Annotated in this window: 53 protein-coding genes, 1 other RNA gene and 1 pseudogene (1 of these 55 only partly in view); 30 read left to right on the forward strand and 25 right to left on the reverse strand. The window is 68.7% G+C overall.

The window, feature by feature from the left end; genetic code table 11:
- Nucleotides 1–21: 21 nt before the first annotated feature.
- The 6 genes from SLW55_RS09255 to SLW55_RS09280 form a co-directional block, all read right to left on the reverse strand.
- A complete protein-coding gene (locus SLW55_RS09255) occupies nt 22–801 on the reverse strand; it encodes a ferredoxin--NADP reductase (protein WP_026143480.1) in 780 nt (259 codons plus the stop codon).
- 103 nt (nt 802–904) lie between these two features.
- Nucleotides 905–1,303 (reverse strand): hypothetical protein, encoded by a 399-nt coding sequence (locus SLW55_RS09260; RefSeq protein ID WP_209244665.1) that lies wholly within the window; start codon nt 1,301–1,303, stop codon nt 905–907.
- Nucleotides 1,304–1,328: 25 nt separating this feature from the next.
- Nucleotides 1,329–3,212 (reverse strand): ABC transporter ATP-binding protein, encoded by a 1,884-nt coding sequence (locus SLW55_RS09265; protein ID WP_267100468.1) that lies wholly within the window; start codon nt 3,210–3,212, stop codon nt 1,329–1,331.
- Between the two features lie 535 nt (nt 3,213–3,747).
- Nucleotides 3,748–4,650 (reverse strand): arginine deiminase-related protein, encoded by a 903-nt coding sequence (locus tag SLW55_RS09270; RefSeq protein WP_152237124.1) that lies wholly within the window; start codon nt 4,648–4,650, stop codon nt 3,748–3,750.
- Between the two features lie 251 nt (nt 4,651–4,901).
- Nucleotides 4,902–5,342 carry a carboxymuconolactone decarboxylase family protein gene (locus SLW55_RS09275; RefSeq protein ID WP_267085525.1) on the reverse strand — a complete coding sequence of 147 codons (441 nt, stop codon included), beginning with the start codon at nt 5,340–5,342 and terminating at the stop codon, nt 4,902–4,904.
- 84 nt (nt 5,343–5,426) lie between these two features.
- A complete protein-coding gene (locus SLW55_RS09280; protein WP_320694412.1) occupies nt 5,427–6,308 on the reverse strand; it encodes an RNA polymerase sigma-70 factor in 882 nt (293 codons plus the stop codon).
- Nucleotides 6,309–6,409: 101 nt separating this feature from the next.
- Between SLW55_RS09280 and SLW55_RS09285 the strand changes: the two genes are divergently transcribed.
- From SLW55_RS09285 to SLW55_RS09300, 4 genes are all read left to right on the forward strand, one after another.
- A complete protein-coding gene (locus SLW55_RS09285; RefSeq protein WP_017912810.1) occupies nt 6,410–7,930 on the forward strand; it encodes a fumarate hydratase in 1,521 nt (506 codons plus the stop codon).
- Between the two features lie 109 nt (nt 7,931–8,039).
- The gene (locus tag SLW55_RS09290) at nt 8,040–8,675 is read left to right on the forward strand and encodes a glutathione S-transferase family protein (RefSeq protein WP_152239855.1); all 636 of its coding nucleotides are present in this window, start codon (nt 8,040–8,042) and stop codon (nt 8,673–8,675) included.
- Nucleotides 8,676–9,033: 358 nt separating this feature from the next.
- Nucleotides 9,034–9,447, forward strand: a complete 414-nt coding sequence (locus SLW55_RS09295; protein WP_152239870.1) for a DUF2946 family protein — start codon at nt 9,034–9,036, stop codon at nt 9,445–9,447.
- Between the two features lie 35 nt (nt 9,448–9,482).
- A complete protein-coding gene (locus SLW55_RS09300) occupies nt 9,483–11,537 on the forward strand; it encodes a TonB-dependent copper receptor (RefSeq protein WP_152239856.1) in 2,055 nt (684 codons plus the stop codon).
- Nucleotides 11,538–11,595: 58 nt separating this feature from the next.
- Here the strand turns inward: SLW55_RS09300 and SLW55_RS09305 are convergent, their stop codons facing one another.
- Complete coding sequence (locus tag SLW55_RS09305; protein ID WP_267092414.1) at nt 11,596–12,747, reverse strand: phospholipase A; 1,152 nt, start codon at nt 12,745–12,747, stop codon at nt 11,596–11,598.
- A 142-nt stretch (nt 12,748–12,889) separates the two neighbouring features.
- A complete protein-coding gene (locus tag SLW55_RS09310) occupies nt 12,890–13,375 on the reverse strand; it encodes a DUF456 domain-containing protein (RefSeq protein WP_267106883.1) in 486 nt (161 codons plus the stop codon).
- A gap of 239 nt (nt 13,376–13,614) precedes the next feature.
- Here SLW55_RS09310 and SLW55_RS09315 point away from each other — a divergent pair, with 239 nt between their 5' ends.
- Nucleotides 13,615–13,833, forward strand: coding sequence for a cold-shock protein (locus tag SLW55_RS09315; RefSeq protein WP_017909030.1), 219 nt, complete (start codon nt 13,615–13,617; stop codon nt 13,831–13,833).
- Nucleotides 13,834–13,918: 85 nt separating this feature from the next.
- On the opposite strand, the gene SLW55_RS09320 is transcribed toward SLW55_RS09315, so the two are convergent.
- Together SLW55_RS09320 and SLW55_RS09325 are read right to left on the reverse strand one after the other, a co-directional pair.
- Nucleotides 13,919–14,401: a glycine zipper 2TM domain-containing protein gene (locus SLW55_RS09320; RefSeq protein WP_017912805.1), complete on the reverse strand. Its 483-nt coding sequence runs from the start codon at nt 14,399–14,401 to the stop codon at nt 13,919–13,921.
- Nucleotides 14,402–14,652: 251 nt separating this feature from the next.
- A complete protein-coding gene (locus SLW55_RS09325; protein WP_320740470.1) occupies nt 14,653–15,087 on the reverse strand; it encodes a hypothetical protein in 435 nt (144 codons plus the stop codon).
- A gap of 139 nt (nt 15,088–15,226) precedes the next feature.
- On the opposite strand from SLW55_RS09325, the gene SLW55_RS09330 reads away from it, so the two are divergent.
- Nucleotides 15,227–16,039 carry a tRNA threonylcarbamoyladenosine dehydratase gene (locus tag SLW55_RS09330; protein WP_017912803.1) on the forward strand — a complete coding sequence of 271 codons (813 nt, stop codon included), beginning with the start codon at nt 15,227–15,229 and terminating at the stop codon, nt 16,037–16,039.
- Here SLW55_RS09330 and SLW55_RS09335 read toward each other — a convergent pair.
- The 3 genes from SLW55_RS09335 to SLW55_RS09345 form a co-directional block, all read right to left on the reverse strand.
- On the reverse strand, nt 16,036–17,472 hold the full coding sequence (locus tag SLW55_RS09335) for an EAL domain-containing protein (RefSeq protein ID WP_267085532.1): 1,437 nt from the start codon (nt 17,470–17,472) through the stop codon (nt 16,036–16,038). The genes SLW55_RS09330 and SLW55_RS09335 overlap by 4 nt on opposite strands.
- A gap of 473 nt (nt 17,473–17,945) precedes the next feature.
- The gene (locus tag SLW55_RS09340) at nt 17,946–18,740 is read right to left on the reverse strand and encodes a TatD family hydrolase (RefSeq protein WP_267092411.1); all 795 of its coding nucleotides are present in this window, start codon (nt 18,738–18,740) and stop codon (nt 17,946–17,948) included.
- A gap of 6 nt (nt 18,741–18,746) precedes the next feature.
- The gene (locus tag SLW55_RS09345; RefSeq protein WP_017912800.1) at nt 18,747–18,983 is read right to left on the reverse strand and encodes a DUF6116 family protein; all 237 of its coding nucleotides are present in this window, start codon (nt 18,981–18,983) and stop codon (nt 18,747–18,749) included.
- A 173-nt stretch (nt 18,984–19,156) separates the two neighbouring features.
- On the opposite strand from SLW55_RS09345, the gene SLW55_RS09350 reads away from it, so the two are divergent.
- The 6 genes from SLW55_RS09350 (at nt 19,157) to SLW55_RS09375 (ending at nt 24,840) form a co-directional block, all read left to right on the forward strand.
- Nucleotides 19,157–19,972 (forward strand): glycine zipper 2TM domain-containing protein, encoded by an 816-nt coding sequence (locus SLW55_RS09350; protein WP_152235813.1) that lies wholly within the window; start codon nt 19,157–19,159, stop codon nt 19,970–19,972.
- 100 nt (nt 19,973–20,072) lie between these two features.
- Nucleotides 20,073–21,248, forward strand: a complete 1,176-nt coding sequence (locus SLW55_RS09355; protein WP_193314218.1) for an acyl-CoA dehydrogenase family protein — start codon at nt 20,073–20,075, stop codon at nt 21,246–21,248.
- Between the two features lie 48 nt (nt 21,249–21,296).
- On the forward strand, nt 21,297–21,836 hold the full coding sequence (locus tag SLW55_RS09360) for a GNAT family N-acetyltransferase (RefSeq protein ID WP_267100476.1): 540 nt from the start codon (nt 21,297–21,299) through the stop codon (nt 21,834–21,836).
- Nucleotides 21,837–21,873: 37 nt separating this feature from the next.
- Complete coding sequence (locus SLW55_RS09365; RefSeq protein ID WP_017912796.1) at nt 21,874–22,551, forward strand: glutathione S-transferase family protein; 678 nt, start codon at nt 21,874–21,876, stop codon at nt 22,549–22,551.
- A 52-nt stretch (nt 22,552–22,603) separates the two neighbouring features.
- On the forward strand, nt 22,604–23,158 hold the full coding sequence (locus tag SLW55_RS09370) for an NADPH-dependent FMN reductase (RefSeq protein ID WP_017909019.1): 555 nt from the start codon (nt 22,604–22,606) through the stop codon (nt 23,156–23,158).
- Nucleotides 23,159–23,421: 263 nt separating this feature from the next.
- A complete protein-coding gene (locus SLW55_RS09375; RefSeq protein WP_017909018.1) occupies nt 23,422–24,840 on the forward strand; it encodes a replicative DNA helicase in 1,419 nt (472 codons plus the stop codon).
- Between the two features lie 82 nt (nt 24,841–24,922).
- Here the strand turns inward: SLW55_RS09375 and SLW55_RS09380 are convergent, their stop codons facing one another.
- Nucleotides 24,923–25,435 carry a hypothetical protein gene (locus SLW55_RS09380; RefSeq protein WP_152243329.1) on the reverse strand — a complete coding sequence of 171 codons (513 nt, stop codon included), beginning with the start codon at nt 25,433–25,435 and terminating at the stop codon, nt 24,923–24,925.
- A gap of 495 nt (nt 25,436–25,930) precedes the next feature.
- Between SLW55_RS09380 and SLW55_RS09385 the strand changes: the two genes are divergently transcribed.
- The 3 genes from SLW55_RS09385 (at nt 25,931) to SLW55_RS09395 (ending at nt 29,701) form a co-directional block, all read left to right on the forward strand.
- Nucleotides 25,931–27,352, forward strand: coding sequence for a deoxyribodipyrimidine photo-lyase (locus SLW55_RS09385; protein ID WP_320744998.1), 1,422 nt, complete (start codon nt 25,931–25,933; stop codon nt 27,350–27,352).
- Between the two features lie 95 nt (nt 27,353–27,447).
- Nucleotides 27,448–28,902 (forward strand): wax ester/triacylglycerol synthase family O-acyltransferase, encoded by a 1,455-nt coding sequence (locus SLW55_RS09390; protein WP_017909015.1) that lies wholly within the window; start codon nt 27,448–27,450, stop codon nt 28,900–28,902.
- 91 nt (nt 28,903–28,993) lie between these two features.
- Entirely contained in the window at nt 28,994–29,701 is a 708-nt protein-coding gene (locus SLW55_RS09395) for an OmpA family protein (RefSeq protein WP_320694407.1), read from the forward strand.
- A gap of 90 nt (nt 29,702–29,791) precedes the next feature.
- Here the strand turns inward: SLW55_RS09395 and SLW55_RS09400 are convergent, their stop codons facing one another.
- On the reverse strand, nt 29,792–30,889 hold the full coding sequence (locus tag SLW55_RS09400; RefSeq protein WP_320744999.1) for a LysR substrate-binding domain-containing protein: 1,098 nt from the start codon (nt 30,887–30,889) through the stop codon (nt 29,792–29,794).
- Nucleotides 30,890–31,015: 126 nt separating this feature from the next.
- Here SLW55_RS09400 and SLW55_RS09405 point away from each other — a divergent pair, with 126 nt between their 5' ends.
- From SLW55_RS09405 to SLW55_RS09430, 6 genes are all read left to right on the forward strand, one after another.
- Nucleotides 31,016–31,240, forward strand: coding sequence for a hypothetical protein (locus tag SLW55_RS09405; protein ID WP_267085538.1), 225 nt, complete (start codon nt 31,016–31,018; stop codon nt 31,238–31,240).
- Nucleotides 31,237–32,010: an SDR family oxidoreductase gene (locus tag SLW55_RS09410; RefSeq protein ID WP_267085539.1), complete on the forward strand. Its 774-nt coding sequence runs from the start codon at nt 31,237–31,239 to the stop codon at nt 32,008–32,010. The genes SLW55_RS09405 and SLW55_RS09410 overlap by 4 nt, the downstream gene beginning before the upstream one ends.
- Nucleotides 32,007–33,200 carry an efflux RND transporter periplasmic adaptor subunit gene (locus SLW55_RS09415; RefSeq protein WP_320745000.1) on the forward strand — a complete coding sequence of 398 codons (1,194 nt, stop codon included), beginning with the start codon at nt 32,007–32,009 and terminating at the stop codon, nt 33,198–33,200. The genes SLW55_RS09410 and SLW55_RS09415 overlap by 4 nt, the downstream gene beginning before the upstream one ends.
- Before the next feature lie 140 nt (nt 33,201–33,340).
- On the forward strand, nt 33,341–36,511 hold the full coding sequence (locus SLW55_RS09420; RefSeq protein WP_017909474.1) for a multidrug efflux RND transporter permease subunit: 3,171 nt from the start codon (nt 33,341–33,343) through the stop codon (nt 36,509–36,511).
- A gap of 31 nt (nt 36,512–36,542) precedes the next feature.
- On the forward strand, nt 36,543–37,277 hold the full coding sequence (locus tag SLW55_RS09425) for an SDR family oxidoreductase (protein WP_017909475.1): 735 nt from the start codon (nt 36,543–36,545) through the stop codon (nt 37,275–37,277).
- Entirely contained in the window at nt 37,271–38,731 is a 1,461-nt protein-coding gene (locus SLW55_RS09430) for an efflux transporter outer membrane subunit (protein WP_267092402.1), read from the forward strand. The genes SLW55_RS09425 and SLW55_RS09430 overlap by 7 nt, the downstream gene beginning before the upstream one ends.
- 385 nt (nt 38,732–39,116) lie before the next feature.
- On the opposite strand, the gene SLW55_RS09435 is transcribed toward SLW55_RS09430, so the two are convergent.
- Complete coding sequence (locus tag SLW55_RS09435; protein WP_267100481.1) at nt 39,117–40,109, reverse strand: GGDEF domain-containing protein; 993 nt, start codon at nt 40,107–40,109, stop codon at nt 39,117–39,119.
- A gap of 507 nt (nt 40,110–40,616) precedes the next feature.
- Nucleotides 40,617–40,790 (reverse strand): hypothetical protein, encoded by a 174-nt coding sequence (locus SLW55_RS09440; RefSeq protein WP_167336246.1) that lies wholly within the window; start codon nt 40,788–40,790, stop codon nt 40,617–40,619.
- A 424-nt stretch (nt 40,791–41,214) separates the two neighbouring features.
- Here SLW55_RS09440 and SLW55_RS09445 point away from each other — a divergent pair.
- A pseudogene (locus tag SLW55_RS09445) lies at nt 41,215–41,344 on the forward strand (IS30 family transposase); the annotation flags it as partial.
- 93 nt (nt 41,345–41,437) lie between these two features.
- Here the strand turns inward: SLW55_RS09445 and SLW55_RS09450 are convergent.
- From SLW55_RS09450 to SLW55_RS09470, 5 genes are all read right to left on the reverse strand, one after another.
- Entirely contained in the window at nt 41,438–41,761 is a 324-nt protein-coding gene (locus SLW55_RS09450) for a hypothetical protein (protein WP_152182078.1), read from the reverse strand.
- Nucleotides 41,762–41,994: 233 nt separating this feature from the next.
- Nucleotides 41,995–42,816: an enterotoxin A family protein gene (locus SLW55_RS09455; RefSeq protein WP_167336245.1), complete on the reverse strand. Its 822-nt coding sequence runs from the start codon at nt 42,814–42,816 to the stop codon at nt 41,995–41,997.
- On the reverse strand, nt 42,813–42,989 hold the full coding sequence (locus SLW55_RS09460; protein WP_193312537.1) for a hypothetical protein: 177 nt from the start codon (nt 42,987–42,989) through the stop codon (nt 42,813–42,815). The genes SLW55_RS09455 and SLW55_RS09460 overlap by 4 nt, the downstream gene beginning before the upstream one ends.
- Nucleotides 42,990–43,393: 404 nt before the next feature.
- Nucleotides 43,394–43,745: a transfer-messenger RNA gene (gene ssrA, locus SLW55_RS09465) on the reverse strand.
- Between the two features lie 107 nt (nt 43,746–43,852).
- Nucleotides 43,853–44,278, reverse strand: coding sequence for a hypothetical protein (locus SLW55_RS09470; protein ID WP_267100482.1), 426 nt, complete (start codon nt 44,276–44,278; stop codon nt 43,853–43,855).
- Nucleotides 44,279–44,324: 46 nt separating this feature from the next.
- Between SLW55_RS09470 and SLW55_RS09475 the strand changes: the two genes are divergently transcribed.
- The gene (locus SLW55_RS09475; protein ID WP_320740524.1) at nt 44,325–46,574 is read left to right on the forward strand and encodes a S8 family serine peptidase; all 2,250 of its coding nucleotides are present in this window, start codon (nt 44,325–44,327) and stop codon (nt 46,572–46,574) included.
- Between the two features lie 584 nt (nt 46,575–47,158).
- Here SLW55_RS09475 and smpB read toward each other — a convergent pair.
- Nucleotides 47,159–47,662, reverse strand: coding sequence for an SsrA-binding protein SmpB (smpB, locus tag SLW55_RS09480; protein ID WP_010344270.1), 504 nt, complete (start codon nt 47,660–47,662; stop codon nt 47,159–47,161).
- A gap of 58 nt (nt 47,663–47,720) precedes the next feature.
- Between smpB and SLW55_RS09485 the strand changes: the two genes are divergently transcribed.
- Together SLW55_RS09485 and SLW55_RS09490 are read left to right on the forward strand one after the other, a co-directional pair.
- Complete coding sequence (locus tag SLW55_RS09485) at nt 47,721–48,152, forward strand: ubiquinone-binding protein (RefSeq protein WP_026144297.1); 432 nt, start codon at nt 47,721–47,723, stop codon at nt 48,150–48,152.
- A 5-nt stretch (nt 48,153–48,157) separates the two neighbouring features.
- The gene (locus tag SLW55_RS09490; RefSeq protein ID WP_152235801.1) at nt 48,158–48,412 is read left to right on the forward strand and encodes an RnfH family protein; all 255 of its coding nucleotides are present in this window, start codon (nt 48,158–48,160) and stop codon (nt 48,410–48,412) included.
- 27 nt (nt 48,413–48,439) lie between these two features.
- On the opposite strand, the gene bamE is transcribed toward SLW55_RS09490, so the two are convergent.
- The gene (gene bamE / locus SLW55_RS09495; protein ID WP_017908545.1) at nt 48,440–48,838 is read right to left on the reverse strand and encodes an outer membrane protein assembly factor BamE; all 399 of its coding nucleotides are present in this window, start codon (nt 48,836–48,838) and stop codon (nt 48,440–48,442) included.
- A 103-nt stretch (nt 48,839–48,941) separates the two neighbouring features.
- Here bamE and fur point away from each other — a divergent pair, with 103 nt between their 5' ends.
- The gene (gene fur / locus SLW55_RS09500; protein ID WP_026143876.1) at nt 48,942–49,364 is read left to right on the forward strand and encodes a ferric iron uptake transcriptional regulator; all 423 of its coding nucleotides are present in this window, start codon (nt 48,942–48,944) and stop codon (nt 49,362–49,364) included.
- A 463-nt stretch (nt 49,365–49,827) separates the two neighbouring features.
- Here the strand turns inward: fur and recN are convergent, their stop codons facing one another.
- Complete coding sequence (gene recN, locus SLW55_RS09505; RefSeq protein ID WP_320745001.1) at nt 49,828–51,489, reverse strand: DNA repair protein RecN; 1,662 nt, start codon at nt 51,487–51,489, stop codon at nt 49,828–49,830.
- A 111-nt stretch (nt 51,490–51,600) separates the two neighbouring features.
- Between recN and hrcA the strand changes: the two genes are divergently transcribed.
- The 4 genes from hrcA to dnaJ form a co-directional block, all read left to right on the forward strand.
- Nucleotides 51,601–52,659 carry a heat-inducible transcriptional repressor HrcA gene (gene hrcA, locus SLW55_RS09510; protein WP_017908542.1) on the forward strand — a complete coding sequence of 353 codons (1,059 nt, stop codon included), beginning with the start codon at nt 51,601–51,603 and terminating at the stop codon, nt 52,657–52,659.
- 192 nt (nt 52,660–52,851) lie between these two features.
- Nucleotides 52,852–53,373, forward strand: coding sequence for a nucleotide exchange factor GrpE (gene grpE, locus SLW55_RS09515; protein WP_010344263.1), 522 nt, complete (start codon nt 52,852–52,854; stop codon nt 53,371–53,373).
- A gap of 145 nt (nt 53,374–53,518) precedes the next feature.
- On the forward strand, nt 53,519–55,447 hold the full coding sequence (dnaK, locus tag SLW55_RS09520; RefSeq protein ID WP_267122411.1) for a molecular chaperone DnaK: 1,929 nt from the start codon (nt 53,519–53,521) through the stop codon (nt 55,445–55,447).
- Nucleotides 55,448–55,598: 151 nt separating this feature from the next.
- A protein-coding gene (gene dnaJ / locus SLW55_RS09525) for a molecular chaperone DnaJ (RefSeq protein ID WP_017908540.1) crosses the window boundary here: on the forward strand, nt 55,599–56,151 show its start. Its footprint extends 578 nt past the window's final position; 553 of the gene's 1,131 nt are visible here — the first part of the coding sequence; the start codon lies at nt 55,599–55,601; its stop codon lies beyond the right edge, outside the window.

The raw sequence follows: 56,151 nt of genomic DNA on the forward strand, positions 1-56,151 counted from the left end.
GACGGGAGAAGCGCGGCGGCTTTACTTCTCGACGAACGCGCGCTCGAATACGTAGTGGCCCGGCGAGCCGATGCGCGGCGAGGCGACGAAGCCGCGGGCGTCCAGGGTGTGGCGCAGGTCGGCCAGCATCTGCGGGCTGCCGCAGATCATCGCGCGGTCGTGTTCCGGATTCAGCGGCGGCAGGCCGAGGGTGCGCTGCATTTCGCCGCTCTCGAGCAACTCGGTGAGGCGGCCGCGATTGCGGAAGTCCTCGCGGGTCACCGCCGGGTAGTACAGCAGCTTCTCGCGGATGGTCTCGCCGAGGAACTCGTGCTGCGGCAGTTCCTTCTCGAAGTAGTCGCGGTAGGCCAGGTCCTTCTCGAAGCGCACGCCGTGGGTGAGGATCACCTTGTCGAAGCGCTCGTAGGTTTCCGGGTCCTTGATCACCGACAGCCACGGCGCCAGCCCGGTGCCGGTGCCCAGCAGATACAGGTGACGGCCCGGATGCAGGTCGCTGATCAAGAGGGTGCCGGTGGGCTTCTTGCCGACCAGCACCGAATCGCCGGGTTTGATGTGCTGCAGGCGCGAGGTCAGCGGGCCGTCCGGCACCTTGATGCTGAAGAACTCCAGTTGCTCTTCCCAGTTGGCGCTGGCGATGGAATAGGCGCGCAGCAACGGCCGCGTCTCCGTCTCCAGGCCGATCATCACGAACTGGCCGTTGTCGAAACGGAAGCCATCGTTGCGGGTGGTGGTGAAGCTGAAGTAGTCCTCGGTCCAGTGGCGGACATCGAGCACCGTTTCGGGGCCAAAAGCGGAAGACATGCCGTTGATCGTGATCGGGAAGGAACGGCGGCCATTCTACCCCATGCCGGTTCAAATGAGATCAACTCTCATTTGAGGATGAGGTGGGTCACGGCGCTGCGGCTCACTTCTCGAACGAGACCTCGTAGGACAGGTACAGCGGTGCCTGCGGCGGCGCCAGCAGCGGGCGCTGGCGCAGGAAGCGCTCCAGGCACAGGGCCAGCGGCGTGGTGCCGTTGCGCCAGCTGGCGCCGACGCTGCCGTCGGCCTGCACCTGCACCACCACGGTGAACGGCGAGGTGTCCGGGCGCGGCGTGGCGCAACTGGCCACGCCCTCGTCCAGCGCCGCGCGCTGCAGGGTCTGCAGGCGTTCCTCCATCGCCGCCGGCAGGCCGGCCTCGTCGCGGTCGGCCAGGGCCTTGGCCGCGGCGTAGTCGGACGGTGCCGGCGTGTCCGCGGCGGGAGCGGCGAGCGCCGGGACGGCGAGGGCGGCGGCGAACAGGCAGGGCAGGGTGCGGAGCATGGCGGTGTCGGAAGGGGCGGACGGGCTAACGATACCCAGCGGCCTGCAGTTCGAACAGTTCCGCGTAGCGGCCGCCCTGCGCCATGAGTTCGTCGTGGGTGCCGCTGGCCTCGATCCGGCCGTCGGCCAGGACCAGGATGCGGTCGGCCATGCGCACGCTGGAGAAGCGGTGCGAGATCAGCACCGCGGTGCGGTTGTCGGACAGCTCCTTGAAGCGCTGGAACACCTCGAACTCGCTACGTGCGTCCAGTGCGGCGGTCGGCTCGTCGAGGATCATCACCTGCGCGTCGCGCATGTAGGCGCGGGCGATGGCGATCTTCTGCCACTGCCCGCCGGAGAGGTCCACGCCGGTCTTGAAGCGGCGCCCGATCACCTGCGCGTAGCCCTGCGGCAGGCCGTCGATCAGCTCGGCGGCCATCGCCCGCTGCGCGGCGGCACGGATCCGCGGCGCGTCGTCCAGTGCGTCGACCTGGCCGACGCCGATGTTCTCGCCGGCGCTGAAGTGATAGCGCACGAAGTCCTGGAAGATCACCCCGAGGTTGGCGCGCAGGTCGTCCAGGTCGTAGTCGCGCAGGTCGCGCCCGTCGAGCAGGATGCGGCCCTCGTCCGGGTCGTACAGCCGCGCCAGCAGCTTGACCAGGGTGGTCTTGCCGGCGCCGTTCTCGCCGACCAGGGCCAGCACTTCGCCGGCGCGCAGGGCGAAGTCCAGGTGCCGCACCGCCCACTGTTCGGCGTCCGGGTAGCGAAAGCCGACGTTCTCGAACACGAAGCCCTGCACGATCGGCCGCGGCACCGGTACCGCGCCCGGGCGGGTGCGGATCTCCGGGACGATGCGGAAGAACGAGTACAGATCGTCCAGGTACAGCGCCTGCCCGGCCACCTGCGAGAAGCCGATCAGCAGGCCTTCCAGCAACTGCCGCAGGCGCAGGAAGCTGCCGGCCAGGAAGGTCAGGTCGCCGATGCTGAAGTCGCCGCGCACGGTGCGCCAGGCGATGTAGCCGTAGGCGCCGTAGTAGCCCAGCGTACCCAGCGCCGCCAGCAGCGTGCCCCACAGCATGCGCTTGCGCGCGAGCGCGCGGTTGGCCTGGAAGTAGCGGTCGGCCAGGGCGCGGTAGCGCGCGATCAGGAAGTTGTGCAGGTTGAAGATCTTCACTTCCTTGGCGGTCTCGACGCTGGCGCCGAGCTGGCGCAGGTAGTCGAGCTGGCGGCGTTCGGCCGTCCACTGGAAGTTGAGCGAGTAGCCCAGCGCGTTGAAGTGCGCCTCGCCGATGAAGGCCGGCACCAGCGCTACCGCCAGCAGGGCGATGAGCCACGGCGCGTACACCAGCAGGCCGACCGCGAAGCTGACCACGGTGATCGCGTCCTGCACCTGGCCGAACAACTGGCTCATCAGGTTCATGCGGCCCATGGTCTGGCGCCGCGCGCGGTCCAGCCGGTCCTGCTGCTCCGGATCCTCGAAATCCTCCAGGTCCAGTTGCGCGGCATGCTCCATCAACTGCACGCTGGTGGTGTTGTTGAACAGCTCCGACAGCAGCGTGTCGGCATAGCTGACCAGCCGCCCGAGCAGGTCCGAGGCGATCGCCAGCGCCAGCTCCAGGCCCAGCAGTTCCAGCAGCCGGTTCAGGCGGCCGCTGGCCAGGGCCTGGCCCAGCGTGTCGAACCCGGGCGATTGCCCAACCAGGTGGATGGCCTCGTCGATGATCAGCTTGCCGACGTACAGCGCGGCCACCGGCAGCAGCGCGCGGATCACGCGCAGGCCGATGCTGCTGAGCGTCAGCCAGCGGCTGGTCTGCCAGATCTGGCGCAGGAACGGCGGCAGGTTGCGCATCGCGTCGAAGCGCTCGCGCAGGCTCGGGCCGGGGCGGGACGCGGCGCGGGCGCCGCCATGAGAAGGGGAGGAAGATGCCATCGGCGCATTGTGCCGGGGGCGGGTGTGCGCGGGGAGTGTGGGGATTAAGCCCCTCTCCCACCGGGAGAGGGGTTGGGGTGAGGGTCCGGCGCGAAGCGTCTCGCGGAGTTGGATGTGCGAAGCTGCGCCCGTACCCTCATCCGCCCCTTCGGGGCACCTTCCCCCAAGAAGGGGGCCATGGTCCCGAGGGGAGAAGGAACAACCTAGCCTCTTTCCCACCCGGAGACGGGTGTGGGTGCGGCGCGAAGCGTCTCGCGGAGTTGGGTGCACGAGGCGTCGCCTGTACTCTCATTCGCCCATTCCGCGCACCGTGCTATTGCGCCAACCCTTGCCGACGTTCGACGTGGTACTGCTGCAGAGAATCTGTGCCCGCCGGACGTGTCGGCAAAGCCCATCGCGGCTGAAGCCACTCCTACAGGGATTTGCTGGCTTTCTACAGGAGCGGCTTCAGCCGCGACCGCCTGTACTCACAGGAACCCATGAGCGTAAGTCCACTGCGCAGTGCAACGGCCAATCAAATGACGCCGCGCTCGACCTACTCGTCCAAACGCAAGGTCAGGCACTTGGCGGCGCCGCCGGCCTTGAGGAATTCATCCAGCGGGGTCTGCACCACGCGGTAGCCGATCGCGGCCAAAGCGGCGCACAGCGCGGGCGAGGCGCGGTTGAGCAGCAGGGTGTCGTCCAGGTCCACCGCGTTGCAGGCGAAGGCGAGGGCATCGGCCTCGCCCACGGCGATGCGCCGCGACGCCGGGATGTGCTGGGCGATCGCCTGTTGCGCGTCGGCGTCGAAGGCGGCCGGGTAGTACAGCAGGTAGCCGTCGCGCAGCGGGCAGAAGCAGGTGTCCAGGTGATAGAAGCGCGCGTCGACCAGGCGCAGCGGCACCACCTCGATGTCCAGCAGGTCGGTCAGCTCGTGCGCGGCGGCCAGGTCGCTGCGGTGGCCGTGGCCCATCCACAGCCGGCGAGCGCCGCGGTCCAGCAGCGCGTCGCCGGCGCCTTCGAAATACACCTGCTCGGGCAGTTCGCAGATGCGCAGGCCGGCCTGGCGGCACCAGGCGGCGAACAAGGCTTCCTCGCCACGGCGTTCGGCGTGGCGGAAGCGGCTGGGCACGAAACGGTCGCCTAGCACCAGGCCGGCGTTGGCGCTGAACACCATGTCCGGCAGGCCCGGCGCGGCAGCGATGCAGTCGACGCGGGCGCCTGCCGCCTCGGCAGCTGCCACCAGCGCGTTCCACTGCGCCTGCGCGCGCTCGCGGCTGGCGGCGTGGACGTTGCCTTCCATCCACGGATTGATCACGTAGTCCACCGCGAAGTGCTGCGGCGCGCACATCAGCAGGCGATGGCGGTAGCTGGCGCTGGCGCGGGACTGCGGTTCGGGGGAGGCGAGGGCCAGGTCGGTCTCGTCGGCCAGGCCGACAGCAAGGGCGTTCTCGATCATGCGCGCGCTCCACGTCTGGGATGCGCGCCACGCTAGCGGCGGCGTGTTGCGGGGACATGTCGGTGGACTGGTGGCGTACGCCAGCGGGATTGGGGATTCGTGCAAGCAGAGCCGCGCGCGCTGGGGGGGCTGCCTGGCGTTGGCGTGTAGGCCGTACGTCCAGCTGCCAGCACTCGGGATTCGGAAGCGCTATGCATCCCGCCGGTTGCGCGATCCTGCCTCCGAATCCCCAATCCCGACGCGCAGCACCCTTACGGCAGCGCCGGCTGCAGCCCCACGCTCAGCCGGTTCCAGGCATTGATCAGGGCCACGGCCATGGTCAGCGCGCTGATTCCGGCCGGGTCGAACTGCGCCGTCAGTGCGTCGTACACCGCCTGCGGCGGCGCGCCGGCAGGCAGCGTGGTCAGCGCTTCGGCCCAGTCCAGCGCGGCGCGCTCGCGGGCGTCGAAGAAGCGGCTGTCGCGCCAGGCGGCGAGGGTGTCGAGCTTGCGCGGTTCGGTGCTCGCCCTGCGCAGGGCGGTGGCATGCATGTCGATGCAGTAGGCGCAGCCGTTGAGCTGGGAGACGCGCAGGAACACCAGTTCGGTGAGGGCACTGCCGAGCGTGCCGTCGTGGACCTGCTGGCTGGCGCTGAGCAGGGCGCGGAATGCGTCGGGTTCGTGGCGGGTGTAGTCGATGCGATGGAAGTGCATGGTGGGTCGCGCATGGCGGCCAGCATGGCCGCCTTCCCCTCCAGGACGCGGCGGTGCGTCGCGGCGTGACAGCGCCGGCGCAGGTCAGTCACGGCTGGCTGCAGGTCGCGCCGTCGGCGCCGGCAACTTGTCCGGGTTCATCAGCGTTAGCACTTCGGCGATGCGCTCGCCGTCGATCACCACCAGCGTCGCCGACTGCAGCCGCGGCCCCAGGAAGCGCAGGATCGCCGGTTCGCCGTTGACCGTGCCGATCCGCGCCTGCAGGCCCAGGCCGCGCCGCGCCACGGCCCAGTACAGCCGGCCGATGCGCTCGGCGCCGTGCAGCGGGCGCAGGCTGGCGGTGACGTTGCCGCCGCCGTCGGAGCGCAACTGCGCGTCGGCATGCAGCAAGGCGACGATGGCGGCGCGGTCGCCGCGTTGCGAGGCGTGCAGGAAGCGCTCCAGCAACTGGCGGTGACGTTCGGGCGTGACCGCGAAGCGGGCCTGACCCTGGCCGAGCCGTTCGCGCGCCCGGTGCACCAGTTGCCGGCAGCCGGCCTCGCTGCGCTCCAGGGTGCGGCCGATCTGCGCGTAGTCGTAGTCGAACGCTTCCTTCAACAGGAACGCCGCGCGCTCGTGCGGGTTCAGCCGCTCCAGCAATGCCAGGAACGCCAGCGACACCTGCTCGGCGCGGTCGTGGCGCTCGGCCGGGTCGGCGTCGTCGGCGATCTCCAGCGGCTCGGGCAGCCACGGCCCGACGTAGTGGACGCGGGCGCTGCGCGCCGCGCGCAGGCGGTCCAGGCCGAGCCGGGTGGTGGCGGTCACCAGCCAGGCTTCGGGGTCGCGGATCGTGCCGCGGTCGCTGGCCTGCCAGCGCAGCCAGGCGTCCTGCACGATGTCCTCGGCGTCGGCGCGGCTGCCGAGCAGGCGGTAGGCCAGGCCGAACAGCCGGGGGCGGTGGGATTCGAAGGTCGGATCGTGGGTCATGATGACCAGGACGGAACAGGGCGTGCCGGCGTGACAGCGGGCGGGGCCGCCACTTTGCCCTAAAATGGGCGGGTTTCCCCCCGCCAGCCGCAGAGCCAGCCGTGACCTCGATCAAGCAGGAAGACCTCATCCAGTCCGTCGCCGACGCGCTGCAGTACATCAGCTACTACCATCCGGTCGACTACATCAAGAATCTGTCCGCGGCCTACGAGCGCGAGCAGTCGCCGGCGGCCAAGGACGCCATCGCGCAGATCCTGATCAATTCGCGCATGTGCGCCGAGGGCCACCGGCCGATCTGCCAGGACACCGGCATCGTCACCGTGTTCCTCGAGATCGGCATGAACGTGCGCTGGGACGACGCCACCATGGGCGTGGAAGACATGGTCAACGAGGGCGTGCGCCGCGCCTACAACCATCCGGACAACAAGCTGCGCGCCTCGGTGCTGGCCGACCCGGCCGGCAAGCGCCAGAACACCAAGGACAACACCCCGGCGGTGGTCAACGTGAAGGTCGTCCCTGGCGACACCGTCGACGTCATCGTCGCGGCCAAGGGCGGCGGCTCGGAGGCCAAGAGCAAGTTCGCCATGCTCAATCCCTCCGACTCCATTGTCGACTGGGTGCTCAAGACCGTGCCGACCATGGGTGCCGGCTGGTGCCCGCCGGGCATGCTCGGCATCGGCATCGGCGGCACCGCCGAGAAGGCGATGCTGCTGGCCAAGGAAGCGCTGATGGAGCCGATCGACATCGTCGACCTGCAGGCCCGCGGCGCGTCCAACCGTGCCGAGGAGCTGCGCCTGGAACTGTACGAGAAGGTCAACGCGCTGGGCATCGGCGCGCAGGGCCTGGGCGGCCTGACCACGGTGCTGGACATCAAGGTCAAGGACTATCCGACCCACGCCGCCAACCTGCCGGTGGCGCTGATCCCCAATTGCGCGGCGACCCGCCATGCGCACTTCACCCTGGACGGCAGCGGCGCGGTGATGCTGGATCCGCCATCGCTGGAAGACTGGCCCAAGCTGACCTACAACCCGACCAATGCGCGCCGGGTGAACCTGGACACCATCACCCGCGAGGAAGTGGCCAGCTTCAAGCCGGGCGAGACGATCCTGCTCAACGGCAAGCTGCTCACCGGCCGCGACGCCGCGCACAAGCGCATGATCGACATGCTCAACCGCGGCGAGACGCTGCCGGTGGACTTCACCAACCGCTTCATCTACTACGTCGGCCCGGTCGATCCGGTGCGCGACGAAGTGGTCGGCCCGGCCGGTCCCACCACCGCCACGCGCATGGACAAGTTCACCCGGCAGATGCTGGAGCAGACCGGCCTGCTGGGCATGGTCGGCAAGTCCGAGCGCGGCGATGCGGCGATCGCCGCGATCCGCGACAACAAGGCGGTGTACCTGATGGCGGTCGGCGGCTCGGCCTACCTGGTGTCCAAGGCGATCAAGGCCAGCAAGGTGCTGGCGTTCGAAGACCTGGGCATGGAGGCGATCTACGAGTTCGAGGTCAAGGACATGCCGGTGACCGTGGCGGTCGATGCCAGCGGCGAGTCGGTGCACAAGACCGGCCCGCGCGAGTGGCAGGCGCGCATCGGCAAGATTCCGGTGGTGGTCGAGGCCTGATCGGCCGCAGCGCGACCGCCGGCGAAGTCGCTGGCGTTCTGCGCGGCGCTGGCGGTGCGCCGGCGCCGCGGCAATAATCGGCGCTGGTTCCGTCTCCGGGGAAAGCGTCGTGTCCATCGTGCTTTACGGCTCGCCCAGTACCGCCTCGTTCGTCGTGCACTGGTTGCTGATCGAACTGCAGGTCGATTTCGAACTGCGCATGCTCGATTTCGAGCGCCAAGAGCAGAAGAGCCCCGAGTACCTGGCGCTCAACCCGCAGGGGCGGGTACCGACGCTGGTGCTGGACGGGCAGGTGCTGACCGAATCGGTCGCCATCGCCATGCACCTGGCCGACCTCTATCCGCACGCCGGCCTGGCGCCGCCGCCCGGCACCCATGAACGCGCGGCCTATTACCGCTGGATGCTGTTCGGCGCCTACACTCTGATGCCGGCCTACCGTGACTGGTTCTATCCCGACGAACCGGCCGGTGCCGACAATGCCGAGCGCGTGCGCGCCAGTGCCCGCGCGTTCCTGGAAAAGGCCTGGGACGAGGTGGCGACCCACCTGGAACAGGGCGGCCCCTATCTGCTCGGCGAGCACTGCAGCGCCGCCGACTTCGTGCTGGTCATGCTGATGCGCTGGTCGCGCAACATGCCGCGGCCCACCGACAGCTGGCCGGCGCTGAAGGCGCTGGCCGACAGGATGAAGGCGCGCCCGGCGTTCCACGAGACCTATCGGCGAGAAGGCATTGCCGACTGGGCGTGAGGTATGGCGCGGAAGCGTGGTTTCGGAAGCAACGGTGGCTATGTCGTGGGGCGTCGGCTGTCGGGGTGCGGCAGCTTCCCCGGGCAACGGAAGTGGGTTCGCGGAAACTGTGCTCGTCCGTTTTTTCTGGTCTTCGACATGAGAGCCGAATCAGCAAAGCGCTGATTCACAAGCACGTGCGCTGACCGCTCACGTGATTCACCGCGCGCAAGAGGCGTCGCGCGTCGTCGGGCAGCACGCGGCGCCCCCTCCTGCGTCACGTTGTCGCACCCGCGACTGCGGCCGACCCGCTGCCGACGCGGCCGCCTAGAATGATGCGGTGTCCGTCCTCCGTGCTCCCGCCCGACTGCGCCGCCTGATGCGCTGGCCCGCCTTGCTGGCCGCGCTGTTGCTGGTGGTCGCGCCGGTGGCCAGCCGGCTGCTGGAGACCGCAAGCCTGTCGGTGCCGATGTGCACGACGGCCGGGTTGCAGGCGATGCCTAAACTGCCACCGGAAAACGGTGCCGCGCACGCGATCCACGCCGATCATCACGAGGTGTCGGGCGCACAGCGCGACCATGGCCCGGCGCATGCCGCCTGCGACTACTGCCTGCTCGCCGCACGGCTGCTGCCGTGGCTGGCGATCGTCCTGCTGCTGGCCGCTGCGCTGCCCGCGCCTGCAACCGCGGCGCCATTGCGCCACCGTATCCACGCTGCCGTGCGCTGGCGTGCGCACGCCGCACGCGGGCCGCCACCGAATCTCCAGAACGCTCTCCTGTTTCCGGTGCGCTAGGCGCGCCGGCGCCGTTCTTTTCTGGAGTCCACCTCATGCCTCAGTTCCTGCCGTCGCCCGCGCGGGCGGCGTTGTCGTGCTGCATTCTTGTCAGTCTGTTTCCCGCTTCCGGCCATGCCGAAGCGCCCGATGCCACCACCCTCGACCGGATGCAGGTGACTGCCACCGCGCCGGTCGCGCCGCTGACCTGGACGGTCGATCCGAAGCTGCCGCGGCAGCCGGTGCCGGCCAGCGACGGCGCCGACTATCTGAAGACCGTGCCGGGCTTCGCCGCGATCCGCAACGGCGGCACCAACGGCGATCCGGTGCTGCGCGGCATGTTCGGCTCGCGGCTCAACGTGCTCAGCAACGACGGCACCCTGGTCGGCGCGTGCCCGGCGCGGATGGACAACGCCTTGTCCTACATCGCGCCGGAGACTTTCGACCGGCTCACCATCGTCAAGGGCCCGCAGACCGTGCGCTGGGGGCCCGGCGCCTCCGCCGGCACCGTGCGCTTCGAGCGCGACACCCCGCATTACGCGGCGCCGACGCTGGAAGGCGAGGCCAGCGCGCTGGTCGGGTCCTGGAGCCGCAACGACCAGAACCTGGACCTGCGCGGCGGCAACCGCAGCGGCTACGCCCGCGTGGACGCCAACCGCTCCGAGGCCGGCGACTACCGCGATGGCGACGGCGCAGTGGTGCCGTCGCGCTGGCGCAAGTGGAATGCCGACGCCGCGGTCGGCTGGACTCCGGACCCGGACACCGTGCTGGAACTCTCCGCCGGCAGCGGCGACGGCCTGGCCCGCTACGCCGGGCGCAGCATGGACGGCACCCAGTTCCGTCGCACCAGCTACGCCGCGCGCTTCGAGCGCACCGACCTGCCCGGCGCCTGGGAAGCGCTGCGCGCCAACGCCTACGTCAACGACGCCGACCACGTCATGGACAACTACACGTTGCGCCGGCCCAACCCGCAGTCGGCGATGCCGATGCCGATGGCCGCCAACGTGGACCGGCGCACCAGCGGCGGGCGCGTGGAATCGGAGTGGCGCTGGGAGCAGGTCGTGGTCCAGGCCGGCGTCGACACCCAGCAAAGCCGCCACCGCGACCGCAGCGCCAGCGGCGAGGGCGCATACCGGACCGTGCCGTGGCGCACCGACGCGCGGTTCGACAATCTCGGCGCCTTCGCCGAGGCGACCTTCGGCGCCGGCACGGCGCAGCGCTGGATCGCCGGCCTGCGCCTGGATCGCGCGCAGGTCGAGGACACCCGGCGCAGCATCGGCATGATGGGCATGCCCAATCCCACCGCCGGGCAGACGCGCAGCGAAGACCTGGGCAGCGGCTTCCTGCGCGTGGAGCGCAACCTCTCGGCCGACACCGTCTGGTATGCCGGCCTGGGCCGCAGCGCACGCATGCCGGACTACTGGGAGCTGTTCTCTGCGGACATGGGCCCGATGGGCGCGGCCAACGCCTTCGCCGGGCTGCGCCCGGAACGCACCACCCAGCTCGATCTCGGCCTGCAGTACCGCGGCGCGACCGTGCAGGGTTGGGTCTCCGCCTACGCCGGGCGGGTGCAGGACTTCATCCTCTTTACCTATGCCGACGGCGGCATGATGGGCACCACCACCCGCGTCGACAATGTCGATGCGCGCATCGCCGGCGCCGAGGCGGGACTGGATTGGCAGCCGTTGCACGGCCTGACTCTCGGCGGCACGCTGGCCTACGCCTGGGGCGAGAACCGCAGCGACGGCACGCCCTTGCCGCAGATGCCGCCGCTGGAATCGCGGCTGCGACTGGAGTGGGAAGGGCAGCGCTGGTCGGCCGGGGCGTTGCTGCGCGCGGTGGCGCGGCAGGGGCGGGTGGCGTTGGACCAGGGCAACGTGGTTGGCCGCGACCTCGGCCGCAGCGCCGGTTTCGCCACGCTGGGGGTGAGCGGCGGCTACCGGGTCAGTGAGGGGCTGCGGCTGAGCGCCGGCATCGACAACGTGTTCGACCGCCGCTACAGCGAACATCTCAACCTGGCCGGCAGCGCCGACTTCGGCTTTCCGGCCGATCCGGTGCGCATCGCCGAGCCGGGCCGCAATCTGTGGCTGAAGGGCAACTACCGGTTCTGAGCGACCGGCGCACGCGACGCCCAGGCGGGCGTCGCGTGCGCCGCTCAGCCGTGGCCGATCAGAACCATTCCAGTAGCGAGATGCCGACGCCGACGTAGGTGGCGCGGTGGTTGTAGTCGATCATGCTCTCGCCATAGCCGTCGAACACCTGCACATGGCCGCGCAGCAGGTTGCTGATCGGGAAGCCCCAGTCCAGCTGCACCGCACCGTGCGAGCGGTCGCCGCCGCGCAGCGAATGCCGTGCCATCAGCGCCACCTCGTGGCCGTTGCGGTTGTAGATCAGGGTCGCATCGCCGCGGCCCATGTAGTCCTCGATGTCCGGATTGTTGTCCTGCTTGCGGCTCTCCGGGATGCGGTACCAGGGGCGCAGCACCAGCGCCCAGTTGTCGCGGTCCAGGCCGATGTTGAGCATCGCCCGGTTCCAGCTGCGCGACAGCGGATCGCTGCGGCCGTTGGACTGGTGGGTCAGCTGGATGCCGGTCATCCGTCCCTTCCAGCCGAACAGGCTGTAGTTGTTGCGGAACACCAGCATCAGTTCCGGCTCGTAGTTGGTCTCGCGGAACGGCCGCGACTGCTCGGAGTTGTACACCTGCCAGCGCGAGCTCTGGGTATAGGCGCCCCACAGGTCGCCGTTGTCGCCGAAGATGTTCTCCACGATCTTGGTCTTGAAGCTCAGCTGGAACTTCGCCTCCACGCTGTCCAGCGGCTCGGCGGTGGTCACCGTGTTGACCGGGTTCGGCGAGGACGGCAGCTCGTTCTTCTTGCTGGTCCAGAACGCCGGCAGCAGGTACACCGGCTTGTAGGCGCGCAGCTGGAAGGTGCCCAGCTTGGAGTCCTTGGCCAGTTCCCAGCGGCTGTCCAGCAGCGAGCCCTTGCCGGCATTGGCGATGGTGCTGTCGTAGCGGTCCTGCTTGAAGATCGCGGCGGCGCGCTGGCGGGTGCGCTCGGCGACGCCGGCGTCTTCCGGCACGCTGGCGTCCAGCTGTTGCTTCTGGCGTTCGCTGGCAGCCTTTGCCGCGGCATCGGCGGCCTGCGGATCGGCGGTGCGGCGCGACAACGCCTGGTCGTAGCAGGCCAGGCGGGCGGCGTCGCTGGAAATCGCCACGCAGGCTTCCGGCGAGGCGGGGGTGGGCAGGACTTCCTGCGCGTGCGCAAGCGGCACGGCCGCGATCGACAGCAGCAACAGGGGACGGACCTGACGATGGGACATGCGGTTCTCGCTGCAACGGGCGGCGCGGGCGGGTGGTGCGCTGCCGGGGTGAATGGCCGGCAGGGAAAATACAGGAAGTGACGACAACAGGGTCATCACACGTTCATGCTGCCGCCGCGACGCCGGCTTCAGGCGTGCTGCGTCAGAGCAGCCAGGCCACCGCGAACGCCGCGAGCATCGCCAGGGCCAGGCCGAGCTTGGCGGCGGTGCCCAGGACGATGCCCAGCCAGGTGCCGACGCCGACGCGGGTCGCCTGGCGCAGCTCGCGGCCGTGCCAGTACTCCCCGACCAGGGCACCGACGAAGGGGCCGACGAACAGCCCGATCGGCATGAAGAACATGCCGGCGATCCCGCCCAGCACCGATCCCCACAGCGCCTTGCGGCTGGCGCCGACGCGCTGCGCACCGAACGCGGTGGCCAGCAGGTCGACCAGCAGCGACAGCGCGGTGAGCACGCCGAGCACGGTCAGCGTCGGCCAGCCGAGCCGCTGGAAGCCGTCGGCCCAGGCCGCCAGCAGCATCCCGGCGAACATCAGCGGCGTGCCGGGCAGGGCCGGCAGCAGCACCCCTGCCAGCCCGACCAGAACCAGGAGACCGGCACAGACGTAATAGATGAACGCAGGGTCCACGTGGCTCACCGCGGGGGAGATTTGGGGGTTGACAGATGGGGTCTTTTTGCTGATTGCATTTTCATTTTGACCGGGGTAAGTTGCAGCCGCTGCGTTTGCAAAGGTCACCGTGAATCGTGGCCTGATGCGGTAGATCCACCGATCCGCTACATCGTTATACCTCGCTTCCTCCTTGCAACCAGCCGCCGCACCCCACGGCGTACCCACCCCTGAGACGTGTTCCAAGGAGTAAGTCGATCATGAACGGCACTGGCAATCGCGAAAACGGCACCGTGAAGTGGTTCAACGATGCCAAGGGTTTCGGTTTCATCAGCCGCGAAAACGGCGAGGACGTGTTCGTGCACTTCCGGGCGATCCAGACCCAGGGCTTCAAGAGCCTGAAGGAAGGTCAGAAGGTCAGCTTCACCGTGGTGCAGGGCCAGAAGGGCCTGCAGGCCGACGCGGTGCAGCCGCTCTGAGGCGTTGTCGCGCGCCGCGTCGCGCGCAGCAAAAAGGCCCGCACTGCGGGCCTTTTTGCGTTTCGGGGCAGGTCGGCGAGGCCGATCAGCGCGGCACGACGCGCCCGTTGACCACGCGCACGTAGGTGTTCTCGCGCACCCCGGCCAGGTCGCGTTGGTTGACCACGATCACCCGGCCGTCGTCCATCTGCACATGCACGTCGTAGGTATCGCTGGTGACGTTCTTCTGGATCTGGTTGCCGGCGAGTGCGCCAGCCGCCGCGCCGGCCACCGCCGACACGTTCTGGTTGCCCTTACTGCCGCCGGTGTGGTCGGAAATCTCGTGGCCGGCGACCGCGCCGACGATGCCGCCCAGGATCGCGCCCGTGGCCGACGGCGCGGTGCGGCCGGACGGTACGGTGTCGATGCGGGTGACGATGCCGCAGTCGGCGCAGCGGGTCTGGGTGTAACCGCCGCGCGCCGGCTGGCTGTAGCCGCCGCCGTAACCGCCGCCATAGCCCGGGGACGTGGCGCAGCCTGCCAGCGCCAGGGTCGCCACGGCAGCGGTGGCCATCAGTTGAATCTTCATGGGTGCTCTCCTCGACAGTGATGGAGCGCGGCGGCAGCGCCGCGTTCGCACGCATCCTGTCCACCCCTGCGTGAATGAAACGCCAACCCTGGCAGGTGCCGTTCAGCCTCGCGCCGGCTTGCGTCAGCGGCAATTCATCGATACGCGCACTGGCACATGTGCGCTGAAGCCACGCCGACAGCGCAGCGAGGCCTGCGTCGGTCCGTCAGCGAAACCCCTGCAGCAAGCTCGGCGCCGCTCTCAGCGAACGCTCAGCGGAAATCGCGGTGGCAGGCGTCGCAGCGTTCGTCGATCTGCTGGCGCGCCTGCGCCAGCGCGGCGCAGTCGGTCGGCGGCTGTGCCAGCGCCGCGTCCACACCGGCGCGCAGCGCATCGGCGTGCTCGCGGAAGCGGCTGTCGTCGGCCAGGTCGGGAAACGCCGTGCCCAGTTCGTCGCCGAGCAGGCGCAGCGTGCGCAGCCGCGCCTGCGGACCCGCGCCGCTGCATTGCCGGTGCGCGGTGTCGCGTTCGAGCAGCGCCAGTTGCTTGCCCATCACCTGCATCAGGCTGCGCGGGAACGGATCCTGCCGCGCCTGCACCGCGCGCAGCGCCATCACCGTCAGCACCAGGCCGAGCAACAGGCCGGCCAGCAGCACGAACAGATAGCGTGAGGTGGAGGCGGGCGGGGATGAGGGCGGCTTGGCCATGGCAGGCATGCGCAGCGGGATGGAGTGCCGATGGTACGCCTGCGGCGACGCGTCGCGCGCGGGCCGCCAAGCCACGCCGCGAATCCCCAGTCCCCAGTCCCCAATCCCGGCTCCCCAGGCAATCCCCTAAAATGCGCGGATGAACGAACAATGGCGCGAACGCTTCGCCGGCATCGACCGGCTCTACGGGCAAGGCACGATCGCGCGGCTGGCGCAGTGCCGGGTGGCGGTGGTGGGCATGGGCGGGGTCGGCTCGTGGGTGGTCGAGGCGCTGGCGCGCTCGGCCGTCGGGCATCTGACCCTGATCGACGCCGACGACATCTGCGTGTCCAACACCAACCGGCAACTGCCGGCACTGGCCGGTCAGTACGGGCGCAACAAGGCGGTGGCGATGGCCGAGCGCTGCGTGGCGATCAATCCGCAGATCGAGGCGGTGGCGGTCGAGGCCTTCCTCACCCCGACCAACATCGCCGACTTGCTCGATGCCGGCTTCGACCTGGTGATCGATGCCTGCGACAGCTTTCGGGTCAAGGTCGAGACCATCGCCTGGTGCCGGCGGCGCAAGCTGCCGCTGCTGACCGTGGGCTCGGCCGGCGGGCGCACCGATCCGACCCTGGTGCGGATCCGCGACGTGTCGCGCACCGAGCACGACGCCATGCTGGCGCTGATCCGCAAGAAGCTGCGCAGCGAATTCAATTTCCCCAAGAACCCGCAGCGCTATTTCGGCGTGCCGGCGGTGTACTCGCTGGAGAACGTGCGCTATCCGCAGGCCGATGGCAGCGTCTGCGGACTGCGTCCTGTGCTGGGGCCGGATGCGGCCTTGAACCTGGACTGCGGCGCCGGGCTGGGCGCGGCCACCCACATCACCGGTGCGTTCGCCTTCGCCGCGGTCGGCAAGGCGCTGGAGATGCTGTTGAAGCGCGCGGTGGCGCGCGAGGCGGCGGCCGCCTAGCGCGCGCTGGACGGCGGCGGCGCGTCCGGGGCGCGCGTGGCCGCGCCGCTCATCAGGTTGCGCTCGGTGCCGGCCTGCAGGAAGGCCAGCCGTTCCAGGTCGTGCGCCGGCTGCGGCCGGCCGAACAGGAAGCCCTGGAAGTGCCGGCAACCCATGGCCGAAAGCATCTCGCACTGCTGCGCATCCTCGATGCCTTCGGCCAGCGCGACCATGCCCATCACCTCCGAGATCTCCACGATCTTGGCCAGCAGGCGCCGCGAGGACTCGTCGGCCTTGGCGTCGTTGACGAACTGCCGGTCGATCTTGAGCTTGGTGACCGGCAGCGTCCTGAGCATGGCCAGCGACGAGAAGCCGGTGCCGAAATCGTCCAGCGCCCAGCCGATGCCGAACGCCTTGAGTTCGTGCATCTTGGCGCGCACCCCGGCGGTATCCACGTACAGCGCCGATTCGGTCAGCTCGAATTCCAGCGACGCCGGCGCCACGCCCTCGCTGGTGATCACCTGCTTCACCGACGCCACGAAGTTGGGATCGAGCAATTGCACCGGGCTGACGTTCACCGCGACCACCAGCGCACGCAGATCCTGCTCGTGCGACCAGCGCCGCAGCGTGCTGCAGACCTGGCGCAGCACTTCCAGTCCCACGTCCCGGATCAGCTGGCTCTCTTCGGCCAGCGGGATGAATTTGTCCGGGGTCAGCAGCTTGCCGCTGGGATGGCGCCAGCGCACCAGCGCCTCGGCGCCGAGCATGCTGCCGTTCGCGCTCACCTGCGGCTGGTACAGCACCTCGATCTCGCCATTGCCGACTGCACGCGCCAGTTCCCGCTCCAGCGAAATGCGCGCGTTCACGTCGTTGCGGTAGATGTGCAGGATCGCCGCGAGCAGGCCGGCCGCGCAGGCCATGTTGGAGATCGCGCCGAGCCGGCGCATCCCCAGCGGTGGCGAGGACGCCGGCGCCAGCCAGTCCAGTTCGCCCGAACCGAACGCGACGAAGGCGCCCAGGCACGCCAGCGGGAACACCAGCGCGCGGTAGCGGCGGCTGCGGTCGAACACGAACAGCGCGCCGGCCGCCAGCGGCAGGAAGAAGGTGTGCACCGAGCGCGGCACGGTGCCGATCGGCGCATCGATGAACGAGATCACCAGCACCACCACAAACACGCCATGCGCCACCAGCGACAACGAGGCCTCGTCGCAATGGCGGCGGCGGCACAGCGCGAGCAGGCCGACAGCCGTGAGCCCGACGAAGGCGAGCGCCAGTTCCGGCCGGCCGTAGTACAGGTAGCACACGGTCCACAAGGCGCCGAGCGTGGTGCACGAGACTCCGGCCAGGGTCAGGGTGCTGCGCATCTTGCGGCTGCGATTGCTGTCGCGGAATTTCAGGGAGACCCAGCTTTCGCCGTTGGAGACGTGTTTCTCCGAACTCGCGCCGCTTTTCATCGTCGTGGCGCTCGCATGCGCGATGGCTCCGCTCGCGCCGGAGCGGCCGCGGAGGAGGCGATCGCACGCGTGCGCCGCGCGCTGTGGAGAAGCGGGTAGGGGATACGGCTTGCCGGTTGTTTCACGCCAGGATGATCCGATCTGCCAGAACGCGTGCCATCGAGCCGGCCGCCGAGCCTTTTGCTGAGAGCGAACGGGTTCACACTCCGGTGCCTGGCGGACAAAAGATCCGCTCGCCGTTCAGCGCGGTGCACAGTAGCAGAAGCCAGCAGGCGGAGACCCTGTCGAAAGACCGTGATCCGGTAGCCCAGTTCACAGTTTCGTACGAAAGATGCGCGGCAAGCGACGTTCGCGCGGATCGCTGCAGCGTGGAGCTGCGCGTTGACTGGTGTGCCGGTGTGCCGAGCGGCGCTTGCGCGGGGCGCAACCACGCCGGCGAGCGGTGTGCGCTGTGTCTGCGGGACAGTCCTGCGTCAGCCCGGCGCGGCTGTGTCGGGAAGCACGTCGGGCAGGCCGAACAAGCGCTGCGCGTTGGCCGTGGTCTGCGCGGCGATGGAGGCGGCAGGTGCGTCGCGCAGCTCGGCGATGGTGTCCAGCACCGTGCGCAGCCGTGCCGGTTCGTTGCGCTGGCCGCGGATCGCGGCATCGGGCTGGTCCGGCGCATCGGTTTCCAGCAGCAGTTGTTGCAACGGCACCGTGGCGGCGAGCCGGCGCAGGCGCTGCGCCCGTGCGTAGGTGACAGGCCCGCCCAGGCCGATCAGGAAATCCAGCGACTGCAACTGTGCCGCCTGCTCGGCGCTGCCGGCGAAACTGTGCACCACGCCACGCAGGCGCCCGACCTTGCGGATCGCCAGGATCACCGCGTCCACCGCGCGCCGCGCATGCACGATCACCGGCAGGTCGAACTCTCGTGCCAGTTGCAGCTGGCCGGCGAAGTAGCGCTGCTGGTCGGCTTCGTCCAAGCCTTCGACGAAGAAGTCCAGGCCGCATTCGCCGATCGCGCAGGGACGCTCGCGTTCGATCCACTCGCCGAGCAAGGCCAGGTGCTCGGGCCGGTGCTCGGCCAGAAACAGCGGATGCAGGCCATACGCCGGATACAGGCCGGGCGCGGCCGCGCAGACCGCACGCAGCTTCGCCCAGGACGCCGCGGTCACCGCCGGCACCACCTGCGCCTGCACGCCCGCCACCTGCGCGCGCGCGATCACCGCGTCGCGGTCCGGATCGAACTCTTCCGCGTCCAGGTGGCAGTGGCTGTCGATCAACGGCATCGGCGCTCAGCGGCGCACGCGTTGCGCGGTCGAGTTCAGCGGCTCGGTGGCCGGCGCCGGGGTGCGGGTCTTCCAGTTGGCCAGCAGCAGGGTGCCCAGGCCGAACACGATCTCGTCGATGAAGGGCACCGGATCGGGCAGCAGCACGCTCAGCACGAACAGCCCGGCGGTGATCTTGAACAGCGTCGGGTAGCGCAATTTGCCCGCCCAGCGCAGCAGCGGATAGACGATCGGGTTGGGCATGTCAGGTGCTCCGGGGCAGCGGTGGAAACGCTAACAGCTTTGATATGGCGACGTTCCGGGGGCGTTACCAGTCGCGTGTACGCCGCGTTACTGAATAGGGAGCGGATCGGTTCAGCTTCGGCATGGTAATCACAGCACCGTAGACAACGCGGTCAGCCCGCAGGAGAGCACACATGAAAAGCACTACGACAACCGTTCTGGTCGCGGCTGGCGCCTTGCTGGTCGGCGGCGTCGCCACCGCGGCCTTCATGAACAATCGTGACAAACCGGTGGACGTCGCCAGCAGCGACGTGCGCCCGGCCCTGGACAATACCCGCGGCGACAGCGCGATGGACAACAGCGTCGGCGGCAAGCTCGAGTACGCCGACGTGGTCCGGGTCGACCCGATTACCCAGAAGCAGCAGCGCTACGCCGAGGTGATCGGCACCGAGCCGCTGCGCCAGACCTCCACCACCACCACGCCGCGCCAGGTGTGCAACGACGTGGTGGTACAGGAGCGCCTGCCCGAGCGCGACGGCAATGTCGGCGGCACCGTGGTCGGTGCGGTGGTCGGCGGCCTGCTCGGCAACCAGATCGGCCATGGCAACGGCCGCAAGGCCGCGACTGCGGCCGGCGCGGTGGCCGGTGGCTTCATCGGCAACCGCATCGACCAGAACCACGTCGGCGGCCGCGTGGTCGACCGTACCGAGCGCCAGTGCCACACCGAGAACAGCACCGCGCAGTCCTCGACCATCACCGGCTACAACGTGACCTACCGCAACGACGACGGCACCACCGGCACCATGCGCATGGACAGCAAGCCGGGCAGCCGCATCGCCATGGGCACGCAGGACGTGGTCAAGGGCTATGACGTGACCTACCGTTACGACGGCCAGGAAAAGACCGTGCGCATGGACGACCGCCCGAACAGCGACCGCCTGCCGGTGCTGGACGGCCGCCTGGTCACCCAGACCGCCTCGGCCGGCGACGTCGCCGTCAGCCAGCGCTGAGTCGCAGCGCGGTTGCACCTCCGAAGGCCGGCGCGTGCGCCGGCCTTCGTCTATCTGCGGGCGGCGGCGCGGGCGGGACCGATACAATGCGGTTTTCGCCGTGGATGCCGCCATGCCCCTGCCTTGCGACGACCTGTTCAACGTAGCCGCGCTGCTCAGCGAGGAGGAGCGCGCGATCCAGCAGGCGGTGGCGCGCTTCGTCGATGCGAAAGTGCTGCCGGTGATCGGCGACGCCTTCGACCAGGCGCGGTTCCCGCGCGAACTGGTGCCGGAACTGGCGCAACTGGGGCTGCTCGGCGCCAGCCTGCCGGCCGGGCAGGGCGGTGGCGGCCTCAACGCGGTCTGCTACGGCCTGATCTGTCAGGAACTGGAGCGCGGCGACAGCGGCCTGCGCAGTTTTGTCAGTGTGCAGTCCTCGCTGTGCATGTACCCGATCCATGCCTATGGCAGCGACGCGCAACGCCAGCGCTGGTTGCCGGCGATGGCCGCCGGCACGGCGATCGGCTGTTTCGGCCTGACCGAGTCCCAGGGCGGCTCCGACCCGGCGGCGATGCAGACCCGTGCGGTCCGCGACGGCGATGGTTGGCGCCTGAGCGGCAGCAAGATGTGGATCACCAACGGCAGCATCGCCGACGTGGCGATCGTGTGGGCGCAGACCGACGACGGCATCCAGGGTTTCCTGGTCGAGGCCGGTACCCCGGGCTTCGGCACCCAGGACATCGCGCACAAGATGAGCCTGCGTGCCTCGGTGACCTCGGCGCTGTTCTTCGACGATGTGCGCCTGCCCGACAGCCAGCGCCTGCCCGGCGTGCGCGGTCTGAAGGGTCCGCTGGCCTGCCTGACCCAGGCCCGCTACGGCATCAGCTGGGGCGCGATCGGCGCGGCCATCGCCTGCCTGCGCGAGGCGCTGGCCTATGCCGGCGAGCGCATGCTGTTCGGGCGGCCGCTGGCGGCGACGCAGAGCGCGCAGATCAAGCTGGCCGACATGGCACGGCGCATCGCCAGCGCGCAGTTGCTGGCGCTGCAACTGGGCCGGCTCAAGGACGCCGGCACGCTGCAGCCGGCGCAGGTGTCGCTGGCGAAGTGGAACAACGTGCGCATGGCCCTGGACATCGCCCGCGAATGCCGCGACCTGCTCGGCGGAGCCGGCATCACCACCGACTACGGTGCGATCCGGCATGCGCTGAACCTGGAATCGGTGATCACCTACGAGGGCACCGAGACCGTGCACCAACTGGTGGTCGGTCGCGAACTGACCGGCATCAATGCGTTTTGAAGCCATCGCCCGCGGCCGGCCGCGGGCCTGTTCAAAGGAGAACCGACGATGAGCGTCTTCGATGTGCGCGTGGAAACCGAGCGCCTGGTGCTGCGCCCGCCCACTGCCGAGGATTTCGCGGCGTTCTGCGCCTTTTCCGCCGACGCCGAGACCATGCATCACCTTGGCGGCGTGCAGGCGCCATCGGTGGTCTGGCGCAGCCTGACCTCGCTGGTCGGCAGCTGGCAGTTGCAGGGATTTGCGATGTTCTCGGTGATCGAGAAGCGTAGCGGGCAGTGGATCGGCCGGGTCGGTCCCTGGCAGCCGTACGGCTGGCCGGGTCCGGAGGTCGGCTGGGGCATCGCCCGCGCGTTCTGGGGCCAGGGCTATGCGCCGGAGGCGGCCGCGGCGTCGATCGGCTGGGCGTTCGCGCAATTGGGCTGGGCCGAGGTGATCCACACCATCGTGCCGGACAACGCCAACTCCAAGGCGGTGGCGGCCAAGCTAGGCTCGCGCTACCTGCGCCAGGACCGCCTGCCCGAGCCGCTGCAGGCATTAGACGTGGAAGTGTGGGGGCAGTCGCGCGCGCAGTGGCAGGCGCGGGGCTGAGCCACGACGACGGCGGCATTCGACACAGGAGCGGCGCATGGCATCCGAACGTTTTCCCCTGACCGTGTACGGCATGGCGCTGTCCGGCAATTGCTACAAGGTGCGGCTGTTGCTGGACCAGCTCGGCTGCGGCTACCGCTGGGTCGAGGTCGACAGCGCCAACGGCCAGACCCGCACCCCGGCGTTCCTGGCCAAGAATCCCAACGGCAAGGTGCCGCTGCTGGAACGCGAGGACGGGCGCGTGCTGGCCGAATCCAACGCCATCCTGTGCTGGCTGGCCGAGGGCACCGGGTATCTGCCCGCCGATCCCTGGCAGCGCGCGCAGGCGCTGAGCTGGCTGTTCTTCGAGCAGTACAGCCACGAACCCTACGTAGCGGTGGCGCGCTTCGTCTGCGGCTGGACGCCGCCCGACTCGCCGCGCCGTGCCGAACTGCCACGCCTGCGCGAGGGCGCGCTGCGGGCGCTGGCGGTGATGGAGCAGCACCTGCAGGCGCAGGCCTGGTTCACCGGGCCGGCCTACGGCATCGCCGATATCGCGTTGTTCGCCTATACGCATTGCGCCGGCGATGCCGGCATCGCGCTGACCCAGTATCCGGCGCTGTGCGACTGGCTGCAGCGGGTGCGCGCGACGCCGGGTTTCGTGGCGCTGCCGCCGCTGCCGGAGGACGTGCAGGCACGTTTGGCGCAGACCGGGACGTCAACGGCGTTCACCTGACTGCCGCGCGCCGGCGGCTAGCCTGCAGGTCCATTCGGTCAGGAGTAACGCCATGAGCCAGTACCGCATCGCCGTGTTCGTCGGCAGCCTGCGCAAGGAATCGTTCAACCGGCGTCTGGCGCACGCGCTGGAGCGACTTGCGGGCGACCGAGCCCGTTTCGAGTACGTCGAGATCGGCGACCTGCCGCTGTACAACCAGGACCACGACCACGACTATCCGGCACAGGGCCGGCGCCTGAAGACGCAGGTCAGCGGCGCCGACGCGGTGCTGTTCGTCACCCCCGAATACAACCGTTCCATCCCCGGTGTGCTCAAGAACGCCATCGACCTCGGCTCGCGGCCGTACGGCGAGAGCGCCTTCGCCGGCAAGCCGGCCGCGGTGTGCGGCACCTCGCCCGGGGCGATCGGCACCGCTCTGGCGCAACAGCACCTGCGCAACGTGCTGGCTTACCTGGACATGCCGGTGCTGGGGCAGCCGGAGATCTTTCTGCAGTTCAAGGAGGGCCTGATCGCCGAGGACGGCGCGATCGACGACGAGCGCACGCGCAAGTTCCTCGCCGGTTTCGTCGACAAGTTCATCGCCTGGATCGACGAACTGCAGGCCTGAAGCGCCATCGCGGCGCGTGCCGTGGTGCGCGGATGGGGCAGGGCGGCCCTTGTGCGACGCGGTCTCGGCGAGGTTCTCAACCGCTTGTCCCCAGACTTGTCCCCAGCCTCTGGCGAGGCGTGGAGACGCAGGTGCCGCCGCTCAGGCAGGCGCCGTGTGTTGAGCGTCGCCCTAGCCCCGGCCGGGCGCGGCGACTAAAATCGGCGCCCGGGCCGCGGTGAGGCCGCGCCCGGCGCCCGCGCCCCACAGAGAAGACCCAGCCTATGTCCGCCCGTCCCGGCTACCGCGGCGATCGCAAAAGCGAGCGCAGCGAACGCAGCGAGCCGCGTCTCGACCAGTTGCGCGTGCCGCCGCACTCGATCGAGGCCGAACAGGCCGTGCTCGGCGGCCTGATGCTGGCACCGGACGCCTACGACCGGGTCAACGATCAGTTGACCGAAAATGATTTCTACCGGCGCGATCACCAGTTGATCTACCGCGCGATTCGCGAGCTGGCCGAGAAGGGGCGCCCGTTCGACGCGGTGACCCTGGGCGAGTGGTTCGAATCGCAGGGCAAGCTGGAGATGGTCGGCGACGGCGCCTACCTGATCGAACTGGCCAGCACCACGCCCTCGGCCGCCAACATCGTCGCCTACGCCGAGATCGTCCGCGACAAGGCGGTGCTGCGGCAGTTGATCGAGGTCGGCACCACCATCGTCAACGACGGCTTCCAGCCGGAAGGGCGCGAGAGTTCGGAACTGCTGGCGTCGGCGGAAAAGGCGGTGTTCCAGATCGCCGAGGCCGGCGCGCGCGGACGCAGCGACTTCGTGGCGATGCCCGGCGCGTTGAAGGACGCGTTCGAGGAACTGCGCAACCGCTTCGAGAACGGCGGCAACATCACCGGCCTGCCGACCGGCTACAACGACTTCGACGCGATGACCGCCGGCCTGCAGCCGACCGACCTGATCATCCTCGCCGCGCGTCCGGCGATGGGCAAGACCACCTTCGCGCTGAACATCGCCGAATACGCGGCGATCAAGTCGAAGAAGGCGGTGGCGGTGTTCTCGATGGAAATGTCCGCCTCGCAGCTGGCGATGCGCCTGATCTCCTCCAACGGCCGCATCAACGCGCAGCGCCTGCGCACCGGCCAGCTCGAGGACGAGGACTGGGCGCGGGTCACCGGTGCGATCAAGATGCTCAAGGAGACCAAGATCTTCATCGACGACACGCCGGGCGTGTCGCCGGAAGTGCTGCGCTCCAAGGCGCGCCGGCTCAAGCGCGAGCACGACCTGGGCCTGATCGTGATCGACTACCTGCAGCTGATGTCGGTGCCCGGCAACAGCGAGAACCGCGCCACCGAGATCTCGGAGATCTCGCGTTCGCTCAAGGGCCTGGCCAAGGAGTTGGGGGTGCCGGTGATCGCGCTGTCGCAGCTCAACCGCTCGCTGGAAACCCGCACCGACAAGCGCCCGGTGATGGCCGACCTGCGCGAATCGGGCGCGATCGAGCAGGACGCGGACATGATCGTGTTCATCTACCGCGACGACTACTACAACAAGGAAAATTCGCCGGACAAGGGCCTGGCCGAAATCATCATCGGCAAGCACCGCGGCGGCCCGACCGGGTCGTGCAAGCTCAAGTTCTTCGGCGAATACACCCGCTTCGACAATCTCGCCCACGATTCGGTAGGCGCGTTCGAGTAAGCCTGCGCGCTACGCGCACATCATCTTGCTAGTGCGGCGCCCGGTACGTTCCGGGCGCCGGCTTGAGGGCGCGACGCAGCGATCAGTAGGGAATCTCGATCTCGGCGTTGCTGGTGGCGTCGTAGGTGTTGGCGCCGTACTCGGCGTGGTGGGTGCAGACCACGGTGATCTTGCGATAGATGCCGTAGACGAAGTTCGACTTGAAGTGCACGTCGACCAGCGCGCCGTTGCCTTCCTCGTCGTAGTCGGTGGTGTAGCCGTTGCCGATCTGATCGTAGGCGTTGCAGCGCACGTTGATGTAGTTGGCATCGACGCGGTCGTTGTTGGCGTTGGCGAAGCGCGAGTACGCGCGGATCTTCAGGCGCTTGCCGCCGGCCGGACGTCCGTCGGACTCGTAGCCCTGGTTCTGGATCACCCCCTGCAGCGTGTAGACCGGCGTGCTGCCGCCGCCGCCACCGCCGCCGCCGCACTCGATGCCGTTGTCGAGGCTGACCTCGTTCTGTAGCTGGATGGGTTCGGCGGTGCAGGCCATCGCCAGCGGGGCGGCGAGGCTCAGTGCGAGGGTGAGGGCGACTTTTGCGATGCGCTTGTCCATGGATCTTGCTCTCCTGAGAGTCTTGCGGATGTCTGCGATGGGCATGACCGTGCTGCGCCGTTGGCTGCCCGCAGCGCGTCGCGGCCCTGTCGATGCAGGTCCGGGCGCGGGCGGTTCGGGGCGCACGCAGCCGCGCTCGCCGGCCGTGGTGGCCGTGAGGTCGCAGAAGCGATGGCGGATGTTCCCCGTGCGCGCGAGACGGCCGTGGCCGTGTCGTGCGCGGTGCAGCGAAAGCACGGATGACGTCCTTCCCCGGAACGTCATCCAACAGCGGCGGTCGCGGCGCCGCTTCGACATGACGGCGCCCGCCACGGCGTTATAGCAGGGAGGATGAGGTGCACGCGCGCGGCGTGTGGCGATGTCTACGAAATCCGGTCAGCACGGCACTCGCGCAGCAGCATCGGCAGCGTCGAAGCGGGTACGGGCGTTCCGCATGCTCACCTGGCCGCTGCACCCGATCCGTATCATGGCGCGTCCTTCGCTGCGTCCCCTCGCATGAGCTACGCCATCGTCTGGTTCCGGCGCGACCTGCGCCTGCACGATCAACCCGCCCTGCAGGCCGCGCTGGATGCCGGGCATACGCCGGTGCCGGTGTACCTGCACAGTACGGAAGACGAGGGCGCATGGGCCGCCGGCGCGGCTTCGCGCAGTTGGCTGCAGCGCTCGCTGGCAGCGCTGGACGCGCAACTGCGCGCGCGCGGTTCGCGCCTGATCCTGCGCCAGGGCCCGGCCGAGGTCGCCTTGCGCCAGGTGATCGCCGACTGCGGCGCGGAGGCGGTGTACTGGAACCGCCGCTACGAGCCGGCCACGCAACCGCGCGACGCGCGGCTCAAGCGCGAACTGCGCGAACAGGGCCTGGAGGTGCACAGCCACAACAGCGCGCTGCTGTTCGAACCCTGGCAACTGGCGACGCAGCAGGGCGGCCCGTACAAGGTGTTCACCCCGTTCTGGCGCAGCGCCTTGAGCCATTGGCAGGTGCCCGCGTTGCAGGCCGCGCCGAAGACGCTGCCAGCGCCGCCCAAGGATCTGGACAGCCTGCCGCTGGAACGACTCGGCCTGGCGCCGGCGCTGGACTGGGATCGCGGCTTCTGGGAGGTCTGGCAGCCGGGCGAGGCGGGCGCACACGAGGCGCTGGACGTGTTCGTCGACGGCGCGCTGCGCGACTATCTCGATGGCCGCGACCGCCCCGACCAGGTCGGCACCTCGCGGCTGTCGCCGCACCTGCATTTCGGCGAGATCGCGCCATGGCGCATCGTCGCGACGCTGGAACGGCAGCGCCGCGCCGCCACCGCCGCGGCGATCGACGGCTACATCCGCCAGCTCGGCTGGCGCGATTTCGCCCACCACCTGCTGCACCATTTCCCGGACACGCCCGAGCGCAACCTCAATCCGCGCTTCGAGCGCTTTCGCTGGGCCAAGCCCGATGCGGCGACATTGCACGCCTGGCAGCGCGGACGCACCGGCGTGCCGATCGTCGATGCCGGCCTGCGCGAGCTGTGGCACACCGGCTGGATGCACAACCGCGTGCGCATGATCGTCGCCAGCTACCTGTGCAAGCACCTGCGCGTGCATTGGTCCGAAGGCGCGCGCTGGTTCTGGGACACCCTGGTCGATGCCGACCTGGCCAACAACACCCTGGGCTGGCAGTGGGTGGCCGGCACCGGCGCCGATGCCGCGCCGTATTTCCGCGTGTTCAATCCGGTGACCCAGGCGCAGAAGTTCGATCCGAAGGGCGAGTACATCGCGCGTTGGGTGCCGGAACTGGCAGCGCTGCCGGTGGCCGACCGCTTTGCGCCCTGGCAGGCACCGCAGCGACTGGCGCACGCCGCCCCGCAGTATCCGCGGCAGCCGATCGTGGACCTGGCCGCCGGCCGCGATGCGGCGCTGGCCGCCTATCGCGAGACCGCCGCCGGCTGAGCACTGCGCGGTGTTGCGTGGCGCAGCACGGCCGCAGGCGCGATTGACGCCCTTCGCGGGGCCATGATTCACTCCGGGCTCGGACAGGAGCCCGCATGGCCACCAGCTCAGCTCGCCGCAAGCCGCAGCGCGAACCGATGTCGCGCGTGGACACCGCCTGGTTGCGGATGGACCGGCCGACCAATCCGATGATGATCACCGGCGTGCTGATGTTCGACGAGCCGCTGACCCTGCCTGCGCTCAAGCAACTGGTGCGCAAGCGCTTCCTGGCCTTCCCGCGGTTCCTGCAGAAGCCGGTGGAGACCGCCACCGGCGCCTACTGGCAGCGCGACGACGATTTCGATCTGGACTGGCACGTGCGTCTTTCGGCCTTGCCCGGGCGCGGGCAGAAGAAGGCGCTGGAGCGCTTCGCCGGGCAGATGGCCTCCACGCCCTTGGACAAGACCAAGCCGCTGTGGCAGTTCCACCTGATCGAGCGCTACGAAGGCGGCTCGGCGCTGGTGGCGCGCATCCACCACAGCTATGCCGACGGCATCGCGCTGGTGCAGGTGCTGCTGTCGCTGACCGATACCCAGCGCACCCCGGAGCCGTCGGCGCAGCTCGGGCGCGCCTGGCTCAAGGACGACGGCAAGGAGGTGGTGCGCCGGGTCGGCGCGGTGGACCGCTACCTCAAGCTCGGCGGGCGCATGCTCGACAAGGGCCGGGCGATGGCGCAGGACCCGAACCTGCCGCAGATGCTGGCGCGCGAAGGCGGGCTGATCGGCCGCGAACTGGTCAATGCGCTGCTGCTGGCCGACGATCCGCCGACGCTGCTGCGCGGCCGCCTCGGCGTCAGCAAGCGCGTGGCCTGGGCCGAGCCGCTGGACCTGGACGAGGTCAAGGCGGTGGGCCGCGCCTGCGACTGCACGGTCAACGACGTGCTGATGGCGACCATGGCCGGCGCCCTGCGCGACTACATGCTCGAACGCGGCGAACGCCTGGACGGGGTGACCCTGCGCGCCACCGTGCCGGTCAACCTGCGCCCGCTGGAGCACGCGCGCAAGCTCGGCAACCACTTCGGCCTGGTGTTCCTGGACCTGCCGGTGGGCGAGGCCAATCCGGTGCGGCGCCTGCAGTGCGTGGCCGAGTCGATGCAGCAGCTCAAGCAGTCGCGCCAGGCGATGGTGGTGTTCGGCCTGCTGGCGGCGGTGGGCATGGCGCCGGCGGCGCTGCAGTCGGCGGCGCTGGACCTGTTCAGCCGCAAGGCCACCACCGTGGCGACCAACGTGCCGGGGCCGCAGCAGCCGCTGTACCTGGCCGGCAGCCGCGTGCGCGAGATGATGTTCTGGGTGCCGCAGACCGGCTCGATCGGCGTCGGCGTGTCGATCATGAGCTACAACCACCGCGTGCACTTCGGCCTGATCGGCGATGCGCGGCTGATTCCCGACCCGGACGCGGTGATGCGCCGGGTCGGCGCCGAATTCGAAAAGCTGCTGTACCTGGCGCTGATGGGCGATTGGGAGCAGCCGCTGCGCGCGGCCGACGCCGAAGACCTGCTGCCGTCTTCCTGAACCGGGCGCATCGCGCGCCGGGCTGCGTTCATCCGCGCCTCGCGTGGCCCTGTTTATGCTGCCGCCACGTCAAACCAGGTTCGGAGAGAACATGATGAAAACGACCACCCTTCGCGGCGTGTACGTGGCCCTGGCCAGTGCGCTGGTGCTGTCCGCCTGCGCCACCGGCGGCTCCTACGTGCAGCGCGACCAGTACGGCAATCCCACCGAGCAGCAGAACCGCACCGGCCGCGGCGCGCTGATCGGCACCGCGGTCGGCGTCGCCGCAGGCCTGCTCAGCGGCAGCAGCGCCACCGAGCGCCGCCAGCACGCGATGATCGGCGCAGGCATCGGCGCGCTCAGCGGCGCGGCGATCGGCAACTACCAGGATCGGCAGGAACGCGCGCTGCGCGAGCGCACCGCCAACACCGGTATCGACGTGCGCCGCGACGGCGACAACATCACCCTCAACCTGCCCGACGGCATCACCTTCGACTTCAACCAGTCCACGCTCAAGCCGCAGTTCTATTCGGCGCTCAACGGCGTGGCCCAGACCCTGGGCGAATACAACCAGACCATGATCGAGGTGGTCGGCCACACCGACAGCATCGGCAGCGATGCGGTCAACCAGCGTCTGTCCGAACAGCGCGCGTCCTCGGTGGCCGCCTACCTGACCGCGCAGGGCGTGCAGCCCGAGCGCATCCAGACCCTGGGCGCGGGCAAGAAGTACCCGATCGCCGACAACAGCACCGAGGCCGGTCGCGCGCAGAACCGCCGCGTGGAGATCCGCGTGGTGCCGCTGCGCGCCTCGGCCGGCTGACCGATCCGCCGACCGCAACGACGAACGGGCCGCACTGCGGCCCGTTCGCGTTTCTGCGCTGCTGCTGCGACGCGTTGCGCGCGGCGCGGCTCAGACCAGTGCCACGTCCTCTTCGTCCTCGGCTTCCGTTTCCAGTGCCGCCGGCACCGGCGCCGGTGTGGCTGCGATGCGCGGCAGGCTGGCCAGCGACTGGGTGTTCATCGCCACACCGCTGCAGAGGGTGAACTCGGCGCCGTCCTCGGCCTGCTGCGTGGCCAGCTTGGCCGGGCACTGCGCCATCATGTAGCTGACGTCGAAGTTGAGCTTGTCGACCAGGAAGTCGACGAAGGCGCGCACCTTCGGCGAGAGCATGCGCCCGCCCGGGAACACCGCGTTGAAGTCCAGGTCCGGCCCGACCCAGCCGCCGAGCACGCGCCGCGCCTTGCCGGCCTCGATCAGCGGCTTGATCGTCGCATCGCTGGCCAGCACCAGGCCTTCGCCGCAGACCAGGCCGCCGATCAGCGCCGCCGAATCGTTGGCCAGCAGGATCGGCTGGACCAGGAATTCGCCGCTCTGCTTGCCGTTGCGCAGCGGCCAGCACAGCCGGTTGCCTCCGCCGCGGCCGTTGCTCAGCGCCAGCGTGCGGTGGTGCTGCAGATCGTCCGGATGCAGCGGTTCGCCATGGCGCTCGATGTAATACGGGCTGGCGAAGACCTGGGTGCGGAAGGTGGCGAGCTTGCGCGCGACCATGGTCGAATCCGGCAGCGTGCCCATGTGCAGGGCCACGTCCACGCCTTCGGCGATCGGGTCGACCTTGTCGCTGGTCATGATCATCTCCAGGCGCACTTCCGGGTGCTGGCGGTGGAATTCGCCCAGGATCGGCGCCACCCACGAGATGCCGGCCGAATAGGGCACGCTGAAGCGCAGCCAGCCGCGCGGGCCGGCCTGCAGCTGGCCCACCGCGCTCTCGGCTTCCTCCAGTTCGCGGGCGATGCGCTGGCAATGCTCGTGGTAGACCGCGCCGGCCTCGGTCAGCCCGAGCCGGCGCGTGGTCCGGTGCAGCAGGCGCGCGCCCAGCCGCGCTTCCAGGTCCTGCACCTTGCGGCTGACGGTGGTCTTGGGTAGGCCGAGGGCGTTGGCCGCGGCGATGAAGCTGCCTTGCTCGACCACCTTGACGAAGATCAGGGTGTCGTTGAGATCGTGGCTCATGGCGGTTCCTTGAGGTGGAGGCGATTGGACCGATAGCGGGACGATTATTCCCCTTAATTCGGACTAATCAAGTGCGGCTTTGGCGCCTAATTTGTCCGCATTCGCCATCACCGACGAGCTTTACCCATGTCGATGCGCACGCTGTTCCAGTTTTTCGCCTGCCCCGATCGCCAGCTGCGGCGCCGTCCCGCGCCGGTGGCGACGGCGCAATCCCTTTACCCGAAAGCGTTTCGCGAGTTCACGCCGCCGCCGCGGCGGCAGGGCGGCAGCAGCCTGCGCCTGGGCGCGTCCGGCACCGACCGGCTGGGGCGAATCGCGATTGTCCCGTCCGCGGGAGGAAAAGTCCCGTGAGCGGGATGTTGGCCCCCGAAGTCCTGGTCCTCGGGGGCAGCGGCACGCTCGGGCAGGGCGTGGTCCAGGCGTTGCTGGAGGCGGGCAGCCCGGTGCTGGCAGTGGCGCGCGATCGCGCCCGCCTGGCCGCGCTGCGCGATCGCCACCGCGACGAACCCGCGCTGGACGTGCTGTCCGGTTCGGTCGGCACCGACGCGGCTGCCGCGGCCCTGGTCGCCGAGATCGCGCAGCGGCCGCGGCCGCTGGCCGCGGTGGTCGCTGCCCTGGGCAGCCCGCTGCGCCCCGGGCGCCTGCTGGAGCGACCGCTGGGGGCGCTGCGCCGGCGCCTGGATGCGGATCTGCTGCCGCACCTGGCTGCCGCCCGGCATCTGCTGCCGCTGCTGGCGCAGCACGAGCGCGGCGCCCGCTACGTGCTGTTGGGCAGTCCCTGCGCGCTGCGCGCCTGGTCCGGGCATGGCGACAGTTCGGTGGCGGCGGCGGCGATCCGCATGCTCGCCCAGGTGCTGCACGAGGAAGCCAAGCCGCTGGGCGTGCACGTGCATCTGCTGTCGCTGTCCGCGCCGGTGTGCCGCAGCGACGACGCCATCGGCGACTGCCCGGAGTGGTTCACCACCCTCGGCGTCGGCCGCGCCGTGGTCCACCTGCTGGCCGAACCGCAGCGGCCGGACCGTGCGCTGGTCGAGATCGACCGCCGCCACTTCGCCCAGCCGCGCAGCGCCTTGCTCACCCCCTTGCCGTTTTCCTTCTCCACCCACGAGGTCTCTCCATGAATCCGATTCCGATGCCGTCGCGCCTGCTGCCGGGCGCCCTGCGCCCGCTGGCGGTGGCGCTGCTGGTCGCCACGCTCGCCGCCTGCGGCGGCAAGGCCAACGAACAGGGCGCGCCGCCGCCGCCGAGCGTGGGCGTGGCGCCCGCGCTGCAGAAGCAGATCAGTCAGTGGGACGAGTTCAGCGGCCGCGTCGAGGCGGTCGAGCACGTCGACCTGCGCCCGCGCGTGTCCGGCTACATCGACAAGGTCAACTACGTCGAAGGGCAGGAGGTGAAGAAGGGCGATGTGCTGTTCACCATCGACGCGCGCAGCTACCGCGCCGACCTGGCCCGCGCCGAGGCCGATCTGGCGCGCGCACGCACCCAGGCCAAGCTCAGCGCCAGCGAGGCCGCGCGCGCCAAGACCCTGTCCGAACAGCAGGCCATCTCCACCGAGAGCTGGGAACAGCGGCGCGCCGCGGCCGAGCAGGCACAGGCCGACGTGCTGGCCGCGCAGGCGGCGGTGGACAGCGCACGCTTGAACCTGGAATGGACCCAGGTGCGCGCGCCGATCGCCGGCCGCGCCGGCCGCGCGATGGTCACCGCCGGCAACCTGGTCAGCGCCAGCGTGCTGACCACGCTGGTGTCGCTGGACAAGGTGCACGTGTACTTCGACGCCGACGAAGGCACCTTCCTGCGCTATGCGCAGATGGCGCGCGACGGCCAGCGCCCGAGCGAGCGCGACGGCAGCCTGCCGGTGCAGGTCGGCCTGGTCGGCGAGGACGGCTATCCGCACGCCGGCAAGGTCGATTTCCTCGACAACCAACTGGTGCGCAGCACCGGCACCATCCACGTGCGCGCGCTGCTGGACAACGCCGACCGCCGCTTCACCCCCGGCCTGTTCGCGCGGGTGCGGCTGCTCGGCAGCGGCCGCTTCGACGCGGTGCTGATCGACGACCGCGCGGTGCTCACCGACCAGGACCGCAAGTACGTCTACGTGGTCGACAAGGACGGCAAAGCGCAGCGGCGCGACGTGCAGCTCGGCCGCAGCGCCGACGGCCTGCGCATCGTGCGCAGCGGCCTGTCCGCCGGCGACAAGGTCATCGTCGACGGCGTGCAGAAGGTGTTCATGCCCGGCATGCCGGTGCAGGCCAAGCCGATCGCGCAGACCGCGTCTCCTGCCGCACCGCGTCAGGCCGTCGCCCTCGACTGAGTCGCGGGCGCCGACGCAGCACCGGCCGGGTCATGACCTGCCGGCCGCGCCCGCCGGGCCCGCGATGGCCCGGCGTCGCCACCGGCATGCCTGCGTCCGCGCCCGGCCCCCCGTTTCATCCGTTTCCAGGACCACCACCCATGGACTTTTCCAGATTCTTCATCGACCGGCCGATCTTCGCCGCCGTGCTGTCGATCGTCATCTTCGCCGCGGGCCTGATCGCCATCCCGCTGCTGCCCATCGGCGAATACCCGGACGTGGTGCCGCCCTCGGTGGTGGTACGCACGGTGTACCCCGGCGCCAACCCCAAGGTCATCGCCGAGACCGTCGCCACGCCGCTGGAGGAAGCGATCAACGGCGTGGAGAACATGATGTACATCAAGTCGGTCGCCGGCTCCGACGGCGTGCTGCAGATGACCGTGACCTTCCGCCCGGGCACCGATCCGGACGATGCCGCGGTCAAGGTGCAGAACCGCGTGGCACAGGCGCAGGCGCGCCTGCCCGAGGACGTGCGCCGGCAGGGCGTGACCACGCAGAAGCAGTCGCCGACCTTCCTGATGGTGGTGCACCTGACCTCGCCCAAGGGCAAGTACGACACCCTGTACCTGCGCAACTACGCGCGCCTGCACGTCAAGGACGCATTGGCGCGGATCCAGGGCGTGGGCGATGCGCAGGTGTTCGGCGGCGGCGACTACGCGATGCGCGCATGGCTGGATCCGGAGCGGGTGGCCGCACGCGGGCTCACCGCCAGCGATGTGGTCGCGGCGATGCGCGAGCAGAACGTGCAGGTCTCCGCCGGCCAGCTCGGCGCCGAGCCGATGCCGGAGAGCAAGTTCCTGACCCTGATCAACGCGCAGGGCCGCCTGCGTACCGAACAGGAGTTCGGCGACATCGTGCTCAAGGTCGGCGCCGACGGCCAGACCGTGCGCCTGTCCGACGTCGCCCGCCTGCAGCTGGGCGCCGGCGACTACACCCTGCGCGCGCAGCTGGACGGCAAGAACGCGGTCGGCATCGGTATCTTCCAGGCGCCGGGTGCCAATGCGCTGCAGATCCGCGACCAGGTCATCGCCAAGATGGACGAACTGACCAAGCAGTTCCCGGACGACGTGAAGTACGAAGCGGTGTACGACACCACCATCTTCGTGCGCGACTCGATCAGCGCGGTGGTCCACACCCTGCTGGAGGCGGTGCTGCTGGTGGTGCTGGTGGTGATCCTGTTCCTGCAGACCTGGCGCGCCTCGATCATTCCGCTGATCGCGGTGCCGGTGTCGGTGGTCGGCACCTTCGCCGCGCTGTACCTGCTGGGCTTCTCTATCAACACGCTGACCCTGTTCGGGCTGGTGCTGGCGATCGGCATCGTGGTCGACGATGCGATCGTGGTGGTGGAGAACGTGGAGCGCAACATCGAGGAGGGGCTGACCCCGCTGGCGGCCGCCCACCAGGCGATGCGCGAGGTGTCCGGCCCGATCATCGCGATCGCGCTGGTGCTGTGCGCGGTGTTCGTGCCGATGGCGTTCCTGTCCGGGGTCACCGGGCAGTTCTACAAGCAGTTCGCGGTGACCATCGCCATCTCCACGGTGATCTCGGCGATCAACTCGCTGACCCTGTCGCCGGCGCTGGCCGCGCGCCTGCTGCAAGGCCATGACGCGCCCAAGGACCGCCTGTCGCGCGGCATGGAGCGGCTGTTCGGCGGCTGGCTGTTCCGTCCGTTCAACCGCTTCTTCCACCGCAGTTCCGACCGCTACCAGGGTGCGGTGTCGCGCATCCTCGGCCGCCGCGGCGCGGTGTTCGCGGTGTACGTGGCGCTGCTGCTGGTCACCGGGCTGATGTTCAAGGCGGTGCCGGGCGGCTTCATCCCGACCCAGGACAAGATGTACCTGATCGCCGGTGTGAAGCTGCCGGAAGGCGCCTCGATCGAGCGCACCGACGCGATGCTGCGCAAGGTCGCCACCATCGCCATGCAGACCGATGGCGTGGCGCATGCGATCTCGTTCCCGGGCCTCAACGCGCTGCAGTTCACCAACACGCCCAACACCGGCGTGGTGTTCCTGCCGCTGAAGCCGTTCGCCGAGCGCCACCGCAGCGCATTGGAGATCAATGCCGAGATCAACCAGCGCATCTCGCAGTTGGGCGAGGGCATGTCGTTCGCCTTCATGCCGCCGCCGATCCTCGGCCTGGGCAACGGCAATGGCTACCAGCTGTTCATCGAGGACCGCGCCAACCTCGGCTACGGCGCGCTGCAGAACGCGGTCAGCACCATGCAGGGCGCGGTGGCGCAGACCCCGGGCATGAGCTTCCCGATCGGCACGTATCAGGCCAACGTGCCGCAGCTCGACGCCGAGGTCGACCGGGTCAAGGCCAAGGCCCAGGGCGTGGCCCTGACCGATCTGTTCGATACCTTGCAGACCTACCTGGGCTCGACCTACGTCAACGACTTCAACCAGTTCGGCCGCACCTGGCAGGTGATCGCCCAGGCCGATGCGCCGTTCCGCGAGAGCGTGGAGGACATCGCCCGGCTGCGCACCCGCAACGCCAACGGCGAAATGGTGCCGATCGGCTCGATGGTGACGATCAAGCAGACCTACGGCCCGGACCCGGTGCTGCGCTACAACGGCTATCCGGCCGCCGACCTGGCCGGCGAAGCGGATGCGCGCTCGCTGTCCTCGGCCGAGGCGATGGCCAAGATCACCCAGATCGCCAAGCAGGTGCTGCCCAACGGCATGGAGATCGAGTGGACCGACCTGAGCTACCAGCAGGCCACCCAGGGCAATGCGGCGCTGGTGGTGTTCCCGCTTGCGGTGCTGCTGGCGTTCCTGGTGCTGGCGGCGCTGTACGAGAGCTGGACGCTGCCGCTGGCGGTGATCCTGATCGTGCCGATGACCCTGCTGTCGGCGCTGTTCGGGGTGTGGCTGAGCGGCGGCGACAACAACGTGTTCGTGCAGGTGGGTCTGGTGGTGCTGATGGGCCTGGCGTGCAAGAACGCGATCCTGATCGTCGAGTTCGCCCGCGAACTGGAACTGCAGGGCAAGGGCATCGTCGAGTCGGCGCTGCAGGCCTGCCGCCTGCGCCTGCGCCCGATCGTGATGACCTCCATCGCCTTCATCGCCGGCACGGTGCCGCTGGTGTTCTCGCATGGCGCGGGCGCGGAAGTGCGCTCTGCCACCGGCATCACCGTGTTCGCCGGCATGCTGGGCGTGACCCTGTTCGGTCTGTTCCTCACCCCCGTGTTCTATGTCGCCCTGCGCAAGCTGGCCGGGCGGCCGCTGGTCTCGCATGCGCCGGCCCACGCCGACGCGCCTGCGCACGGCTGATCCTTTTCCCATCCTTCTCAGGAGTTTCGCAATGAACGCAGCACACAAGATCGCCCTGGTCACCGGCGCCACCCGCGGCATCGGCCTGCACACCGTGCGGCAGCTGGCCGAAGCCGGCGTGCACACCCTGCTGGCCGGGCGCGACGCCACCCGCGCCAGCGCCGCGGCGCTGGAACTGCAGGGCGAGGGCCTGCCGGTGGAGCCGCTGACCCTGGACGTCACCGACGCCGCCAGCATCGCCGCCGCAGTTGAGACGGTGCGCGCACGCCATGGGCGTCTGGACATCCTGGTCAACAACGCCGGCATCCTGCGCGACGACCCGCGACTGAGCGTGTCGCAGCAGAGCCTGGAGACCTGGCGCGAGACCTTCGACACCAACCTGTTCGGCCTGATCGCGGTCACCCAGGGGTTCCTGCCGCTGCTGCGCGAGGCGCCGGCAGCGCGCATCGTCAACGTCTCCAGCGTGCTCGGTTCGCTGGCGCTGCACAGCCAGCCCGGGTCGCCGATCTACGACTTCAAGGTGCCGGCCTACAACGTGTCCAAGAGCGCGGTGAATGCCTGGACCATTCAGTTGGCCTACGAACTGCGCGAGACCCCGATCAAGGTCAACACCATCCACCCCGGCTACGTGAAGACCGACATGAACGCGGGCGAGGGCGAGCTGGAAGTGGCCGACGGCGCGCGCAGCAGCGTGATGATGGCGTTGCTCGACGCCGACGGCCCCACCGGCAGCTACACCCATGTCGGACAGGTGCTGCCATGGTGATCCGTCCCGTCTTCGGCGCACTGGCGCTGGCGCTGCTCAGCGCCTGCGCCAGCGTCGGCCCCGACTACCGGGCACCGGCGCAGCCGCCGGTGACCCTGCAGGGCGCCGCGTCGCCGGTGTTCGCGACCGACTCGCCGGTCGCGTCCTGGTGGGCGCAGTTCGACGACCCGGTGCTGGAACAACTGGTGCACGACGGCCTGGTCGCCAACCTGGACCTGCGCCTCGCCCTGGCGCGCGTGCACGAGGCGCGCGCGGTCTTCGCCGAGCAGCGTCTGGACCAGGCGCCGCATGTCACCGCCGGCGGCGACTACACCCGCGGCAAGGCCCCGGACGCGGACGCCGGCGGCGCGCGCGTGCTCACCGAAAGCTACCGGCTGGGCTTCGATGCCGCCTGGGAGCTGGACCTGTTCGGGCGCCAGCGCCGCGCCAGCGAAGCGGCGCGTGCGAACCTGGAAGCCGAACAGGCCGGCCTGGCCGACGCCCAGGTCACCGTGGCCGCGGAGGTCGCGCGCAACTACTTCGCCCTGCGCGGCACGCAGAAGCGCATCGCGCTGGCGCGGACCACGCTGGACAACCTGCGCGACACCCAGCGGCTGACCGAGACCCGTTGGCGACTGGGCGCCGGCAGCGAACTGGATGTGCAGAGCAGCCGCGCGCGGCTGAAGGCGATCGAGGCCGACATCCCGCTGCTGGAAGTCGATGCCGCACAGGCGCGGCACCGGCTGGCGGTGCTGCTGGGCAAGCCGCCGGGCGCGCTCGACGCACTGCTGGCGCCGCAGCCGACCCCGGCCTATGCGCGGGCCTTGCCGCTGGGCGATACCACGCAGTTGCTGCGCCGGCGTCCGGACGTGCGCATCGCCGAACGCCGTCTGGCGGCGGCGACCGCGCGGGTCGGCGTGGCCACCGCCGACCTGTTCCCGCGGATCAGTCTGTCCGGTTTCGTCGGCTTCCTGTCCGGCGATGCCGGCGCCTTGCTGCACGGCCGCAGCAAGGCCTGGTCGCTGACCCCATCGATCCAGTGGGCGGCGTTCGACATCGGCAGCGTGCGGGCACGCCTGCGCGCGAGCGAGGCGCAGGCCGACGGCGCCGCGGCCGACTACGAGAAAGCCGTGCTCGGCGCACTGGAGGACACCGAGAACGCCTTGACTGCCTATGCCCACGAACAGGCGCGGCTGGCGATCGTGGCCGAACAGACGCAGGCGGCGCAGCGTGCCGAGGCGTTGGCGCAGATCCGCTATCGCGAAGGCTCGGAGGATTTCCTGACCCTGCTCGATGCGCAGCGCACGCAACTCACCGCCGAGGCCGCCCTGGCCGACGCCGAAGCGGCGGTGAACATCGGCGTGGTGCGGGTGTACAAGGCGCTTGGTGGTTGGGGGCAGGACGCGGGCACGGAGGCCGGCAGTAGGGACGTCGCGACCACCGCGGTGGCGGCGTCCGCGGTGCAGGCGCCCTGAGCAGGGCGCTGCAGCTGCCGCGGTGCGGGCCGACCGTTCGCACCGCGGCGCTTGGTCGGCACCGCTCGTCATGTGCTCTCGCCGCCATCCGGCCGCGTCCCAGGTTTGTCTGCAGGAGCGGCGTCAGCCGCGCCGGGCGTTCCCGCTGAAGCCCGGCGCGGCTGCATGGCAGGCGACTCCCGCAATGGCTTGCGGCGAGCCCTGCGGGTGCATTGTGGGAGGGATTTCAGTCCAGACGCATTGCGCCATCGGAACGCACGCCACTTCGCCCCGCATCACAGTCGATGCCCACAGGATGCTTCCCGCCATCAGAGCGGCCCTTGGTGATGGCGACCGGACCGAAGACCAGCCGGGCATGCGGCAGATCGCTGCTGGTGCTGGTCGCTCAGTCCTGCGCCACGTCCTCGGCGATCACATAACGGTCGCGGCCGTTGTTCTTGGCCTGGTACAGCGCGGTGTCTGCGCGCGAGAACCAGTCGTGCCACTGCACCTCGTCGCACAGCATCGCCGCACCCAGCGACACGGTGATGGTGCCGTTGGGGCCGCGCAGCGCAGAGCGGGTGGCATCGTGCAGGCGCCTGGCGAAGGCGGACAGTTCGGTCGCGGACTGCAGCCGTGCCACCACCACGAACTCCTCGCCGCCGAACCGGAACACCTCGTCCGGCGCACGTACCTGCGCGCGCAGCAGCGCGGCCAGCTCGGCCAGCACCCGGTCGCCCTCGGCATGGCCGTAGAGGTCGTTGACCTCCTTGAAGTGATCGATGTCGAGCACGATCAGCCCATGCCGGCGAGTCGCACGACGCGGATCGGCCACCCGTTGCGACAGGCTGCGCTCGAGCATGCGGCGGTTCGGCAGCCCGGTCAGCGAATCGTGCGACGCCAGTTGTTCCAGCTGCACGCGATCGCCTTCCACCCGCAACGCGAGCATGTAGCCCAGCCCGGTGATCAGCAACGACACCGAGATCATCGAAAAGAAGTGCTCGGCACCCAGGGTGCTCGGGGTCACCACCAGCAGCACCGCGATCAGCGTGGCATTGCAGGCCAGCGCGACATGGCGCGTCACCACGAAGAAATTGCTCATCATCACCAGGTACAGCCACGGCACCGCGGCGTGGCGCAGTGCATGGCAGGCCAGGGCGCTCCCCAGCAACCAGCTCAGCGACAGCAGCGGATCCATGTGGCCGTCGCCACGGTGCAGCGCCAGCCAGGTCGCCAGCGCGGCCAGGCCGGCCAGCGCGGCGCCGGCCAGTGCAGTCAACGGCGCGCCGATCGCCATCTGATAGACGGCGAACAGCAGCAGCACCCCGGCCGTGGACGGACCGAGTGTCTTGATGATGCCGAGCCGGAAGTGCCGACGCAGGGTCAATCCGGCGCTCACGGGGCTGGACTCCGGAGCGGCGCAAGTTCATTGCAGGCGGGCTGGCGAGGGCGGGCAACGAACATGGCGACGTCAGGATGGCGAAGAGGTGTTGCGGTGGCAGAGGCAAGTTCCATGCCTGAGGTTCTTTTGTGGTGAATATCCCGAAGCTGACCGCGGCGCAGCGGGATTGCCGACACGTATGGCATCACGACGACGTCGCATTGGCGGAGGGATCGGCGTCGCGCCGATCAACCTGCGCCACGCGGTAGACGTTGTCTGGCGGCATGTAGGGCGGCGCTGATGCAAGGCCGCTCGCACCTGATCCTCTCCCTGCGAGAGGTGGTGGCGCGCAGCGCCAGATGAGGGGACGGGCGACGCGAGGGTGCTAGTCGGCGAACCGTACTGTGGTCGCGTGGGGGTGGCGCTGTGTGCAGATGGACGCAGCGCCGACCTGACGGGCTATCTCTGCAGCGCGACCGTCACCGGCATGATGGGATCCGCAAGACGTGCCGGCCAGGAGGCGAGTTACGCTTCGCTGCCGTCGATGGCCTTCAGCCCCTTCTGGCTGAGCGCGAGATCGCCGTCCTCGCCCTGCGCCGCGTAGTCCTCGCGCACCGCCCAAGTCGCCTCGGCTTCGCTGACCGGGGTGGTGGCATGGATGTCCTGCAGGATGCGCAGTTGTTCCTGGGTCAATGGCATGGCGGATGTCCGAAGCGTGGAGGGCTCATCACCGTACAGGCTGGTGGTGACGGGCATGTCTGTTCGTTACCGCAATGCGCAATCGCCCTCATCGCCGTAACGCGATCGTGGCGCTCGCTGGATGGGTAAGGGGTTCTCGTCGCACGCCCTCGACGCCGCCGACATCATTTCGCAACGCCTCAAGGACGCCGGCGTAACGGGCACCCACGCATGATGTGCCTACCAGCTGTGCGGCCGGGGCGATGCCTGGGGCTGCTTCAAGGATGCAGGCATCCGCGGCTGGACCACTTTCTTCGCGCACCGGCAGGTAGATCGCCTGCTGGTGCGTTGGCATGTCAGCTGGCGCTGCGCAAGGCCATGCGCGGCCTGCCGCGCATGGTCGCCTCAGGCGCTCCTGGGTGCCGAACAGCCGTGCATCGTGCATCGTCCGGAGCAGGTGGAGCAACGCCTAGTGCCGAGGCATTGGGAAGGGCGACCTGATCAAGGGCGCGTTCAACCGTTCGTGCGTGGGCAGGCTGGTGGAGCGCAAGGCCCGGCTGGCGGTGCTGTGCGAGAGCAGGGGGCACGGCCGGCCTCGGAATCCTCGGGTCCCCCACGTATGCTCCGGCTCCTGCGCGTCGTCCACACCCGCCTGGCATCCAGTCGTTCTAATTGGCTAATTCAACGGCCTTTACCGGCTTGTACGCGGCTCCGTCTCCTTCCAGGATGACTTTGACCTTCATCTGGAGGATTTGTGCGGTTTGCGCCAGTTTCAGAATGTTCTGGCCTGCAATATCTCCGCAATACCACTCTCCGCCCTGGAAGTTATGTCCTGTGGGTGACCCCGCGATCTGAAAGAAACAGGTGCTCCCGGTATTGTTCGCCTTGACATTTCTCAGGTATCCGGTTTCGGTATATTCGCCTGCCATTGCATTCAGGCTCAATGACGAAAGGCAGATTGCGATTGCAAAGGCTGGGGGCTTGATTTTCATTGTCGTGCTCCTGTTTTTTCGTGTGGGTCCACTAAAACGAACGACTGCAATGCGCAGACTCGTGTGGGGTGTGGACATCTGTTTGGTTTGTGGCCGTCTACAGTATTTTTGGGGGGCATCAGATGGAACGTGCACCACCCACTCTCCCGGCAAGCGCAATGCCCGCTGGGTAAACGGTGGTTCGATTTTTCAGGGAAATACTGTGCTGGAGACGGACGTCGGTATGTCGATGGTCAAAGTATAATGCTGGATATTATTTGTTTGTCATAGAGCCTTTTGATGATTTCGTACCTGGGGCATGAATGCGAGGATGCTCTCGATCTGCTCGATGCCGGGAAGCCGTTCGCCGCGTCGCAGACGAAGCGCAGCGGTAGTTCCATCGCATGCTCATTTAGCGCCAGTACCACCTGGCTCGCTGGCTCGTCTACCACCAGGTATGGTGAGTCGCTGGGCTGTTCTCCATCGAAATCAGCGTTGAAAGCGTCCGAAAGATTCCATCGATCCTCCCAGAAGTCGTTCGAGTACAGCACCGAGTCTTCGTCATCGTAATAGTCGTCGACCATCTCTTGGTTGAGCTCGGCGTGACTGATGACTCTGCCGAAAGGAAACCCATCGACCGCCACATATTCGGACATGCCGTCATAGTCGATGATGAGTTGATTGATTCTTTGCCATTCCGGGGAGCCCGCCACATGGCTGTCGCGGACTCTTTGCAGGGAGGACGAAACACTATAGAAATTGCTGCCCGGCATGATCATGTAGATCCATGCGCTCTGATCGCTGCCGACCATGCTCAGGCAATGGTTGACGACTGCTTTCAAATCCGAGCTCGTCGACACGAAGGCGGAGGTATAATGCTCGACACTTTCTCCGGTGAAGTGATGGGCGAGGTCGTAGTCGCGGATTCTGCCGTTGTTGTGCGGATAGAACCCGCCGGCTTGTTGAATTTCATCGGGTGACCGCGTATCGCATCTGAAAAGAAAATCTGGTGGGTCGTTTGCCCAGGCCAGTGAAGGACAGATGATGAGACAGAATAGACAGAGCAGATTTTTCAATTCCAGAACTCCAGCAGATTTCTCAAGGCGATGGCTCCATAGGCGATGAATATGGAAATGATTGTATTTACTGAATATGTACAATTATTAAACTCGCCAATGAAAATGGGCGAAAACTCATTGGCATTTGCGATTGGGTTTTCATATTCAGCCCCATGGGCAGGCAGTTCCATGCCCCCGGCCTTGATGGTGTAGGGGGCGCGCCTGCTTCCCTCGCAACGCGGACAGCGCTTGGCTCGGGAAATCGTCGTTCATGCTCGCGTCCTGTCGCATCCGATCGAATGCCCCCGAGAGTGCTGCAGCGGCACGCGAGGCAGCCACACGCGAGGCAGCCAGACGGGCGACATCGCCCATCGGTAGAAAACGGGGTGCACCAAGTGGCTCGGGCCAGCGAGGGTCCGAAGATCGGTGGGAGCGAAGATGCGCGCCTATGGCACAGCCGGGCGGCGCAGAAAATAAGGCTTCGGCACGGGGTTTGATCCCTCGTTTGATACCTGGACCAGGCTCAAATCGATCATCAAACCCCGGGCCAAACCTTCGCAAGATCATGCACTTGGTGCTGTTTCTCGCGGTTGGATGGTGGAGGTGGGCGGAATCGAACCGCCGTCCGAAGGCACTCCATCCCCGGCACTACATGCTTAGCTCATCGTTGGATCTCGCCCCGGAACAGCACGATGTGCGAAGCGCATCCCGGGACCAGCCTGCTTGATTTAGCCAATGGCTGACAGGCAGCCACCACCGGCGATTCCGTGATAATGACCCTACGTCGCGAGCACGGACACAAGCGATTTCGGGGCTAGGCCTTAAGCGGCCAGTGCGTAGTTGTCGTCGTTGGCAACTATAAGTTTGCGGCTGGATTTACGAGGAAAGCTGCCCCCTCGGCATGCGCCAAGCGATTTTGCAACCCCCGTCGAAACCAGTGCACCCCCGGGGACAACGTCAAACGCTGACCCGCACAGTGTAGGGATCGGGGAGGCCAGTCACAAGCCTTGAGACGGGCCCCGCTTAAGCTGGCTTCACTGCGACGCCGGCCCTGTCACGCCGCCGTCCCCCAGGCATTCCCCCAGGCATGGAGCAGCGCAATGGCAAGCAGACAGCCGCGTGGCCGCAGCAACGGGCGTACGCCCAAGGCTCCTGTCACGTCCTCGACGTCCACCCCCGGCAAGGCGCCGGCCAAGGCGCCGGCGAGATCTGCCGCCAAGCCGACAGCAACAGCGCGCAAGACGCCAGCGGGTGGTACGCGGGCTGCCAAGGCGGCGAAGAAGACGACGCCGGCATCGGCAGCTCCATCCACGAAGGGACCTGCATCGGCAAGGCCGGCAGCACCGTCCAGATCCAACGCCGCGGCTCCCGGCGCCAGCAGGCCTGCCTCGGCGACGCTCGCCGCCGCGCCACCGGCGGGCACCGCGCTGCGGCCCAAGGCCACCGGCGAAGGTTCGCTGGCGCAGGGGCGGGCACGCACGGTCGTCTACATCCATGGCATCGGCAACAAACCGCCGGCCGAGGTGTTGCGCTGCCAATGGGATCGCGCGCTGTTCGGTCGCGCGATGGGCGAGCGCACGCGCATGGCCTACTGGGTCAACCGCGAACGCTATCCGTCGCCGGAACCGGGCGATTGCCAGGACCAGGACCGCGGCCCGGTGTTGAACCAGGCCGAGCAGCGCGTGCTCAGCGCACTCGGCGTGGCCCCGCAATTGGCCGATCTGCGCCAGCTCGCCGACACGCTGGCCGCCAGCGAGGCCGAGCGCGCACGGCTGCACCAAGTGCTGGACGAGGTGGAGGCGGCGGCGCCGGCACCGGCGGCTGCAGCCGCCGACGTGCACGCGCAGGGCGTGATCGACGTGCTCAACCGCGCACTGCTGAAGCTGATCTCCGCAGCGCTGCTGCAGGACGTGCACGACTTCTTCTTCGTGCCGGCGCGGCGCACGCAGATGCGCGAGAGCCTGCTGCAGCGCATCCGCGCCGGTGGCGGCCCGTTCGTGATCATCGCGCACAGCCAGGGTTCGCTGATCGCCTACGACGTGCTGCGCGAACTGCAGCAGCAGGACTGCGAGGTGTCGCTGCTGCTCACGCTCGGCTCGCCGCTGGGGCTGCCGGTGGTGCGCAGCATGTTCAAGGAGTGGACCGGCACGCCGAAGCTGCCGTTCCCACCCTGCGTGGCGCGCTGGGTCAACGTCGCCGAGCGGCGCGACCCGGTGGCCCTGGACGACGATCTCAGCGACGACATCGCCGATGCCGGCGGGCGCTTCCACAACATCGCCGGGTCGAAGATCAATCCGGATTGGCAGCACAACCCGCATTCGGCTGCCGGCTACCTGTCCATCCCCGACGTGCGCGCCGAGGTGCGGCGCGCGGTGGGGGTGGGCTTCGACCAGCCGATCGCGCATCCGGTGCTGATCAAGGACCTGTCCGACCAGTTGGAGGCGCGCGCGCCGGATTACCGGCATGAGGTGCTGATCGAACTGGAGCGGTTGTCCGAGGCCGGCGATCCGGCGCAGCGCAAGCATGAGCTGATCGCTGCGTTGCGCACGCTCACCGAGGCCTCCACCGGCCTGCATGGCGAGGCGCTGGATGCGCAGATCGAACTGGAGGACACGCTGCAGCGCTACGTGTCGGCGCGGTTGACCCGGTTCGAGATCGAAAGCCTGCGCGATCGCTATCGCGACCTCAATCTCAAGCGTTTGTGGCGCGATGCGGGCAAGCGCGCGCTGATCTACCAGTCGCGCAGCACGATCCAGGTGGACGCGGCACAGGTGGCCTATCGCGCGCTCGGCAGCGGCATCGGCTGGGCGGTGCTGGACAGCGGCATCGCCGCGGCGCATCCGCACTTCCATACCACCGGGCAACCGGCGACCGTGCTTGCCCAATGGGACTGCACCCAGCGCGGACGCCCGCGCGCGTTGCGCCCGGGCGAGGCCGGCTTCGACACGCTCGACGGCAATGGCCACGGCACCCACGTGGCCGGCATCATCGCCGGGCAATGCGAGGCGCCGCTGCCCGGTTTGCCGACCACTGCGCCACTGCAGTTCGCTGGCATGGCGCCGCTGGCGCGGCTGTACGGGCTGAAGGTGCTGGACGACGACGGCAACGGTCGCGACTCGTGGATCATCAAGGGCGTGCAGCAGGTCGCCGAGCTCAATGAGTGCGCCGGCGAGCTGGTGGTGCACGGTGTCAACCTGAGCCTGGGTGGCTACTTCGACGCCGAGAGCTATGGCTGCGGCTTCACCCCGCTATGCAACGAGTTGCGCCGGCTGTGGCGACAGGGCGTGGTGGTGGTGATCGCGGCCGGCAACGACGGCCTGGCCTGGCTGATGCAGGGCGATGGCGAGGCTTACCCGCTGAACCTGGACCTGAGCATCGGCGACCCGGCCAACCTGGAGGAATCGCTGGCGGTGGGTTCGGTGCACAAGAGCAGCCCGCACAGCTACGGCATTTCGTACTTCTCTTCGCGTGGCCCGACCGCCGATGGCCGCTACAAGCCGGATCTGGTCGCGCCGGGCGAAAAGATCCTGTCGGCGCACCACGGCTATGCGCTCGAGGATCCCGGCACCTGGATGGTGGAGATGAGCGGCACCAGCATGGCCGCGGCGCATGTGTCGGGGTTGATCGCCGCCTTTCTGTCGGTGCGCCGCGAGTTCATCGGTGCCCCGGATCGGGTCAAGCAACTGCTGCTGGCGCAGTGCCTGGACCTGCAGCGCGATCGCTACATGCAGGGCAGTGGGCTGCCGAGCTTGATGCGAATGCTTGGCGGGACGTGAGTGGGGCGGGGATGATCAGCCATTCGGCTGCTGAAAAGTCGGGGATTCGGGATTCGGGATTCGCAAACGGCGGTTCCCTGGGCAGCGCGGTCTCCCGTGTGGGAGCGGCTTCAGCCGCGACGCGGTGAGGCCGGGATTTGGGGGCGGGGATCGAGGGGCGAAACAGGCTCGGAGGCCGCATCGCCTTTCATGTCGGAATCTGCTTTCGCCGCAACGGGTGACTGCCGATGTTTCCGGATGAGGGCATGAAACGGGCTGCGCGTCTTCTGCGGCCGGTGCGACCGAATCACGTCGCGTTCCGACTTCATCGCGTCGCGGCTGAAGCCGCTCCCACAAGGGCATCCATGTACCGCGGTGCGCTCTTGCGGCTGTCGTGCCAAGGCGTTGTGGCGTCGCACTTGCGGCTGAGCTTGTGGGAATGGGAGCTGCGGTTGCGACTCCCCAATCCCCAATCCCCAATCCCGACTTCACCGCTTCGCGGCTGAAGCTGCTCCTACGGGAAAGGCGAGGCGGGCAAGACAGCTGGGGCGGGAAGGCGATTTGCTGTTGCGAATCCCCAATCCCGAATCCCAAATCCCAGCTCCTCAGGCATTCTTGTTGTGCCGGCGCATGATGCGCTGCTTGTCGCGGGCCCAGTCGCGGTCCTTGGCCGCGTTGCGCTTGTCGTGGTCCTGCTTGCCCTTGGCCAGCGCGATCTCGAGCTTGATCTTGTTCTTGCTCCAGTACATCGCGGTGGGTACGAGGGTGTAGCCGTCGCGTTCGACGCGGCCGATCAGCTTGTCGATCTCGTTCCGGTGCAGCAGCAGTTTGCGCGTGCGGCGGTCGTCGGCCACCACGTGGGTGGAGGCCTGGATCAACGGGGTGATCTGCGCGCCGAACAGGAACAGCTCGCCCTGGCGCACGAACGCATAGCTCTCGCCGATGTTGGCGCGGCCGGCGCGGATCGACTTCACCTCCCAGCCCTGCAGGGCCAGGCCGGCCTCGTAGCGGTCCTCCAGGTGGTATTCGTGGCGCGCGCGCTTGTTCAGGGCGATGGTCTTGTTGGCCGTCGCGCCGTTTGCTTTATCCTTGGCGGGTTTCTTGCTCATCTTGCTATTGTCTCCGATTCGGGGCCTCCCGAACGTCTTGGTCCCACTTCCGTCCCGAATGCCTATCATCCGCCGCAGCGCTCTGGTCGAACACGCCGCAACGCGCATGTTCGATCTGGTCAACGACGTCGCCGCCTATCCGCGCCGGTTCGCCTGGTGCGATGCGGCGCATATCCTCGAGCAGAACGACCGCGTCCTGGTCGCGCGGCTGGACCTGGGTCTGGGTTCGTTCCGCACCTGGTTCACCACCGAGAACAGCCTGCAGCGCCCGGATCGCATCGATATGCAGCTGCGCGACGGTCCGTTCAAGCGCCTGCAGGGGCAGTGGACCTTCCAGGGCTTCAACGAGCACGCCAGCAAGGTCAGCCTGATGCTCGACTTCGAACCCGCCTCGCGCCTGCTGGGGCCGGCGCTGGCGCTGGGCTTCCAGAGCCTGGCCGACCGCATGGTCAACGACTTCGTGCGCGTGGCCGACCGGGAACAGGCCTAGCCGCCATGCAGATCGAGGTGGTGCTGGCTTGGCCGGAGCGCTTCGTGTCGCAGCGGCTGGATCTGCCGGAAGGCGCGACCGTCGCCGATGCGCTGGCCGCCGCCGCGTTGCCCGAAGCGACGCCCGGCATGCCATGCGCGGTCTACGGCGAAGTCGCCGCGCCGACGCGGCTGTTGCAGGACGGCGACCGGGTGGAACTGCTCAGGCCGTTGCTGATCGACCCGAAGGACGCCAGGCGACGCCGCGCCAAGCCGCGCTGAGCGGCGGGGCGCGACGCGGCCGCCGGCTCATTCGCCGCGGCGCTGCTTCTTCTTGTCCTTGGCCAGGTTGCGGCCGAACTGGCGCACGCTGTTCTTGGCCAGCTCTTCGTCCTGGTCCGGGAAGTAGTCGCCTTCCCAGCGGGTGACCATGTCGTTGTCGAAGAACACGACGAAGTTCTTGATCTCGGTACGGCCCACGCGATCGACACGCTCGGTGGAGGTGTAGTCCCAGCGCTGCGCATGGAACGGATCCGGGATCGAGGGGCTGCCCAGCAGCGCGCTGACCTGCTGCTTGCTCTGTCCGACCTTCAGCTGTTCGACGGCCGACGGCTTGATCAGATTGCCCTGGTAGATGGGCTGCTTGTAAATGATGCCGCAGCCAGCGGTGGACAGGGCAACAGCGGCGACCAGCAGGAGATTGCGCATCGGGGACAGGGCTGAATGAAATCACGTCGATGATACACTCCCGGCGACCGCCGCGACCCATTCCCAGGCAGCTGGCGATAAACCAGCTATGAACGGAGACGCCATGGAATCCCACGATCTGCGCAAAGTCGGCCTGAAGGTCACGCACCCCCGGATGCGCATCCTCGAGCTGCTGGAGCAGAAGTCGGCGCGGCACCACATGACCGCCGAGGAGATCTACCGGCAGTTGCTGGACCACGGCGACGAGATCGGTCTGGCCACCGTGTACCGGGTGCTGACGCAGTTCGAGGCGGCCGGGCTGGTGCTCAAGCACAACTTCGAGGGCGGCCAGGCGGTGTATGAGCTGGACCGCGGCGGCCACCACGACCACATGGTGGACGTGGATACCGGCAAGATCATCGAGTTCGAAAGCGCGGAGATCGAGGAATTGCAGCGCAAGATCGCCGCCGATCACGGCTACGAACTTGAAGAGCACTCGCTGGTGCTGTACGTGCGCAGCAAGCGGCCGAGCGGCAAGAAGGGTTGAGTTCTGCGGCCGGGCGAACCCGGTTAGCGTGTCGCCCCTTCCTGTGCGCCAGATGCGCTGGGGCTTCGCCACGTACCCTCACCCCAACCCCTCTCCCGGTGGGAGAGGGGCTGCGGCCTCTCCCTTCTCCCCTCGGGAGAAGGTGCCCCGCAGGGGCGGATGAGGGTGCGGGTGTCACCGCGCGGATCATGTCAGCGGGTCGCTCCGCGCCGGCCCCTCACCCTAACCCCTCTCCCGGTGGGAGAGGGGCTAAGGCGTCTCCCTTCTCCTGCCTGGAGGAGATGCCCCGCAGGGGCGCGGATGAGGGGCCGGGTGTTGCCGCGTGGATCACGTCAGCTGGTCGCTCTGCGCCGAACCCTCACCCCAACCCCTCTCCCGGTGGGAGAGGGGCTTTTGATGCTTTCTGTGACCTGTGGCGCCTGGGCAGGGCTGCACTGCCAGGCGCTGCCCGATCGCCAGCCACTCAGCCCGCGCTGAGCAGCAGCCGCTTGGCCGCGGCGCGGGCTTCCTTGCTGACCTCGACCCCGCCCAGCATCCGTGCCAGTTCTTCCTCGCGCTGGCGCGGGGCCAGCAGTTCCACCGAGCTCTGGGTCATGCCTTCGACCGGCGCCTTGCTGACCCGGTAGTGGGCGTGGCCCTGGGCGGCGACCTGCGGCAGGTGGGTCACGCACAGCACCTGGCGCTGCTCGCCGAGCGCGCGCAGCTTCTTGCCGACGATGTCGGCGACGGCGCCGCCGATGCCCGAGTCCACTTCGTCGAAGACCATGGTCGGCACCGCGTCCAGGCCCAGCGCGGCGACCTCGATCGCCAGCGAGATGCGCGACAGTTCGCCGCCGGAGGCGACCTTGCGCAGGGCACGCGGCGGCTGCCCTGCGTTGGCGGCGACCAGGAACTCGACCCGCTCGGCGCCGGCCGGGTCCGGCCGCTCCGTCTCGTGCGGTTCCAACTGGATCAGGAAGCGCCCGCCGCCCATGCCCAGTTCGCCGATCAGGGTGGTGGTGTCGTGCGAGAGCGCCTGCGCGCCGCGGTCGCGGGTGGCGGTCAGGGCGGCCGCGGCGTCGCGCCAGGCTTGGGTGGCCTGGGCGATCTCGGCGTCGAGCACGTCCAGCCGCTCGCCGGCGCCGCGCAGGCTCTCCACTTCGGCCAGCAGGGCGTCGCGGTGATCGGCCAACGCGTCCACGCCGATCCGGTGCTTGCGCGCCAGGTCGTGCAGGCGGCCGAGCTTGCGTTCCATCTCGTCGAACTGCGCCGGGTCGGCATCCAGGTCGTCGCGGACCCGGTCGATCAGCGCCAGCGCTTCTTCCAGCTGGATGCCGGCGCTGTCGATCAGTGCCTGCACTTCGGCCAGGCGCGGGTCGTACTCGCCGACCTTGCCGAGTTCGTGGCGGGTCTGCTGCAGCAGGTCCAACACCGCCGGCGCCTCGTCGCCGTTGAGCCGCTGCGCCGCGCCCTCGCAGGCGCCGATCAGCGCGGCGGCATGGGCCTGGCGACGGTGGTTGGCGTCCAGGGCGGCGATCGCCGCCGGGTCCAGGTCCTCGCGCTGCAGCTCGGCCAGCTGGTGCTGCAGGAAGCCGATGCGGTCGCTGACGTCGCCCTGCGCCAGCAGGGTCTCGCGCTCGCTGAGCAGGCCCTGCCAGCGGGCAGCGGCGGCGCGCACCGCGGCGCGTTCGGCGTCGTTGCGGGCGTAGGCGTCGAGCAGGCCGAGCTGGCTGCCGCGCGAGAGCAGCGCCTGGTGTTCGTGCTGGCCATGGATCTCGACCAGGTGGCCGGCCAGCTCGGCCAGTTGCGACAGGGTCACCGGGCGGCCGTTGATCCAGGCGCGGGAGCCGCCGTCGGCGCGGATCACGCGCCGCAGCTGGCAGTGGTCTTCGTCGTCGAGTTCGTTCTCGCGCAGCCAGGCGCGCGCCTGGGCGGGGGGCACGAACTCGGCCGACAGTTCGGCGCGGTCGGCGCCGTGGCGGACCACGCCGCTGTCGGCGCGCAGCCCGGACAGGAAGCCGAGCGCGTCCACCATCAGCGACTTGCCGGCGCCGGTTTCGCCGGACACCACGGTCATGCCGGGGCCGAATTCCAGTTCGGTGCCGCGTACGACGGCGAAATCCTTGATCGAGAGATGTCTGAGCATGGGGTCTGCATCCGGAGCCGCGCAACGCTAGCATGCGCGGGTAGGTGGGCCAATGACTTGCCAAGCCGGCGTGCAGACATTATCTAAGGACCAGTCTCACGGGTTGATTCCATGCGCGCTTCCCCGGTCCATTCCAGCCTCGATCCGCGTGCCCGGCAGCTGCTGCGCACGCTGATCTCGCGCTATATCCGCGACGGCGAGCCGGTCGGCTCGCAGACCCTGGCCCGGCATGCCGGGCTGGACGTGAGCCCGGCGACGATCCGCAACATCCTGGCCGACCTGGAGGATGCCGGGCTGCTCAGCTCGCCGCATACCTCGGCCGGACGCGTGCCCACCGCCACCGGCTACCGGGTGTTCGTCGACAGCCTGGTGCAGATGCGCCCGCCGGCCGAAGGCGAGGTGGCACGGCTGCGCGCGGAGATGGCCAATGCCGCCGGCACCCAGGCATTGCTGGGCAGCGCCTCGGAACTGCTGTCGGCGATGACCCACTTCGTCGGCGTGGTCAGCGCGCCCAAGCGCGAGCAGTTCGCGTTCCGGCACATCGACTTCGTGCCGCTGGACGCGCGGCGGGTGCTGGCGATCCTGGTGTTCGCCGACAACGAGGTGCAGAACCGCGTCATCGAGCCGCGCAAGGCCTACGAGCCGGCCGAACTGGAGCGGGTGGCCAACTATCTGAACCGGCATTTCGCCGGGCGCGCCCTGGCCGACATCCGTGCCAGCCTGCTGCGCGACCTGCGCCACGCGCGCGACGAGATGGAGCAGTTGCTGGCGCACAGCGTCGAACTGGCCGAGCAGGCGCTGGCCCCGGCCGGCGACGACATGGTGCTGGCCGGGCAGACCAAGTTGATGGGCGTGCAGGACCTGTCGGACCTGGAGCGGCTGCGCGAGTTGTTCGAGGTCTTCGCCAGCAAGCGCGAACTCCTGCAACTGCTCGAACGCACCATCCGCGCGCCGGGCGTGCGCATCTTCATTGGCGAGGAAACCGGCATGGTGCCGCTGGAGAGCGTGTCGCTGGTGACCGCCCCGTACATGGCCGGCGGCCAAGTGCTGGGCGTGCTGGGCGTGATCGGCCCCAAGCGCATGGACTACGACCGGGTCATCCCCCTGGTCCAGACCGCCGCCGACGTCCTCGGCGCCCGCCTGGACCCATCCCCGCCCGGCGACCGCTGAGCCACGCGCAGGGGGGCGCCCGCAGCGCCCTCCGCCAGCCGGCGGTCCCGCCGCGCCACGCGAATCCCCAATCCCGACTCCCCGGCTTTTCAGCAGCCGAATGGCTGATCATCCCGGATTCACTTGAATCCGCCCGCACCGCCCACATAGGTGGTCCGGTAAGGCGGGACGTACCCCGCCAGGGACCCGGACATGACGCAAGAGCACCCCGAATTCGATTCCGAACACCTGACCGAGGCGCAGCAGCCCTCGACCGATCCGCTGCAGGCGGAGATCGAGACGCTGCGCAGCGAACTGGCCCTGGTCAAGGCCGACGCCCTGCGCGAGCGCGCCGACCTGGAGAACCAGCGCAAGCGCATCGCCCGCGACGTGGAGCAGGCGCGCAAGTTCGCCAACGAGCGCCTGCTCGGCGACCTGCTGCCGGTGTTCGACAGTCTGGACGCGGGGCTGAGCGCTGCCGGCAGCGAGCCCAGCCCGCTGCGCGACGGCCTGGAGCTGACCTACAAGCAGTTGCTCAAGGTCGCCGCCGACAACGGCCTGACCCTGCTCGACCCGACCGGCGAGCCGTTCAACCCCGAGCATCACCAGGCGATCAGCCAGGCCGAGGCCGAGGGCGTGGCCCCGGGGCATGTGATCCAGGTGTTCCAGAAGGGCTACCTGCTCAACGACCGGCTGCTGCGGCCCGCTCTGGTGGTGGTGGCCAAGCACGACTGAGCGCGCCGGCCGCCCGCGCCTGAACCCGGCGCGGCGGCGGTGGAACGCTAATTTGCGGCGATGGCTTGAATGACCTGCAGCCATCCCTATATCCGAACCAGATCCCGGCACTGGCCGGCTACACGACCTTTCAGGAGTCATTGCAATGGGCAAGATCATCGGCATCGACCTGGGCACGACCAATTCGTGCGTGGCGATCATGGACGGCGGCAAGGCCCGCGTCATCGAGAATTCCGAGGGTGACCGCACCACGCCTTCGATCGTCGCCTACACCAAGGACGGCGAAGTGCTGGTGGGCGCCTCGGCCAAGCGCCAGGCCGTCACCAACCCCAAGAACACCTTCTACGCGGTCAAGCGCCTGATCGGCCGCAAGTTCACCGACGCCGAAGTGCAGAAGGACATCGGCCTGGTGCCGTACAGCATCGTCCAGCACGACAACGGCGACGCCTGGGTGGCCACCGCCGACGGGCGCAAGCTGGCCTCGCAGGAAATCTCCGCGCAGGTGCTGGAGAAGATGAAGAAGACCGCCGAGGCGTTCCTGGGCGAGACCGTCACCGAGGCGGTCATCACCGTGCCGGCGTACTTCAACGACAGCCAGCGCCAGGCGACCAAGGACGCCGGCCGCATCGCCGGCCTGGACGTCAAGCGCATCATCAACGAGCCCACCGCTGCGGCGCTGGCCTACGGCCTGGACAAGGGCCAGGGCGGCGACCGCAAGATCGCCGTGTACGACCTGGGCGGCGGCACCTTCGACGTATCGATCATCGAGATCGCCAACGTCGACGGCGAGAAGCAGTTCGAAGTGCTGGCCACCAACGGCGACACCTTCCTGGGCGGCGAAGACTTCGACAAGCGCGTCATCGACTACCTCGTCGAAGAGTTCAACAAGGACCAGGGCATCGACCTGCGCAAGGATCCGCTGGCGCTGCAGCGCCTGAAGGACGCCGCCGAGCGCGCCAAGATCGAGTTGTCGTCCTCGCAGCAGACCGAAGTCAACCTGCCGTACGTCACCGCCGACGCGTCGGGCCCGAAGCACCTCAACATCAAGCTGACCCGGGCCAAGCTCGAGGCGCTGGTGGAGGACCTGGTCAAGCGCACCATCGATCCGTGCCGCACCGCGCTGAACGACGCCGGCCTGCGCGCCAGCGACATCACCGAGGTGATCCTGGTCGGTGGCCAGACCCGCATGCCGAAGGTGCAGCAGGCGGTGGCCGAGTTCTTCGGCAAGGAGCCGCGCAAGGACGTCAACCCCGACGAGGCCGTGGCGCTGGGCGCCGCGATCCAGGGCGGCGTGCTGGCCGGCGACGTGAAGGACGTGCTGCTGCTCGACGTGACCCCGCTGAGCCTGGGCATCGAGACCCTGGGCGGCGTGTTCACCAAGATCATCGAGAAGAACACCACCATCCCGACCAAGGCCTCGCAGGTGTTCTCCACCGCCGAGGACAACCAGTCGGCGGTGACCGTGCACGTGCTGCAGGGCGAGCGCGAGCAGGCCCGCTACAACAAGTCGCTGGCCAAGTTCGACCTGTCCGGCATCGAGCCGGCGCCGCGCGGCCTGCCGCAGGTGGAGGTGTCCTTCGACATCGACGCCAACGGCATCCTGCACGTGTCGGCCAAGGACAAGAAGACCAACAAGGAACAGAAGGTCGAGATCAAGGCCGGCTCCGGTCTGTCGGACGACGAGATCCAGCGGATGGTCGCCGACGCGGAAGCCAACCGCGAGGAAGACAAGAAGTTCCACGAGCTGGTGCAGGCGCGCAACCAGGCCGACGGCCTGATCCACGCCACCCGCAGCGCGATCACCGAGCACGGCAGCAAGGTCGGCGGCGACGTGATCGGCAAGGTCGAGTCGGCGCTGGCGGACCTGGAAACCGCGATGAAGGGCGACGACAAGGGTCAGATCGAGGCCAAGACCAAGGCGCTGGAAGAGGCCGGTCAGTCGCTGTACGCGGCCGCGGCGGCGGGCGAGCAGCAGCCTGGCGCCAACGCCGGCGGCGCGCATGCGTCCTCGGCCCACGCCGACGACGTGGTCGACGCCGAGTTCACCGAGGTCAAGGACGACAAGAAGGCGTGATCCAGCCTTAAGGAATCGGTTTTCGAAGGAGCGGTGCTCAGGCTCCGCTCCTTCGCCGTTTTAAGGTTCCCGGTTTCATCGCCGCTATGACCGATCGCTACAGGATGCCCGTTTTGAACCATTCTCCATTCCCCATCGCCGATTCCCAGCCATGAGCAAACGCGACTATTACGAAGTGCTGGGTGTGGCCCGCACCGCCAGCGACGACGAGCTGAAGAAGGCCTATCGCCGTTGCGCGATGAAGTACCACCCGGACCGCAATCCCGGCGACCAAGCCGCCGAGGCCGCGTTCAAGGAATGCAAGGAAGCCTATGAGGTGCTGTCCGACGGCAACCGCCGGCGCATGTACGACGCGCACGGCCACGCCGCGTTCGAGCACGGCATGGGCGGGATGGGTGGCGGTCCGGGCGGCCCGGACATGGGCGATATCTTCGGCGACATCTTCGGCAACATCTTCGGTGGCGCCGGCGGTGGCGGGCGTGCGCCGCGGCGCGGCGCCGACATCGGTTACGTGCTGGAGCTGGACCTGGAAGAAGCGGTGGCCGGCATCGAGCGCCGCATCGAGATTCCGACCCTGAGCGAATGCGAGCACTGCCACGGCAGCGGCTCGGAGGACGGCAAGGTCGAGACCTGTGGCACCTGCCACGGGCGCGGTCAGGTGCGCATCCAGCGTGGCATCTTCGCCATGCAGCAGACCTGCCCGC

The organism is Xanthomonas sp. LF06-19 (assembly GCF_034105425.1).
GTDB lineage: Bacteria > Pseudomonadota > Gammaproteobacteria > Xanthomonadales > Xanthomonadaceae > Xanthomonas_A > Xanthomonas_A sontii.

Coding starts and splice junctions, on each gene's coding strand:
- SLW55_RS09400 (WP_320744999.1), bottom strand. CDS start 30,889: ATGAGCCACGATCTCAACGACACCCTGATCTTCGTCAAGGTGGTCGAG.
- SLW55_RS09420 (WP_017909474.1), top strand. CDS start 33,341: ATGGACTTTTCCAGATTCTTCATCGACCGGCCGATCTTCGCCGCCGTG.
- SLW55_RS09305 (WP_267092414.1), bottom strand. CDS start 12,747: ATGTCCCATCGTCAGGTCCGTCCCCTGTTGCTGCTGTCGATCGCGGCC.
- SLW55_RS09340 (WP_267092411.1), bottom strand. CDS start 18,740: ATGCCGTTGATCGACAGCCACTGCCACCTGGACGCGGAAGAGTTCGAT.
- SLW55_RS09485 (WP_026144297.1), top strand. CDS start 47,721: ATGCCTATCATCCGCCGCAGCGCTCTGGTCGAACACGCCGCAACGCGC.
- SLW55_RS09380 (WP_152243329.1), bottom strand. CDS start 25,435: ATGGACAAGCGCATCGCAAAAGTCGCCCTCACCCTCGCACTGAGCCTC.
- SLW55_RS09490 (WP_152235801.1), top strand. CDS start 48,158: ATGCAGATCGAGGTGGTGCTGGCTTGGCCGGAGCGCTTCGTGTCGCAG.
- smpB (WP_010344270.1), bottom strand. CDS start 47,662: ATGAGCAAGAAACCCGCCAAGGATAAAGCAAACGGCGCGACGGCCAAC.
- SLW55_RS09325 (WP_320740470.1), bottom strand. CDS start 15,087: ATGGCCAAGCCGCCCTCATCCCCGCCCGCCTCCACCTCACGCTATCTG.
- SLW55_RS09365 (WP_017912796.1), top strand. CDS start 21,874: ATGGCATCCGAACGTTTTCCCCTGACCGTGTACGGCATGGCGCTGTCC.
- grpE (WP_010344263.1), top strand. CDS start 52,852: ATGACGCAAGAGCACCCCGAATTCGATTCCGAACACCTGACCGAGGCG.
- SLW55_RS09350 (WP_152235813.1), top strand. CDS start 19,157: ATGAAAAGCACTACGACAACCGTTCTGGTCGCGGCTGGCGCCTTGCTG.
- SLW55_RS09375 (WP_017909018.1), top strand. CDS start 23,422: ATGTCCGCCCGTCCCGGCTACCGCGGCGATCGCAAAAGCGAGCGCAGC.
- SLW55_RS09395 (WP_320694407.1), top strand. CDS start 28,994: ATGATGAAAACGACCACCCTTCGCGGCGTGTACGTGGCCCTGGCCAGT.
- SLW55_RS09270 (WP_152237124.1), bottom strand. CDS start 4,650: ATGATCGAGAACGCCCTTGCTGTCGGCCTGGCCGACGAGACCGACCTG.
- SLW55_RS09300 (WP_152239856.1), top strand. CDS start 9,483: ATGCCTCAGTTCCTGCCGTCGCCCGCGCGGGCGGCGTTGTCGTGCTGC.
- SLW55_RS09450 (WP_152182078.1), bottom strand. CDS start 41,761: ATGAAAATCAAGCCCCCAGCCTTTGCAATCGCAATCTGCCTTTCGTCA.
- SLW55_RS09425 (WP_017909475.1), top strand. CDS start 36,543: ATGAACGCAGCACACAAGATCGCCCTGGTCACCGGCGCCACCCGCGGC.
- bamE (WP_017908545.1), bottom strand. CDS start 48,838: ATGCGCAATCTCCTGCTGGTCGCCGCTGTTGCCCTGTCCACCGCTGGC.
- SLW55_RS09370 (WP_017909019.1), top strand. CDS start 22,604: ATGAGCCAGTACCGCATCGCCGTGTTCGTCGGCAGCCTGCGCAAGGAA.
- fur (WP_026143876.1), top strand. CDS start 48,942: ATGGAATCCCACGATCTGCGCAAAGTCGGCCTGAAGGTCACGCACCCC.
- SLW55_RS09360 (WP_267100476.1), top strand. CDS start 21,297: ATGAGCGTCTTCGATGTGCGCGTGGAAACCGAGCGCCTGGTGCTGCGC.
- hrcA (WP_017908542.1), top strand. CDS start 51,601: ATGCGCGCTTCCCCGGTCCATTCCAGCCTCGATCCGCGTGCCCGGCAG.
- SLW55_RS09330 (WP_017912803.1), top strand. CDS start 15,227: ATGAACGAACAATGGCGCGAACGCTTCGCCGGCATCGACCGGCTCTAC.
- SLW55_RS09320 (WP_017912805.1), bottom strand. CDS start 14,401: ATGAAGATTCAACTGATGGCCACCGCTGCCGTGGCGACCCTGGCGCTG.
- SLW55_RS09255 (WP_026143480.1), bottom strand. CDS start 801: ATGTCTTCCGCTTTTGGCCCCGAAACGGTGCTCGATGTCCGCCACTGG.
- SLW55_RS09345 (WP_017912800.1), bottom strand. CDS start 18,983: ATGCCCAACCCGATCGTCTATCCGCTGCTGCGCTGGGCGGGCAAATTG.
- SLW55_RS09265 (WP_267100468.1), bottom strand. CDS start 3,212: ATGGCATCTTCCTCCCCTTCTCATGGCGGCGCCCGCGCCGCGTCCCGC.
- SLW55_RS09385 (WP_320744998.1), top strand. CDS start 25,931: ATGAGCTACGCCATCGTCTGGTTCCGGCGCGACCTGCGCCTGCACGAT.
- recN (WP_320745001.1), bottom strand. CDS start 51,489: ATGCTCAGACATCTCTCGATCAAGGATTTCGCCGTCGTACGCGGCACC.
- SLW55_RS09295 (WP_152239870.1), top strand. CDS start 9,034: ATGCGCTGGCCCGCCTTGCTGGCCGCGCTGTTGCTGGTGGTCGCGCCG.
- SLW55_RS09315 (WP_017909030.1), top strand. CDS start 13,615: ATGAACGGCACTGGCAATCGCGAAAACGGCACCGTGAAGTGGTTCAAC.
- SLW55_RS09335 (WP_267085532.1), bottom strand. CDS start 17,472: ATGAAAAGCGGCGCGAGTTCGGAGAAACACGTCTCCAACGGCGAAAGC.
- SLW55_RS09460 (WP_193312537.1), bottom strand. CDS start 42,989: ATGGAACTGCCTGCCCATGGGGCTGAATATGAAAACCCAATCGCAAAT.
- SLW55_RS09440 (WP_167336246.1), bottom strand. CDS start 40,790: ATGCCATTGACCCAGGAACAACTGCGCATCCTGCAGGACATCCATGCC.
- SLW55_RS09405 (WP_267085538.1), top strand. CDS start 31,016: ATGTCGATGCGCACGCTGTTCCAGTTTTTCGCCTGCCCCGATCGCCAG.
- dnaK (WP_267122411.1), top strand. CDS start 53,519: ATGGGCAAGATCATCGGCATCGACCTGGGCACGACCAATTCGTGCGTG.
- SLW55_RS09280 (WP_320694412.1), bottom strand. CDS start 6,308: ATGACCCACGATCCGACCTTCGAATCCCACCGCCCCCGGCTGTTCGGC.
- SLW55_RS09275 (WP_267085525.1), bottom strand. CDS start 5,342: ATGCACTTCCATCGCATCGACTACACCCGCCACGAACCCGACGCATTC.
- SLW55_RS09260 (WP_209244665.1), bottom strand. CDS start 1,303: ATGCTCCGCACCCTGCCCTGCCTGTTCGCCGCCGCCCTCGCCGTCCCG.
- SLW55_RS09430 (WP_267092402.1), top strand. CDS start 37,271: ATGGTGATCCGTCCCGTCTTCGGCGCACTGGCGCTGGCGCTGCTCAGC.
- SLW55_RS09415 (WP_320745000.1), top strand. CDS start 32,007: ATGAATCCGATTCCGATGCCGTCGCGCCTGCTGCCGGGCGCCCTGCGC.
- SLW55_RS09390 (WP_017909015.1), top strand. CDS start 27,448: ATGGCCACCAGCTCAGCTCGCCGCAAGCCGCAGCGCGAACCGATGTCG.